Below are 55,228 nucleotides of genomic sequence, written 5' to 3' on the forward strand. Positions count from 1 at the left end.
CGTAGTCCACCGCCTGCCACGCGGTCGGCAACACATCCGAGAGATATACGAACCGCGAATCCGGCGGTCCGACAGGCACTTTGATGTGAGTGAACTGCGCCTGCGGAACGCGAAGCAGCTCGGCCTGCCCGCCCGGAACTGAGCCGTAGAGCTCCGAGTAGCCGAAAAGCGCTGCCCCCATGCCCTGTTCGCGCACCTGAGTGGTTTCGCACTGGGTGAAGAGTTCGTGGTGGCACATGTGACAGCTACCGCAGGAAATCTGGAATGGGATCACCACCCGATCACCCACTTGGAGGTCGCCGGTTTCCGGACCGATCTCGCGGACGATCCCCATCGGCTCATGGCCGAGGATGTCACCCGGGTTCATGAACGCCCCGAGAATCTCGTACAGGTGCAGATCCGACCCGCAGATATTGGTGGAGGTCACCTCGATGATGGCGTCGGTGGACTGTTCGATCTTCGGGTCGGGCACCGACTCGACGCGCACGTCGCGTTTGCCCTGCCAGGTCACGGCTTTCATACCCGGCGGGCTACCCGCGTCGGGGCCGTCAAAACAACGCACCGGTTTAGCCGCCGCTGTGCGGGTATCACGCCGTAGTGGCCGACTCCGGATTGATCGTCGTGGGCAGCGGACCGGCAGGGGTATCGGCGGCCGAGTCGTTTCGCCAACACAACGCGGACCTACCCGTGCACATCCTCACCGCAGATGTCGACGTGCCCTATGCTCGCCCACCGCTGAGCAAGGAGTACCTGCGCGGTCAGACCGAGGACGTAGCACTGCACGATGCGCAGTGGTTCGACGACCGTAATATCGAACTCACCACGGGCGCCCGGGTCGATCGTCTGGACCTGGCTCAGCGCACGCTCTACGTCGGCGGCCAGCGGCACACATACGACAGCTTGATCTTGGCGTGCGGTGCGGCGCCGCAGGCCCCACCGGTCCCCGGCGGTCAGCGTGCCCTGCTGTTGCGCTCACTGGCCGACGCGACCGCGCTGCGCCACGCCGCGGACACCGCCGACTCCGCCGTGGTGATCGGCTCCGGCTTCATCGGCTGCGAGGCGGCAGCCTCCCTGGCGTTGCGCAATGTCTCAGTGACTCTGGTTGCCCCAGAACCACTTCCGCAGGAGAAGCGATTGGGCAGCCAGGCCGCCGAACGCCTACGTGATCTGGTGACAGATGCCGGGGCCCGCCATGTCGGCGGGGTCGCAGTCGAGGAAATCACCGATGCGGGTGTCCGGCTGGACGATGGCGTCACCATCGACTGCGATTTGGTGCTCGCGGCGACGGGTGTCGCGCCGCAGAGCCGCATCGCCGGCGAGGCGGGACTGCAGATTCGTGACTCCCGGATCGTCGTCGGCTCCGACATGGCCACCACGGCACCCGACGTCTACGCCGCGGGGGACGTCGCATTGGCGCACCATGAGGTCGCGGCGCGTCTCTTGGCCGTCGAGCACTGGCAAGACGCCAGCGACCAAGGCGCGATCGCGGGAGCCTGCGCAGCAGGATGGCCTACCAAATGGGTTGGTGTACCTGGGTTTTGGACTTCAGTCGGCGATGCGACCCTGAAGTATCATGCCTGGGGTGACGGCTACGAACGCAGCCAGTTACGCGAGCACCGCGATGGGTTCACCGTGTGGTACGAATCGGGCGATGCCGTGGTCGGGGTGCTGACCCATAACGCCGATGATGACTATGACCTGGGCGAACGGCTCATCGCCGAGCGCCGGCCCGTACCCTTCCCCATCGGCCACTAATGCCGATGCGGGCGCTTGAGTGGGTGTTCACTTTCGATCAGTGCCTCGGCGAGATCGATCAGCTTCCTGTTGGATTGCTGCGATAGCCGAGTCAGGAGTTCGAACGCCTCGACGGCATCGATATTGAACCGCTCCATGACCACGCCTTTGGCCTGACCTATCAGGTCCCGCGATGCCAGGGCGCTGCGGAACTGATCTTTGCGCCGCATCATCGACCACGCCAGCGCGACGTGGCTGGCGAAGACGCCGCCGAGCTCAATCGAGTCGTCGGTGAATGCACGCGGTTGCTCGGCATAGAAATTCAGCGCCGCCGTGGTGCTGCCGTCGACGAACAGCTCGTAGGACAATACGGAGCGGATCGGCGTGTTCTCCAGGGCAAATCGTTGATAACGCGGCCAGCGCTCGTCGGCGCCGAGGTCCGCTACGTGCATGATGTGGTGCTCCCACGCGGCCGCGACACACGGCCCTTCCCGGTAGCGCTGCTGCGCGGCGTCGAGATCCGTCGCGTAGTGATGCGTGGCAACCACATTGGTGACCGCTTTGCCGGCATCGGCGAGGGTGATTCCGGCGTATTGGCAACCGGCGAGATGCTCCGTGCCGCTCTCGATGAGCTCCCGGAGCCCGGCCTCGGTGGCCGTGCTCTGGCGCTCGATGCTGGCAACGAGCTCTGCCAATTCCGCGACGATCGTGTTGTTGTCGTCCGGCATGCCATAACCCCCTCGAGGGAGCCGAGCCTTCCCCGCTCTGCGGGGGGGCGATCAACGTGTTTAGCGTGACCGTGGTGCTTGACGCAAGCATAAGTCGCGCCTAGCGCTGTTTCACCCGGTGGCCTTTCCTCAAAACCTTCTCGACGATGGCACACGGGAAACATCGGCCCACGAAGCCAGATAACGAAGGTAAAGGACAATTAACGAAGCGCCCCGGTCGCCGGGATCGGGTCCCAATCCGTTTAATCCCCTGTGCCGTCGGGCAATCGGCCAATGTGGATAGCAACGACGACGACATGCTGGACCAATCCGAAAGCCTCGATTCCGACGAGGTGCGCAACGACGACGGTGACGAAGTCGTAGATCCACCGAACCGGTGGATCGATGCCGACGAGCACGAGTCACTCGACGAGAAACTCGCGGCGGAGACTCCAGACGACTCGGGGGACGGCCAGCCATCCAGGCAAGTGCATGAACCCGACGAGGTCGAGCTGGTCAGCGATGACGAGCTAGACAGCATCGACCCGGAGGCCCACGGTCGCGAACGCGGCCAAATCGACGGCACGCCGGAGGACGGCGACTCATTCTTCAACGTCGAGAGATAACTGCGAACTCTGTTGCGGTGCCTAGCTTTCCGCGGCGTTCTGCGCGTTAGCCTAGGCGAGCTGCCGACTGCATCGCGGTGGTACCTGGCGAGCGTCTTGACGGCGCCGTCATCGATTACCTGCTCGCATAGTTCATTTCTTCCCTTTGGATTTCGCGGCTTTCGCAGCCGAGCGCAAGGTGCGGTTGCTCAGGCGCAGATCCGTATTCGCCGCGGATAGTTCCGCGTTGTCGTCTTCGAGGCTGAGGATGCGCGCGATGCCGGCCAGGTTGACTCCGGCGTCGACCAGCGCGCTGATGCGCCGCAGTCGAGCCAAGTCGTCGGCGCTGTAGCGGCGGGTCCCGCCGTTGCTGCGAGAAGGCATCAGAAGGCCGTGGCGCTCGTAGAGGCGTAGCGACTGCACGGCAACGCCGGACAGTTCGGCGGCGACCGAGATGCCGTACACCCCATGGTTGGGCGACGGCGCGCTGGTCTCGTCCGGGACGTCGGTCATCGAGCACCTCCTCGCTTGCTCGCACAGAAAACCTGTTTATCACACTTGCACTGAACTTTCGATAGTGATATATAAAACCTATGCCAGATGGCACAGATAAGTTCAACACCATGGCAACAGATTGGAGTGTGAGATGGCTGCAATGCTGATGCGTACCGACCCCTTCCGGGAGCTGGACCGTTTCGCCCAACAAGTCCTGGGCACGGCCGCACGCCCCGCGGTGATGCCAATGGACGCTTGGCGCGAAGGCGAGGAATTCGTCGTCGAGTTCGACTTGCCGGGAATCGACGCCGAGTCGCTGGACATCGACATCGAGCGCAATGTGGTGACCGTGCGGGCCGAACGTCCGGCCCTCGATCCCAACCGCGAGATGCTCGCCACCGAGCGGCCCCGCGGCGTGTTCAGCAGACAGCTGGTGCTCGGCGACAACCTTGACACCGAGAAGATCGAGGCGTCCTACACCGAAGGCGTCCTGCGGCTACGCATCCCGGTGGCCGAGCGAGCCAAGCCCCGCAAGATCAGCGTCGGCCGCGGCGAGGGACGCCAGGCCATCGACCAACGGGAGGTCATCAACGCCTAATCGGCAGGTGAGGCGGGGCGGCGTCCGACTTCCGCGACCGGCGCCGCACCCGCCACCGGCCCACCAGCGCCGATCCCTATGTCATGATTTGACTCGCCCTCGGCGTTGAACAACCAGCGCCATGCATATCGACGCCGTGGCCTCGCGCGTTCTCGAATCCCGTGCCCCCTCTGGGGTTGGACCGTGCACGTATGGCGGCGGTCGGTCGTGTCGGTGATCTGAACCCGAGGAGACGAAGTCCGCGATGAATTGGGACCTCAACGGCCAGTCGGCCGACGTCGAACAAGCCCTGGCCGGCGGTGCGCCGCATCGAGCAGGCTGGTTCCGGTTCTACTTCTCCGACCAGCGCTGGGAGTGGTCCGAACAGGTACAGCGGTTGCACGGGTACGAGCCCGGCAACGTGACCCCGACCACCGAGCTGGTGCTGTCCCACAAACACCCGGACGACTGCGGCCAGGTCGCGGCAACCATCGATCAGATCCTCAGCACCCACCAGGCGTTCAGCACGCGCCATCGGATCATCGACACCGCCGGACAGGTCCATCAGGTCGTGGTCGTCGGTGACCAGTTGCGCGATCACCAGGGTGAGATCATCGGAACCCACGGGTTCTACGTCGACGTCTCTGCGCCGCCCGACCAGGAGCGTGAAGACATCGTCACCGCGAAGCTGGCCGAGATCGCTGAACACCGTGCGGGTATCGAGCAGGCCAAAGGAATGTTGATGCTGGTCTACGGCATTGCCGATGGTCCGGCCTTCGACTTGCTCAAGTGGCTTTCCCAGGAGGCCAACATCAAGCTGCGGCTGCTCGCCGAACAGATCTGCCAAGACTTCCGCACCCTCGGTCCCGGCGTCAGCTCGCCGTCGGACTTCGACCACTTACTACTGACCGCGCACGAGCGCATCGACCCGGCAATTCGATAGGAACGGCCAAAGGACACCCAGCGATTTGCTCGCCGCGCTATGACTTCTTGCTCGGAATAACGATGATAACGATCAGGGTAAGGATCGAGAAGAACAGCCCGAGAAGTCCCCATCCCAGCGGATTACGGCCCTTCATGGCGGCGATGAGACCGCAAACTATTGCGGCGATCACGCTGCCGATCGCGACGAATATACCCTTGATCCCGCGCAGAATGAGCCCCGCCGCAAGCGGATCCGAACTAGCCAGAATTACCGAGTGCAACATGTCGAGGTCCTTTCCTCGTGAGAAGTCGTTAAGGAATACCCTCACAAGGATCGCCTAAACAGAAATTACGCGCCGGAGCATCCTTTCGCTGGTAAAACGCAATCCTCTAACTGTTTGCCATGGACGGCGCGCGTTTAGAACGCATCGGAGAAATCAGCGGTGATCCAGCGGTCCGGGCGCACGGTGAACAACACGCTTTCCTGATTCTCCATGCTGCTGACGAACGCGCGTCCGCCCTCCTCGCCGAGGTAGCGGATCGCGATCTCCTCGCGCACGGCCAAGGGGGCCGGCTGGGCGGTGTCGACCACGGTGCCCTCGACGACCACATATTGATACGGCAGTTCCTCGCGCTGCACGACAAGTGTCACCACACCGGCCCGCTCGATGAGCTTGGCCTTCCGAGACGACGCTCCGGTGTTGACCCGGATGTTTCCGCCCGGGGCGTAGTCGTACCAAATCGGAACGCTGGCGGGTGGGCGGCCGTCGTCGGCGGCGACGGACAGCACACCAACGTGCTTGGCTTCGAGGAATTGCTGACGTTCGCTTTCGGTGAATGAGCCCATGGCCGGGTGAACGCGCAACCCGAGCGGGGCTATTCCCTGCGACGTCGAGTCAGTTCGCAAACAAAGCCGGGATTTTCGCCACCAGCTCGTAGACGCCGTAGGCGGATGGCACTGCGACCCACAACCAGCTGGCAAGACCCAGCAGCTTGCCGCGCGGTGACGTCGCGGCGACCGATTGGCCGGTGGTCATTGAGTAGCCTCCCCGGAAATCACGCTCTCTGGCTTTGGCGTATCGACGGCCGACACGATGAAACTCGGTGGGCGCGGCGTACGAATCAGCTCGTTGCACACCGCGCCGATCAGCAACAGGACCACCATGATCGTGAACGAGCATTGGTACCGCTGGGGACCCACCACATGGGCGGCAATGCGGTTGTCGGCAATCGCGTTGACAATCACCGGCCCGAGCACGCCCGCGGTCGACCACGCGGTAAGCAGCCGGCCGTGGATCGCCCCAACTTCGAGATAGCCGAACAGGTCGCGCAGATAGGCCGGCACCGTCGCAAACCCCGCGCCGTAGAAGGACAGCAGCAGGATGCAGGTCACCAGGAACAGCGGCTTGCTCGCGTTTTGCGCGACGATCAAGACGGCGTAGAGGATCGCCCCGACACCGAGATAGAGCCGGTACATATTCTTGCGGCCCAACGTATCCGAAGCCGTGGACCAGAGTATGCGTCCGGCCGAGTTGGCTAGCGACAGCATCGCGACGAAGCCCGCCGCCGCCGCGGTCAACGCCGCGGGCGAGGCCGCATGCGGAAAGTAGTCACGGTAGATCGGCGCTGCCCGTTCCAGGATACCGATGCCCGCAGTGACGTTGAAGCACAACACAATCCACAGCAACCAGAACTGGGGCGTCTTGATCGCCTCATTGGCGGTGCGGTCGGGCCCCGCGGCATGCGGGATCTTCGACGCGGCCACCCTGACGATCGGCGGTTCCCATTGGTGCGGTGGCACCCGGACCAGCAGGACTCCCACCGCCATGAAGACCGCATACACCAGCCCCATGACCAAGAACGTCGCCGCCAGCCCATGGCGGTCGGTACCGAACCACTTCATCAACTGCGACGACCATGGCGAGGCGATCAGCGCACCGCCGCCGAACCCCATGATGGCGAATCCGGTCGCCATGCCCGGCCGGTCGGGAAACCACTTCATCAACGTGGAAACCGGTGCGATGTAACCGATCCCGAGTCCGATCCCGCCGATGACTCCGTAACCGAGGATGATCAGCCACATCTGGCCGATGTCGGCCGCCAGCGCCGAAACGAGCAAACCGCCGCAGAAGCAGACGGTCGCCACGAACATCGCCCAACGGGGGCCTCGCCGTTCCACCGCCGTGCCGAAGACGGCTGCCGACACGCCGAGCATGACAATGCTCAGCGTGAACGGCAGGGCACTCAAAAGGCCGGATGCCCTCAGCGTTTCGTGCAGTGGAAGCTTGAACACGCTCCAGGAGTACACGCTGCCGATCGCTAGATGTATCGAGAGCGCCGCGGGCGGGACGAGCCACCTACTCCATCCTGGGCTGGCAACGATCCGATCGCGCGACAGTACTCCGGCAGACTCCATCGTCCTCTTTTCGCAGCGGGCTCCACGCGCATCGCAACGTCCGGCGATTTCCTGTCGGTAGCCAATTGCTAAGCAAGACAGAAATATCCGGCAGCATCTTGATGAAGCGTCGCGAAGGTCCTGCCGATCAATTTCGGCAAGTCCACCCGATGCTAGCGACCGAGGTCACGATTGGACGTGGCGCAGCTGTGATGAAAACGGGGGTAGTCAACAAGGACTAGCGAGTTGCCCGCCCCATCAAGAGCGGATGCACAATCCGCGGCATCCCGCGCCACACGAAACTTTCTGCCGTGACAGCAAATCCGCAGGCACGCATCAGCTCCCCGGTCGGGCGATTGCAGCAGCACCCGCCGGCGAAGGCCCGCCACGGGCGGAACAGGTAGTCCTGCCACGCCGCAAGCAACCGAGAATTCGCCCGCACATGTTCGACGAACAGCAACTGCCCACCCGGGCGCAACACGCGGGCGATCTCGCGCAAGGCACGTTCAGGATTTTCGACGGTGCACAGCACAAGGGTCGAGACAACGGTATCCACCGACTCGTCGGTCAGCGGCAGGCACTCCGCGGGTGCGTTGACGATTCGCGCCGGACGGGCATGCCGGTGCAGGCGGCGCGCGAGCTTTCGGCGCATGGCCGGCTCGGGCTCCATGAGCACCAGATCATCGATGTCGTCGGGATAGTGCGCGATGTTCAGTCCCGTTCCCGCGCCGATCTCGACGACGCGCCCCCGCGCGGCACTGACCAACGTGCGCCGCCGGCGGCGCATGCCCGCCAGCTCGCCGACCCACACGAACGGGTCGTACACCAGCGCCATGATCCGCAGCCAGGCCGCGGACGGCGGGCGCATTTCCAGTTCGGTAGCGGTCTGTGTCATGGCGCATAACGTAGAAGCCGCCACGGGGTGCGCGCATCGCCCAAGACGGCCATCTTTGAGCGATGGCCCGTTTGGGCTACGTCATAGAAGTCCGAGACGCGCCGCCTCGGCAACGGCGGCCGCGCGTGAGGTGCGCCCGAGCTTGCGGCGGATGTTCGCGACGTGGCGGTGCACCGTATGCGGGCTCAGCATGAGCTGCTCGGCGATCTCGCGATCGTTCAGACCGTGCGCGAGGCAACCAAGGACCTCGCGTTCACGGGCGGAGAGCAGGTCCGGCGCCGGCTCGCGGGTGTCCCCCTGCGACCGAGGCTCCAGCGGCCCCAGCGCGGCGCGGCACGCGCGCGCGACCGAATCCACGTCACCGTGCCAGGGGAAGTGCGCGCTGCCGGGCAGCGAGGTCAAGGCGGCGCCCGGAATCGCGGCCGCGACCTCGCGACCGAGCCGGTGCGGCACGGCCCGATCGTCGCGTCGATGCACCACCAGCGTTTCAGCGCTGACCCTGGGCAGGTACGCCCGTACGTCGAGGCGATAGACGAGGCGCAACAACGAAGCGGCGGCCTCGGCGGTCGCGGCCTCGCGCTGCAACCGCGCAAAGCGTTCGTGCTCCGCGGAGTCGGCAGCGCCGAGGAACATGTTGCTGAGCAGACGGGAGCCCAGTCCCCAATGCGCGCGAACCGCCGCGACGATCGCGTCGCCCACTTCCGGTGCGGTGATTGCCGAGCCGTCGGCGTAGGACCCGTACAACACCAACCGCTCGACCTGTTCGGGATACGTTGCGGCATAAGCGATCGCGGTGCAGCTTCCGCAGGAGCCGCCCAGCAGCGATACGCGTTCGTAGCCCAGCTCGTCGAGAAGCGCGCGCAGCATGGCCACTTCCCCGTCCACGGTCAGGTCCGAATCTTCGACCGTGCGGTCCGACATGCCCACGCCGAGCCGGTCGTAGCGGATCAGCGTGTACCCGTCGGCGACGGCCTCCCAGAACTGCCGGAAGCCGGTGCCCTCCCAGTCGAGTTCGAGATGGCTCACCCACCATGCCGGAGCCACGAGCGGCGGACCGTCCCCGCGGACGTCGAACGCCACGCGGCGCTCGCCGACGCGCAGGAACCGGATCTCGGAGTTGGCCAGCATCGCAATGAGCGTACGACGTTTCGACCTGCCAAAGGACTGTTATCGATGGGCTAGAGCAGTCCGAGCAATTGCAGGTCGGCGACGTATTTTGACGATGATCGGCGAGGCCTCGCCTAGTCCTGCGACTTGTCCTCGTCGTCGGACTCGTCGGCGTCGTCGGCATCGTCAGAGTCCTCGGACTCCTCGAGCTTGTCGGCGAACTTCGTCAGCAGCGCGGCCAGCTTCTTGGCCTCCTCTGCTGACAACGAATCTTCGAAGACTTGGTCTTCCTTGTCGGAGATGCGCTCAAGGCAAACCGCGTTGCTCTTGACACTGACGTCCCACCGGCTTCCCTCTTGTTCAGCCATTCGATCCCGCCTTCCCAGCTAGCAACCTGTTGTCGAAACGTCCCGCGCGTTACCGCAGCGGTTACCCATTTCTGATGCTGGCGAACAGCCGTAGCCCTGGATCGGTTCGGTGCGTTAGCGTCATCGGCGTGACTCTCAAAGACATCGCCCTGACCACCCTCGACGGCCAACCGACCACGCTGGCCGAATTGTCCGACGGCGCAACGCTGATCGTGAACGTGGCCTCCAAATGCGGGCTGACGCCGCAGTACACGGCCCTCGAGAAGCTGGCCAAGGACTACGGCGACCGCGGCCTGATTGTGGTCGGCGTGCCGTGCAATCAGTTCATGGGCCAGGAGCCGGGCACGGCCGATGAGATTCAGGAGTTCTGCTCGACGACCTACGGGGTGACGTTCCCGCTGCTGGCGAAGACCGACGTCAACGGCGACGACCGCCACCCGCTGTACGCCGAACTGACCAAGGCCGCCGATGCCGACGGTGCGGCCGGAGACATCCAGTGGAACTTCGAGAAGTTCCTGCTCTCCCCCGACGGTGCGGTGGCCAACCGCTTCCGGCCTCGCACCGAGCCCGACGCCCCCGAGGTCATCACCGCCATCGAGGCCGTGCTGCCGCGGTAGACGACGGTTCGGCTTCAGCGCGCTTTGCGCACGCACGTGGAGTTCGTGGTCGTTGCCAACAGCCCCAGCATCAAGTTGGCCGAGGCTGCGCGACGGGGTCGAGCGCGCCGTCCGTGGTGCGAGTTCGGCTAGCGTGGGCATGGTCGCCAGCGCGCCTAAGGCTGTCATACTTGACCACGACGCAGACAGGATACAAAGAGAGCCATGGATTTTCGGGTATTCGTCGAGCCACAACAGGGTGCCTCCTACGCGGATCAACTCGCTGTCGCTCAGAGGGCCGAACAGCTCGGCTTTGCCGCGTTTTTCCGATCCGACCACTTCCTGGCGATGAGCGGGGACGGCTTGCCCGGTCCGACTGATTCGTGGGTGACGCTAGGGGCGATCGCGCGCGAGACCTCACGCATACGGCTGGGGACGCTGGTGACTTCCGCGACCTTCCGTTACCCGGGACCCTTAGCGATCGCGGTAGCCCAGGTGGATGAAATGAGCGGCGGACGAGTCGAATTGGGCCTCGGTAGCGGTTGGTTCGAAAAAGAACACGCCGCTTACGGGCTTCCGTTTCCCTCGGTGCACGAACGCTTCGACCGGCTCACCGAACAGCTGGCCATCGTCACCGGATTGTGGACAACGCCCTCCGGCGCGACATTCGACTACACGGGCGAGCACTATCAAGTCAGCGACTCGCCGGCACTTCCTAAACCGCTGCAGAGTCCGCATCCGCCGATCATCATCGGGGGCGCCGGGGCCAAACGCACCCCGGCACTGGCGGCCACCTATGCCGCCGAGTTCAATGTCCCCTTTGCCCCGATCGACGTCGTCAGAACTCAATTCCGACGGGTGGCCGCCGCGATGGAGGCGGCCAGCCGCCCGGCCGACTCGATCGTCTACTCGTGCGCGTTCGTGCTGTGCGCCGGACGCGATGACGCGGAGGTGGCCAGCCGCGCGGCGGCTATCGGCCGCGACGTGGCAGAACTGCGCTCTAACAGCCCGCTTGTCGGTACCCCCGCCGAAATCGTCGACAAGTTGAGCGCGTGGACCGACTTGGGTGTGCAACGGATCTACGCCCAAGTCCTGGACTTGTCTGATCTGGCCCATCTGGAGCTGTTGGCGGCCGAGGTGATGTCGCGACTGCGTTAGTGCCTTGGACTGGCCGTGGTGTCCCGATGACTCACGGGGCCATGCCAGTTCGTGCAACCGCTCGCCGAATGCGATGACATCCGCGGCGAACCACTGCGGGTTCTCCAGTGCCGCGAAATGTCCGCCACGGTCGGCCACCGTGTAATGCACTAGGTTGTAGCGCTTTTCGGCCCAGGCACGCGGCGTTTGCAGGAGCTCGCCCGGGTACACCGCGTAACCGGTGGGGATGTCGACGCGCCCGGTCCACGTACTCAGTGCTGAGTTTCCGGCGCGAGCGGCCTCGCAGTACAGGCGCGCTGCAGACGTGGCCGTTCCGGTCAGCCAGTACAGCATCAAGTTGTCGATCAGTCGGTCGGTGCGCACTGGCATACCCGAGCGCATGTCACACCACGCGTGAAGCTTCTCCAGGATCCAGCCCGCCAGGCCGAGCGGTGAATCGTCGAGGCCATACCCGAGAGAGTGCGGACGGGTGCCCTGGATCTCCATGTACGCGGTGCCTTCTTTGAGACGCTCGGCAGACGCGGCGATGTTGGCCAGTTCGTCCTGTGTGACACCGGCGAGGGGGTCGGTGTCGCCGTCGCGCGGCGGCGAGAACAGCATGTTGGTGTGGATGGCCGCCACGCTCGCGCTGAAGTGCTCGCCGAGGTAGCGGACCACCAAGGCGCCCCAGTCCCCACCCTGCGCAACGTAGCGGTGGTAACCGAGCCGGCTCATGGTTTCGTCCACGGCGGCGGCGACCCGGGCGACGTCCACTCCCCTTTCCCGCGTGGGACCCGAGAATCCGTAGCCGGGCATCGAGAACACCACGAGGTGAAACCGCTCGCGCAAAAGCTTTGCGGCATCGAGAAATTCGACGATCGAGCCCGGCCAGCCGTGGATGAGCACCAGTGGGATGGCGTCGGGCTCCGACGAGCGGGTGTGCAGCAGGTGGACGTGCTGACCCGCCGCCGTGGTGTGCACCGAACCCCACGAGTTGAGCTCCTCCTGGGTGGTCGGCCAGTCATAGCCGTCCAGCCACCGCGCCGTCACCTGGCGTAAAAAGGTCTGATCAGTGCCGTAATCCCAACTTGCGCCGTCGAGTTCGGCCGGCCAGCGGGCGTGCTCGAGGCGGCGATGCAGATCGTCGAGCTGCGACTGCTCGACGGCAATGGGAAACGGCTCGACGGAAGAAGGCATGGTATTCAGCCTAGTTTATGGCTAGACACAATCACCGTTATGTCTAGCCAATCCGCGTCTCGGCACGCCGACCACCGATGATCGCGACCCCGGCGCGGCGGCGACTACATTCCAAGGCATGCGCACCCACGGATGGAGCGGGTCGACGCCTGCCAGTGACGAGGAGGCGATCGAACGCATACTCGATGCGGCCGCCGAGGCAATTGACGAACGCGGGACGAGCATGCGCGTCGCGGACGTGGCGCGCAAGCTCGGGGTCTCCCGCCAGACCGTCTACAACTACTACCCCGGGTCGAACACGCTCGAGCTGGCCGTGGCCGAACGATCGGGGATCCGGTTCCTACAGAAGTTGACGGACCATCTGGCGGGCACCACCGATCCGGTCGACGCGCTCGTCGAGAGTCTTGCTTACACCCTGGAATGGCTCCCGGATGACAAGCCGTTTCAACTGATGCTGGCACACGACCCCGGCAAGACGTCCGCTTCAATGATGTCGGATCAGGCCAAGCAGTTCGGGCATGCCGTGCTGGAGAAGTTCGAAATCGACTGGGCAGCAATAGGGTTCGACGACAACGCGATCGACGACCTGGTCGAATACCTGCTGCGGATGCTGCAGTCGTTCATGCTGAATCCGGGCCAACCGCCGCGCAAGGGCAAGGCGCTGCGCAGTTATCTTCGCCGCTGGGTCGGGCCCGTGCTGGACTCGGAACTCGCCAGCCACCGTCGCTGAGCGGTCGCGCTGCCGACACCGTAGTAGTGTGCCATGTCCAGGCCGGCGTCGAAGTCGCGCATCCAGGTGTGAAACCACTCCGGCACTGCGACATTGCCCGGGTGATGGGTCGGTAACTGCGAAGCCAGCAGACCACCGACGAGTCGAAGCACTTCCCGCGTCGCAATGCCGTCGAATGCGGTCGGGGGCAGGGAGCCCCGGCGATTCTTCAGCAGCGGCAGTCGTTTCATCAACTCGCCGCGCCACATCGCGGAAGTGGCTACGCGCGCATCGACTTTCGCGTCCTCGGCCGGTACCGCCGCGGCGATGCCGTCGGCGATCATGCGCGACAACATTGTCACGTGTCGCATCGAGTGGCGCAGCATCCGGAGCTGATACCACTTGTCGCCCACCACGCCGTCGAAGATGATTTCCGCGGAACTGCGGTGCTCGATCTCTTCGACGTAGTGCCACATGAACAGCGATGCGACCCGAGAATCGCCGTAGTACAGGCGATCTCGATGCCGGATCATGAAGCTGAACAACGCCGGAAAGGTCGCCTCGATGCTGGCGATATACGCCAGATGGAATTTGAGCGGCTGCGCCGCATAGAGGTCTTCGTAGGACGTGATGACGGTGCCCAGAACCCCGCCGAGCGCCGGATACTGCTTGATGAGTCCGTTGACGTGATGACGATGCGCGGCCGAGTGTTGGGACTCCTGGGCGAGAAACACCTCGGCCTCTTCGCGCAGGGCGGCATCGCCGATGCCCTTCAGGGCTTCCTTCACGGCCAGCACGATGTAGCGCTCGAATCCGACGGCCATGAACGAGATCATGTTCGCCATCACACCGGACGCGGGATTGGCGGGGTTCCACTGGAAGGGCACCGATTCGTCGAGATCGAACCGCATCTTGCGGAACTGCACGTCGGTCATGAGCGCGTAGATCCCTTCTCGCGCGAAACTTCCGGTCTGGAATCACGGTAGATTTAGACTTGACGCTTAGTCAAGTGTGTCCAGTCATCAAGCCGCGCGGATTCGAGTAGTCGACTACGCGTGCCGCCGCGGCATATCAAGCACACGTAGGCGGTCGAGAACTCCTGACTCGCCGGCCGGCAATGAGATGGCCCCCGGATCTCTCCGGGGGCCACTTCCTCCAAACGCGGGGTCAGACGATGCCCAAGTAGGCGAATTGCACCACCGCGGTGACAGCACACAGCGCGAACACCGTGGTCATGACGCAGTAGTCGACGCGGCCGGGACGCGATTGGGCGGCCGAGAACTGCCCGTATCCGCCGCGCGCCGTGATCGCATCACCCATCTCGTCGCCGCGGCGCAACGCCACGGTGATCACTGCGGCCATCAAGTCCACGCTTTCGGTGAACCACCACCGTGCGCGTGCCCGCACTCCCGACACCACCGGCCGCGGCCGCAGCCGCCGCGCCGCATATAGCACCCGAAACTCGTCGACCAGCATCGGAAACGCCCGTAAGCCCAGCGCCACCGCCACCGACCATGAACGGATCGGAATCCTGATGCGCTGCAACGGTTTACCGAGCCGGACCAGCGCTGGCGCGATCTCGGCGACGTTGGTGGTCCACGAGACCAGTGCGCCGAGGCCGAGCACGATAGCCGTCATCGTCAAGAACTGCATAAAGTGCAACAGCCCGCCGAGAGGTACTGGCACTGAAGCCACCATGAGGACCGGGCTGCCCCCGGCCAGCGCGGCGGCCACGATGGTCATCAGCAGCATCACCCAGGCCCAGCGCGGAACCGTCGGCAACGCGCCCCGCGGGATACGCGCCCACCGCATCGCCCCGGCGGCCACACCGGCAGACACCGTGATCGCGGCCCATCCGGGGCAGATCGCCAACAGGGCTGCAATCGCCGCGACGACAACCAGTTTCGTGCCCGCCCACATCCGGTGCACCGCGGTATCACCGGGCACCGGCATCAACAGCACCGGCGATCGCCGCGCCCGGCGCCGCGACTGATCCGGGGGACGCGCGTCGAGGAGGCTGCTCGGTGCGGCCTCCGCCACGGTGCCGCCCGCCAGATGCACCGAGCGCGGACAGACCTCTTGCAGGCCCGAGAAGTCGTGCGAGATCACAATGATGGTCAAGCCCGTCTCACGACGCAGCTCCGCCAACAGCCGCACCAGTCCCTCGGCGCTGGACGCGTCCAGTCCGGCCAGTGGCTCATCGAGGATCAGCGCTCGCGGTGAGCGGATCAGCAAGCTGGCCAACACAACTCGGCGCATCTGTCCGCCACTGAGCTGATCGATGCGCCGATCCGCCAAACCCGGATCCAAGCCGACCATCATCAGCGCTGAATCGATGCGTGCGCGATCGTGCGCGCTGAACAAAGCAGCAGAAGCGATTTCCTGGCCGACTCGTTCACGCATCAGTTGCAGTCGCGCTGCCTGAAACGACAATGCCACCCCACCAACCTGCTCGTGGGCTGGTCGTTCGTCGATGAGGCACCGACCGGCCGTCGGCTCGATGAGGCCGGCCATGATCCACGCCAGCGTCGACTTGCCCGATCCGTTGTCGCCGTGGATCAGGATGCCGTCACCCTCGTCGACGACAAGGTTGACGTCGCGCAGCACCATCTTGGCCCACGGACCGCCACTGCCGTACTCGTGCCAAACCGACTGCAGTTCAAAGAGTATCGAGTCACCCGAACCGGTCGCAGCGTTCGGCGAGGGCGTGGTAGAGGCCAGGACCATTCCAGCGTTGTCGGCGGCGCCGGACGCATCGCCGCTGAGCCGCAACACCCGATCGGCCGCGTCGGCCTCGCTGCGGTAATGCGTGATGTGGGCCAGCGACATACCGCGATTCCGGGTCAGTCCGGACAACACCGCCATCAGCGACTCCCGCCCGCGCTGATCGACCATGCTGGTCACCTCGTCGGCGATCAACAATGACGGCTTACGCGCCAACGCCGCGGCGACCGCCAGCCGTTGTAACTCCCCGCCCGACAGTCCATTCGTGTCGCGCTCGGCCATCCCGTCAAGCCCGACCTCGGTGAGCAAAGCGGCCACGTCGGCGTCCGCTCCAGGCGGCAATCCCCACACCACATCGTCGGCGACACGCGTTCCCAGCACTTGGCTTTCGGGATGCTGCATGATGACGGCGGTGCCGCTTACGCGGCCCAAGCCGACCGCTCCTGCACGCTCGATCGTGCCCGAGGTGGGCTCACGCCCGGCCAGCATCAACATCAGCGTCGTTTTGCCCGATCCGTTGGACCCGGTGATCGCAAGATGCTCTCCCGGCTCCACGGTCAGCGATACCGGCCCCAGCGCGTCGCTATCGGCGTGGGGATAGCGGAACGTCACATCGTCGAGCCGTGCCGGCACCGGTCCCACGGGTCCCTCGTGCTCGGGCACGTCGAGCTTGTGCACGTCCGGGATACCCGCCAACCGCTTCAGCACGGACGACAACGCCCACCACCCGATCAAGGTGGCGATGCAGACTCCGACGACCGACGAAACCCCGATCAGCACCGGCCAATTACCCAAAGCCATCGTGAAAATGGACTTGAGCTCGCGGGCCGGAGTGCGCAGCAGGGAAATCCAGGACAACATCGCGACAGTGCCGTCGACATTTGCCGTCAACGAGGTAAACGCCAGCGTCCGTAGCGGCGCCAGCACCGCCAGTGCGGCAACGGTTGCCGCGCCCAGCAAGCCCCCGGCGGCCGCACCGACCCCGGCCACCGCTAGCGCACCCAGGCCACGCCGCCTGACGATCCCGGTCAGTCCACCCACGTATGCGCAGGCCGCCACCGCCGGGACGCCCTCGGCACCCGCGACCAAGAACGCGATTGTGCACCCAGCGACCGTCGAGACGACGAGCACCGAGAGACGGTAGCGGTAGGCCAACAGCCCCATCGGCACACTGCCCAGCACCGACAACGCGCCGGCGAACGGAATGACCGTCCCCAGGATTGCGGCGGCTGCCACGAGGGCCGCGATCACCGCGGCCTGAGCCATCTCCGCCGGCGCCACCCCGGGCGCCGTGGAGCGGACCGGCCGCACGTCAAGGTCACGAACACCAACACTCATCTATCCACTGTGCGCATCCGCTGCTGAGAGCTCACTTAGACGACCGTGGCAGCAACGGGGGTTCTTCGGAAAACAGCTGACCAGTGGGCATGGAAGTGGCCCCTGGGAATTCTCCGCGAGCCTTTCCGCCAGTAGCGGGGACACCCCTGGGAGATGTGGCAGGCGGACCGCCACGGTTCGTCTCCCCGCCACCAGCGGGGAGGGATCACCCTCGGTCGCTTTTGCTTACTTCGGCGTCGAGATGCCGAATATCAGCGCGTCTATCACGCCGTAGTAGCGTTCGGTGGTTTGCCGCGCCGATGTCGTAACGCTGAGCATGCGGTAGAGCGTGGCTCCGATTAGCGCGTCAGCGGCGGCTTCGATGTCGGCATCCCCGCGAATCTGGCCCATCGAGATTCCGACGCGTAACCGGTCTGCCACCGCATCGTGGAAGCGGCTGGTGAGTTGCTGATACAGGGTGTCGCGGTCGCTCAGGTCTTCGGCAGCGGCGGCGGCCAGCGAGCGAACGAGGGCGACATTATCGGCAGCCGCACCAGTTTCGGCATACGCGCGCATCCAGGTTCTCAAGTCCTCGACCGTGTCTCCGGTATCCGGAAGCGTGAAGTCGGCTTGCTCGTAGGCCCGCATGACCGCCTCGGCTACCAGGGGCCCTTTCGACGGCCACCGTCGATACACCGTTTGGGTAGCCACGCCGGCAATCGCGGCGACCTTGTCCATCGAGACTCCGCTGTAGCCGGCTTCGACGAGCAGCGACCGGGTGGCTTCCAGGATCGCCTGGTGCACAGCTGCGCTCCGCGGTCGTCCCCGCTGGGATGGGCTCACACGAAGAACCTAGAGCAATCGTTCGACGTCGCATCTAGGCAACGGTGGCACGATGTGTCTACGATTAACGAGAAAAAATATCTCGTAATTGGCGCCGCAACTGCCGCTGGCTCGCACCAGATAACCCCGCCCACGCAGAAAGGGACGGCATCAGGGATGAAAGACATCGACCCGCGTAGCTCACGAACTCGCCGATCGCTCGGAGGCACGACCAGTCTGATTGGTGCGGCGCACTTCGTCGCCCCGCGGATCTTCGATCCGTTCAATCGCCTTGGCTTCCCCAACAATGTTCGGACGTTCACTTACGTCAATGGCGCGGTCGAAACAATGATCGGCGTCCTTCTGCTGCGCCCGGGCGCGCGCCGGCCATCGACCGTCGTATCCGCCTGCTACATCAGTTATCTGGCTGTCTGCATCGTTGCCACCCACCTTCGTCACTGGCGGGGCGACGGTCGCTCCATTCAATAATCCGGTTAGGAATTCACGTGTCGATTAGCCAGAGCGCGCACAAGGCGGTCGAAGTTATCCGTCCGGTCGGTCGCGCGGTGGGGATGAACCTCGCTGCCGCCGTCCGGACCCGTCGACGCGGGTACGACGGGTGGACCGGCGCAGTGAATACCGACTATGACCCGCGGGACCCGGTCACTGCCGCGCAACCGTTCGACGCATACCGCGCGCTGCATCGAAGTGGTCGAGTGCACTACAACCCCCGGCGCGCGACGTTCATTCTCAGCCGCCTCGAGGATGTGCGGGCCGCGTTGCGTGACACCGACCAGGTCACCAGCACTCAAGGAGTCACGCGCATACGCATGTGCGCACCAGTGGCGGTGCTCACCGACGGTGCCGAACACAGCCGGTTGCGAAGGCAAGTCCAGCCGGGATTCAGCAAGGGCGCCTTGCAGTCCTGGCAGCAGATGACCGAGAAGCTCGCTACCGAACTCATCACCGAAGTAATGAGCAACCCCGGATGCGATCTCGTTAGTCGCTTGGCCATACCGATGCCAATACGCCTGATCGCCCAGATCCTCGGAGTGCCCGACACCGACGTCGGCGATTTTCGCCGTTGGTCCGAACGCGCGGTGGGCGTCATGGAGGTGACGCCCACGCTCGCCGGTATCGTCGACGCAGCCAAAGCGATGTCGGCCCTGTTGGCTTTACAGCGTTATTTCACAAGCCAATTCGCCGCCGGCGGACTCAAGGGGTCCAACACCGTGCTCGGACACCTTCTCGAGCACAACACCGACGGCAGCCTCACCGACCGTCAGCTTCTGATGATCGCCATCCACCTGCTGATCGCCGGCAATGAGACCACGACCAACCTTCTGGGCGGAATGTTCGACACGCTAGCCCGCCAGCCCGACCAGTACGACCTCATCCGCGCCAATCCCGACCTCATCCCCCTCGCCGTCGAAGAGCAGCTACGCATTACGACACCCATCCAGAATCTCTACCGCTACACGCGAGCCGACTACCGAATCGGTGACATCACAATCCCCACCGGATCCCGCGTACTGCTGTCCTTCGGAGCGGCCAACCGTGACCCCACCGTGTTTGACGATCCCGACCAGTACCGCGCCGACCGCGACCCACGAACGCATGTCGCGTTCGGCTACGGCGCTCACATGTGCCTGGGAGCACCGCTTGCCCGCATGGAAGCCCAAGCAGTACTGCGGCAACTCGTCACCCGCGTTGCCCGCATTACTCCGGACGGTCCGACGCAATGGTCGAGCCACAGCTCGCTGCGCGGACCGACCCGCATGCCCATCCGTCTCATCCCTGCCTGAGGACAAGGCGAATCAGCGCAGGCTCGAACGTTGCGGCCTGACCGATGATCCTGAGGTGGCGCAGACTGTCGCACCGTCTGAGCAAACATCCGACCCACACTCCGAGACGGTCTATTCAACACCTGTAACCACCCTTTAGGCTGCTCCGGGCAGTAGTTAGACAGCCTTATGTTCCCAAACATGTTTTCAAATGGGCTGAAAATGGCCTGCAGAGAGGTCTCTGAGGGGCCATTCCACTGATTTTATTTCTTCAACCGGTTATAAATCATTCTGGCGGCGCGATTCTTACGAAGAAGCTGACGGGGCGTTCTGGGTGTGCGAAACAGAAGCCCAACCTTGTGCCCGGCGTAAGTCGAATACTCAAGAGCGACACGCACCGATTTGTCACATTTGTGTTCGATGGCCTGTTGAAAAGTCGGTACGTACTCTGGTTGAGTGAAGAAAACCTTATTGAATCCAATTGCGAACGGCGCCAAGCCGGCGCCATCTTCTAAATAATTAAGTGTGCCGACCGAGACGCCGGGCCACCGTTCATTGAAAACGTCATCCGCTATGACAACCCCACCCGCCGCTAAGCATCCCTCGGCCAATTTCATATCGGATAGTACTATTTCTTGAGTATGCCCTCCGTCGACGCTGAATAGCCTTACGGGAGATCCAACTAACTCGCGGACAGTATCGCGATCCAGGGAAGTCGAATCGGCTTGGTGGACAGTCAGTCGACTATCGGAAGCCCACCGTTTCGTGTTTGTAAGGAACTTATCGCGATCGCCCTCACCCGACCCGTCGACATTCAAATGCTGATCGCCAAAGACATCAATAGCGAGCGCACGTTGTTCAGCGCTCAGCAATAGCCGCAAACCTATGAAGAACCGTCCATGATGAACACCGATCTCCGCCACGCCCCCGCCAATATCGTTGCGGCGCTGCACGGAATCAAAAATGCGAACAAAGTCCAAGACCTCAGGCTCTAGCCACCCTTCAACGAATCTGTGACCTGCCGAACGGTACAAGGCGAAACTCTGCATCATGTTGAGGCATCCTGCCATATCATGGCAACGAGTAGGGCACCAAAAACAGCGACAATCAGCGTCAATAACGCGCCGCTTTTCCAGCGCTAGCCGACCAGAGCAGAACCACGAACCCCCGCGTGTGCCGAACCATCACCGTTGAAGTGTCAGCCCTTCGCCGCTAATTGTGGTGAACGTGGTGGTGCTGGCTGTCAAGGTTCGGGGCATGCCGCCGAAAAGTTCCTCTACGGGCCAGCCGTGGGCATCAGAATTCCAACGCGCCGAGGCTCTCGCAGTCTGGAACGTGCACGACAGCAACCACTGCCCTCACGGCGCCGTCGGGCGACGACCCCCTCACGACGCTCAGCTACTCGACGCGTCGTAAAAGGGTCACCAGCCCCAAAACGTCGAAAAGTTCGAACTTGCACCCCTCTGATCAGGGCACAAGTTCGAACCTTCGACCTTTGGTAGCGGGGACAGGATTCGAACCTGCGACCTCTGGGTTATGAGCCCAGCGAGCTACCGAGCTGCTCCACCCCGCGTCGGTAAATGCAAGGTTACCGAACTGGTGTCGAGCCGACCAAATCGCGGGCTCAGCGGGGGTATCGGTGCTGACCTCAATGGGACGGCGGGTTCAGCCCGTATCGCTGCGCGATGTCGTCCATCCAGGCCGGCGACCCGTAGCTCAGCCCGTACTTGTCGGCGAGTTCGCCGAACTCGGGCAGTTCGTGCAGCGGCTTGCCGGCCGGGTCGTCGGCGTGCTCGACGAGCAATTCGCCGAGTTCGCGGAAGTAGTTCTCGAACCCGCCCGGAGTGATGATCTCGATGATGCGGCCCGGCTCGCTGCCGGCGTTCCACATCGCGTGCATCTGACCGCGCGGCTTGGTGATGTAGCCGCCGGGGCCGAGCACCACCTCGCTGTCGTCGGAGCGGAAGCCGATCTCGCCCGCCAGCACGATCGAGTGCTCGTCCTCACGGGTGTGCCGATGCGCCGCGGTGAGCACGCCGACGGCGAACGGGTGCTCGACGATGGACACCTCGCCCCCGTTGGTCTTGCCGGACAGTTTGAACACCGCCCCGAAACCCGGCAGCGTTACGACCTCGCCCTCTCCCGGCCGCACCACGCTGACCCCGATTTGGCTCATGTGCCTACCTTCCTCCGAAACCCTTGCACTGCAATGCCTCATCGCACGGTGTTCTGAGGCGGCCAGAGTGGTTGCGGCACTTCGATTCCGAACGGCTTGCCCCAGCCGTTGCGCGAGGAAACCTCGTGTACGGGGCGACGATTGGCCGCCACGCCCCACTTGCCCAGCGGATAGCCGAGCGTCAGCATGGCCGACATTTTCCAGCCTTCTTCGACCGGCACGCCGAGGAGCTCGTTCACCTCGTCCTCGAAATTGCGCAGCACCATGGTCATCACGCCGCCGACGCCTTCGGCGCGCGCCGCCAGCAACGCACTCCAGATCGCCGGATAGATGTTGGCGCCCCCGAGGTCGTCGATGGCGAACACGAAGAGCAGCAACGGAATCTCTTCGAAATGGTCGGCCAGATAATCCCCCGACCCTTTCATTCGGCGCATCGTGTCGGCATGCGCGGCCGGGTCCGCACCGGGGGCGGTCGCCACCATCGGTCCTGTCCCCGACGTGAATTTGTCGTATTCAATGGCGCGGGCCTGCCGGTACAGCTGGGCGAACTCTCGGATCAGCTCAGGATCGTCGACGGCCACGAAGTGCCAGCGTTGGGTGTTGCCCCCGTTGGGAGCGCGAACCGCCGCGTCGAGAATGCGGGCCTGGGTTTCCAGCGGAATCGGGTCCGGCCGCAGCCGCCGCATCATCCGGGTGGTGTAAAGGCCTTCGTAGATGTCCATTTCGCTGTCCGCCCCCTACTCGGGCCAACTGTTGTTGAGGATGGTCTCGACGAAGTTCTCGCGGACGAACCCCCGGTCGAAGTGCGCGAGCACGTCGTCGTTGACCGTGCCGAAGGTGCTGTGTGGGCGGTGCTTCATTCCGTCGTTGAAAGCGGACAGGATGCGCTGCTTGAAATCCGGGCGCGGATGCGCGGCGGTGACCGCCGCAAGGGCCTGCGGCGAAAGCTCGTCGCGGTCGATGCCCAGCACGTCGGTCTCGACTCCGGCGGTGACCAGGGCGACTTCGGGTGCCAAGAACTCGGGGATGCCCGGAGTCGTGTGCAACGCGATGCTCAGCCATACCTGCTCGGCGTCGGCTTGGTCAACATCATGCTCGAGCAGGAAGGTACGTGCCGCGTTGGCGCCGTCGACCTCGAAACGCAGCTGCGAGGTGCAGTAACGCTCGGTGAGGCCGAGATCGTGGAACATCGCCCCGGCGTAGAGCAGCTCCAGGTTTGGTTGCAGTCCGCGGCGGCGCCCCTGTAGAGCACCGAACAGGAACACTCGGCGGGAGTGGTCGAAGAGCAGGTCGTCTTCGGCCTCGCGGATGTGGGCGGTGATCGCGCGCGCCAATGCGGTGTCGGGTATCGCGATGTCGGCAATCACCTGGATGGACTCAGTGGTCATGATCTCGCCTCCTCGTTGGGTGTTGGTTCACAGTTTCCGGGGCTACGGGCAAACCGACCCTCGCCGTTCCTGCCGTCTTCTCCACAGAAAGCGACACAATGGATCGGTGGCCGAAGCGGGTTCGCGAGTGGTGGTAATCGTCGTGTTCGACGGAGTAACGCTGTTGGATGTCGCGGGGGCGGGTGAAGTCTTCGTCGAGGCCAACCGATTCGGCGCCGACTATCAACTCAAGATCGCGTCGGTGGACGGCAACGATGTGGCCAGCTCGATCGGGACACGATTGGGCGTCACCGACCGTCTGTCGGCCATCGATTCCGCCGATACCGTCATGGTCGCCGGCAGCGACAGTCTGCCCACCCAAGCGATCGATCCCGCACTCGTGGCGGCGGTCCGATCGGTGGGGCCGCGGACCCGGCGGCTGGCGTCCATTTGCACGGGGTCGTTCATCCTCGCGGGGGCCGGCTTACTCGACGGCCGGCGCGCGACCACGCATTGGCACGAGACACGGCGACTGGCCCGGGCCTTCGCAGATGTCACCGTCGAGCCGGACGCGATCTTCGTGCGCGACGGCGACGTCTACACCTCGGCGGGTGTGTCGTCGGGCATCGACCTGGCACTGGCGTTGGTCGAAATGGATTACGGAACAGAGCTGGTTCGTGAGGTGGCCCGGTGGTTGGTCGTCTACCTCAAACGCGCGGGCGGCCAATCGCAGTTCTCGGTGCTGGTCGAGGCCGATCCGCCGGCGGGATCACCGCTGCGCCTGGTCACCGATGCCATCACGGCCAATCCCGCTGGTGACCACAGCGTGTCCAAGCTCGCCGCCAAGGCGTCGCTGAGTACCCGGCAGCTGACCCGGCTGTTCCAATCGGAGCTGGGCATGACACCGGCGCGCTATGTCGAGTTGGTTCGAATCGACTTCGCGCGCGCCGGGCTCGAAGCCGGCCGGACCGTCACGGAGACAGCGCATCTCGCGGGCTTCGGCAGCATCGAAACGCTACGCCGGGTGTTCGTCAACCACCTGGGCATCAGCCCGAAGGCCTACCGGGACCGGTTCCGCACGGCCTGCGCGTAAAAGCCGCTACTTCGTGTTGTTGTACTTGGTGATCGCGTCGTCGAGCCGCTGCAGCGCGGCTCCGTATCCGGCGAAGTCGCCCTTCTTCTGTGCATCCTTCGCGGCGCCGAGCGCGGCCTGAATCTCCTGCAGGGCAGCGGCTTTCGCGGGCGACAGCGTCGTCGCCCCATCCGGCGCCGGGGGCACCGCCGTGGGCGGGTTGTTCGGGCCGGGCGCCTGAGCTGGTGTCGGCGGGGTCGCGGGGGGCGTCACCGGCGCACCCGAATCGGTGGGAACGATCCCCGTAGCGGCCGCACCGGCGCCTGGCCCGAATAGCCCGGTGAGCGCGTCACCGACGGTGGGCCCGTAGCCGATCTTGTCGTTGTACATCATCGCCACCCGGATCAACCGCGGGTACGACGAGGCAGCGTCGCTGGCTCCCGGAGAAGCGTAGACGGGCTCGACGTACAGCAGTCCACCCTGCGCGACCGGCAGCGTCAACAAGTTGCCCCACCGTATTCGGTTCTGGTTGTCCCGCCCGATCACACCCAGGTCTTGAGACACCGCCGGGTCGGTGGTGATCGCGTTATTGGCCAGCTTCGGACCGTTGACCTGACCGGGGATGGTCAGCACCGTGATCTTGCCGTACGTCGAGGGATCGGAGCTGGCGCTGATGTAGGCAGCCAGGTAGTCGCGCTTGAATCTGTTCATCGCGCTCGTCAACTGATATGACGACGAATTATCGTTCTTCGCAATGTTTTTCGCGACTATGTAATACGGCGGCTGATAGCTGCTGGCCGTCGGATTCGGGTCCAGCGGCACGTCCCAGAAGTCGGAGGTGGAGAAGAACGTCACGGGGTCGTTGACGTGATACTTCGCCAGCAGCATCCGCTGCACTTTGAACAGGTCCTCGGGATAACGCAGGTGCTCGGCCAGTTCGGGGCTGATGTCACTCTTGGGCTTGACCGTGCCCGGGAAGACCTGCATCCAGGCCTTGAGCACCGGATCCTGCTCGTCCTGCTGGTAGAGCGTCACGGTTCCGTCGTAGGCGTCGACCGTGGCCTTCACCGAGTTACGGATGTAGGAGACCTGCTTGTCCGGCCCGAGCTTGTTGAACGCCACCTCGGTGGAGTCGGCGGTTGCGGACTCCAGCGACGTCAGTTCGGAGTACGGGTAGTTGTCCAACGTCGTGTAGCCGTCGATGATCCACACCAGGCGCTTGTTGACGATCGCCGGGTAGACCGCGCTGTCGGTGGTCAGCCACGGCGCCACCGCCTCCACCCGAGCGGCCGGATCACGGTTGAACAGGATCTTGCTGTTGGACCCGATCACGCTGGAAAACAAGAAGTTTCGCTCGGCGAACTTGGCGGCGAACACGCTGCGGGATAGCCAGTCACCGATCGGGACGCCGCCGAGTCCGGTGTAAGTGTAGTTCTTGGTTTCGGTGTTGGTCTCGTAGTCGTATTCGCGGTCGGCACCGTTGCGGCCCACGATCGCGTAGTCGGCCGAGGTGTTGGAGATGACCGGTCCGAAGTAGATGCGCGGCTGGTCCAGCGGCGCCGGTCCGTCCGACACCACGCTGCCGTTGGCGCCGACGACGTTGGCGAGAAACTCTGGGTAGCCACCGTTTTGGGTGGGATCGTTGGCGATGCCGCGCACCGTGTTGGCCGGAGAGGCGATGAACCCGTTGCCGTGGGTGTAGACGGTGTGCCGGTTGATCCAGTCGCGCTGGTTGTCGATCAGCCTGTCCGGGTTGAGCTCTCGGGCCGCGACTACGTAGTCGCGCAACGTGCCGTTGCGGTCCAGGTAGCGGTCGATCGACAGCTGGTCGGGGAAGAAGTAGAAGTTCTTGCCCTGCTGGAACTGGGTGAACGCGGGGCTGATGATCGTCGGGTCCAGCAACCGGATATTCGAGGTCGTCGCCCGGTCGGCCGCCACCTGCTGGGCGGTGGCCTGGCTGTCGCCGCTGTAATTGCGATAGGTCACCTGGTCGGACGTCAGTCCGTACGCTTGTCGTGTCGCGGTGATGCTGCGGCCGATGTATTCGCTTTCCTTTTGCGCGGCATTGGGTCTCACGCTGATCTGCTCGACGACCAACGGCCAGCCGGCGCCCACTATCAACGACGACAGCAGCAGCAGCACCAAGCCGATCGCCGGAATCCGCAAGTCCTTCAGCACGATCGCGGAAAAGACCGCGGCCGCACAGATCAGCGCGATCGCCATCAGGATCAGCTTGGCCGGCAACACCGCGTTGATGTCGGTATAGCCGGCACCGGTGAACGGCTTGCCGCCGCGCGTGTGCGACAACAGCTCGTAACGATCCAGCCAATAAGCAACGGCTTTAAGCAGGACGAGTGTGCCGATCAGACTGACGAGCTGCACCCGTGCCGAACGACTCAGTGCACCGGTGCGCCCGGACAGCCGAATGCCGCCGAAGATGTAGTGCGCCAGCAGATTCGCCACGAAGGCCAGGAATACCGACACGAACAGGTAGCTGAGAACCAGTCGGTAGAACGGCAATTCGAACGCGTAGAAGCCGAGATCCTTGCCGAACTGCGGATCCCTGATCCCAAAGCTTTGGCCGTGCAAGAACAGCTGGATCCGCACCCAGTAGCTTTGCGCGACGATGCCGGCCAGCAGGCCGATCGCCGCGGGGATGCCGATGGCCACCAGCCGCAACCGGGACATGACGACGGTGCGATAGCGCGCCACCGGGTCGTTGTCGTTGCTCGGGACGAAGACCGGACGGGTGCGGTAGGCCAGCGCGAGCCCGGCGAACACGATCCCGCCGACCAGCAGGCCGGCGACCAGGAACACCACGATGCGGGTCATCAGCACGGTGGTGAACACCGAGCGATAGCCGAGCTCACCGAACCACAACCAGTCGACGTAGGCGTCGATGAGGCGCGGGCCGGCGAGCAGCAGCGCGATCACACCGAGCGCGATCAAAATAAGAATCCGGCTGCGCCGAGTCAGCTTCGGCATCCTTGCGGTGGGCCGCATCCCCACTAGCTACGCTCCCTGATCAATGTGAGCTGGACGTCACAACTGTACGCAGAATTGCGGGCTAGCAACTCGGCGCCTGACCTCCCTGTTGGATCGCATGCAGCGCATCCACGGCTTGCCCGAGCGTCTCGACCTTGATCAGCCGTAAACCGTGCGGGTTGTCCGAGGTCGCCTCGTAGCAATTCTTCGCCGGCACCAGGAACACCGTGGCGCCCGCCTCCTGGGCGGCAACCATCTTGTGCGTGATGCCGCCGATCTGGCCGACCTTGCCGTCGGAGGTGATCGTGCCGGTCCCCGCGATGAACGTCGAACCGGCCAGGTCACCGGTGGTGAGCTTGTCGACGACGGCCAGGCTGAACATCAGTCCGGCGGACGGTCCGCCCACATTGGCAAGGTTGAAATCGACCGAGAACGGCGCCCACGGTGCATCCAGCACGGCGACACCCATGAAGCCGTAGTCGCGGTCCTTGTTGGTGCCGAGGGTGATTTGGGCGACGCCGGCCGGTTCATTCTTGCGGCGGTAGTCGATCGTCACCGTCTGGCCGGGCTTGGTGGTCTTCAGCAGTCCGGTGAACTGCTCGACATTGACCACCGGGGTGCCGTTGACCGCGTCGATAGCGTCACCGGCCTTCAGCTTGCCCACCGACGGACCGGGATCGGTGACCGTCGCGACGGTGACGGCGGGGGCGAATTTCAGATAGCCCAGAGCGGCATAGGCGGCGCTGTCCTCGGAATCTTTGAAGTCGGCGGTGTTGGCCTTGTCGACGTCTTCGCGGGACTTGCCGGGCGGATAGATCAGGTCGCGCGGTACCAACTGCTCCTGCCCGGAGAACCACAGCGTGAGCGCTTCGCCGAGGGTCAGCTCGTCGCGCTGAGACACCGTCGTCATATTGAGGTGACCGGTCGTCGGATGAGTCTGCGTACCTTCGATCGCGACCACTTGCTTGCCGTCGACCTCGCCAAGCGTGTCGAAAGTCGGGCCGGGGCCCAGGGAGACGAACGGCACCGTCACTACCGCGAGCAACACGCCGAAGACCAAGATCGGCACCAGCGCGACCATCAAGGTCAGAATCCGCCTGTTCACGCCGCTTACCCTAACCGGACACCGGGGCGACTCGTTCAGCTACAAGCGTGACGCCGGATGGCAACTTCTGTTCCAGCGGTGAGTACCGTTGAGGTCATGGCTGACCTGCCTTTCGGCTTCTCCCACGGAGAAGACCCCGAGCGCGACAAGCACGGGAAGAAGAATCCCGAGTCCGGCTCGGGCCCGTCAGACCCGCTCGGTGCGTTCGGCATGGGCGGGGACTTCAACATGGGTGACCTGGGGCAAATCTTCACGCAGCTGGGTCAGATGTTCAGCAGCGCGGGCACCGGGCCGGCCGGCGGCACCCCGTCGGGACCCGTTAACTACGACCTGGCCCGGCAAGTCGCGTCCAGCTCGATCGGATTCGTCGCACCGATTCCGGCCACGACGAACTCAGCGATCGCCGATGCGGTACACCTCGCCGACACCTGGCTCGACGGCGTCACCGCGCTGCCCGCCGGCACCACCAAGTCCGTCGGCTGGAGTCCGAACGACTGGGTGGACAACACCCTGGAAACCTGGAAGCGGCTGTGCGACCCGATGGCCCAACAGATCTCGACGGTGTGGGCGTCGTCGCTGCCGGACGAGGCCAAGAGCATGGCCGGCCCGCTGATGGCGATGATGTCGCAAATGGGTGGGATGGCGTTCGGGTCGCAGCTGGGCCAGGCCCTGGGCCGGTTGTCCCGCGAGGTGCTGACGTCGACCGACATCGGCCTGCCGCTGGGGCCGAAGGGCGTGGCGGCGATCATGCCCGACGCCGTGGAAGCCTTCGCCGCCGGACTCGAGCAGCCCCGCAGCGAGATCATGACGTTCCTGGCCGCCCGGGAAGCGGCCCACCACCGGCTGTTCAGCCATGTTCCCTGGTTGTCCAGCCAGCTGCTGGGCGCCGTCGAGGCCTACGCGATGGGCATGAAGATCGACATGAGCGGCATCGAGGAGTTGGCGCGGGATTTCAACCCCGCGTCGCTTACGGATCCGGCCGCGATCGAAAACCTGCTCGGCCAAGGCGTTTTCGAGCCGAAGGCCACGCCGGCGCAGACCCAGGCGCTGGAACGGCTGGAGACCCTGCTCGCGCTGATCGAGGGCTGGGTGGAGGTCGTGGTGACCGCGGCCCTGGGCGACCGGATTCCGGGTGCGGCCGCGTTGAGCGAGACTCTGCGCCGACGCCGGGCCAGCGGCGGTCCGGCTGAGCAGACGTTTGCCACGCTGGTCGGCCTGGAGTTGCGCCCGCGCAAGCTGCGGGAAGCCGCGGCCCTGTGGGAGCGGCTGACCGAAGCCGCCGGGATGGATGCCCGCGACGGCGTCTGGCAACATCCCGATCTGTTGCCGGGCGCCGAGGACCTCGACGAGCCCGCCGGCTTCATCGATCGCGTCATCGGCGGCGACACCAGTGGAATCGATGAGGCCATCGCCCGTCTGGAGCAAGACGACTCCGGCGCTGGCGGCGGGCCTGTCAACGACTAATTCGGTTTCCCGGCCTAGCTAGTGATCTTGGCGATCTGGGCGTCGGACAACGTCCTGACCGCCTCTGGCACCGGCCGAAGGTAAATATGAACGGCGTCAAGGAATTTCGGGCCGCTGCCGTCGGTCACCACCCAGTGCAGGAAGGCCTGCAACGTCTGCGCGACGGCGGGGTCCTTCTGCTTGCTGTAGACGATGGCGTATTCGTAGTTGACAATCGGGTACCCGTCCGCGGCGGGCCCGTTGACCAACGAGAACGCCTGATTGGCCGGCATCTGCGAGGCAGACCCGGCGGCCTCGGCCTCCACGCTCTCGGCGTCAGGCAGCACGTAATGGCCTGAGGCATTGGCCAACTCGGCCTCAGCAAGCCCCTTCTGTTCGGCCTCGGCCTGGTAGCGGGTGCCCAGGTAGGCGATGCATCCCGGGCTCTGGGCGCAACTGGTCACCACGGCCGCCATTCCGTTGAGACCCGATCCGCCTGGCACGGCGGGGAAGTCGACGGAGGTGGCGAAGCCGGGCGACTTGCCCCACCCGTCGGGGTCTTGCTTGGACAGATATTGGGTGAACAGGTAGGTGTCATTACTTCCGGGGTCCGTGCGGTGCAACGGAATTACCGGGATGGCCGGCAGGATCACGCCTGGATTGAGGTCGGCGATCTGCGGGTCGTTCCAGGTCTTGACGGTGCCCTTGTACATGGCCGCGAGTACTTTGCCATTCAGCCGGACGTTCGTGAGGAGTCCGGGCAGGTTGTAGTTGACGTGCAGCGAAGAAACGGCCAGCGCGATGTTCAGCAGGCCCGGGTGTGCGGACAAGTCACCGTCGGTCAGGTAGAGGCCGGATGCACCGATGTTGACCGCGCCGTCTGCGGCCTGCGCGATGCCGTTGCCCGACACGTCGCCGGCGACGGTGATCGTGACGTTGGGGTATTTCGAGTGATACGACGCGGCCCACGCATCCATCAACGGGTAGAGGTTGTTGGAACCGGTCTCGGTCAACGTCACGTTCGACGTCGCCGGCGCGGTCGCCAGGTGGGCGACCGGGCTCGTGGAGTGCGAACCGCAAGCCGCCGCGACCAGCATCGCCGACGCCGCCAGTGACAGCCCACACAGACGAATTTTCATCGACCGACCTCACCTTTTGCTCCGGTTTGGCGCTGTGGGCCACGGCGGCGCCGCAAATGCCCGCGATCACTATTGCAGTTCCGCACCTGGACCGCAGGAGCAACTGGGTGGACGGTTTCGGTAGACACCGGAGCGGGGTGTCGCGCACCCGGAAACCGGCTTATTGTCATTGCGTCTAATTGGGTCGCAGGTGTTTGCTGGAAGTGCTACGTTGTCGTTGATCGACTGTCCGACTGGCCTTGGCGGCACAATGTTTAACTCCCGAATGGCAGCCGCGGTGCGCACCGCGTTGGTTTGCGCCTGCCTCGGCCTGTCCAGCGTTTTGGTGGTATCGGCGTGCGGGGCGGCGCCGTCATCGACACGTGCCGCGACGACCTCACCCGCGGCCGCGACCGGCAGCACGCCGGCGCCGGCAAGGCCGACCGTCAGCGGCGTGTACGGCGACCCGGAAGCGGCCGCCAAGTACTGGGTGCAGCAATCGACGGAGGACACCTGCGGGCTGGCTTCGGTGGCCGACGTTGTCGGCGAGGCCACCGGCACTCCCGCGACGGAGCAACAGATCATCACGCTGGCACAGAAGACGCCCTCGGTGATCCGCGACGGACCGATTTACCTGCCCACCGGCGACCCGGGCCACGAAACCGAGAAGGGTGGCATCGATGCGGCCGATACCGTCGTGCTGCTCGACCACTACGGCGTCAAATCGCGGATGACCTGGGACAAATACCCCGACGAGGTAACTCTGTCCGCGCTCGAGCAGGACCTCGGCGCCAACCGGAAGGTCATTGCCTGGGTCAACGGCGGAACCATTCTGGACAGCAACGACCAGCGCAAGACGGCCGATCACCTGCTCGTCGTCACCGGGGTCGACACCACTAACGACACCGTTCACCTCAACGACCCGTACGCCGACCACGGCAACACCAAGGTCAGCATCACGACGTTCATGGCGGCGTGGAAGACCGGGCAACAGACGATGATCGTGACCGCACCGGCCGGCTGAACGTCGCCCGCTCTGCGCTGGACCGGTACATAATTTGCACGCTGTTCACGGCATCGTTGCGAAGTCCACGGGCAGGGTGGGTACGAATGCGGTGAGCCGACCGCATCGGCCCGATCCACTCGGCCAGTAACGCGATGCTGGCCACGGACGACAGATGGAGGTGCAGGAAATGCGCAAACGACCAATCATCGCTGTGGGATCGGCGCTATTAGCCCTGGCGTTCGGCACTGGAATCGCGCACGCCGATCCGGACCCGAACGACGATCCCGGCGAACAGCGCAACTGGCCCTGTGGATACACGTTCGGGCCGGTAAATACGCACGCACAATTCGGAACGATCATGGCATGGCGTTATTCACACCCATGCCCACCGCCGCCGGCGCCGGGCGAATAACACTCAAGGTCACGGCCAGGCCGATAGGTGAGCCTGGCCGCCCTGTGGACAGCTGATCGGGCGTGTGCGCCGGGCGTGGCACAGTCTGAATTCATGCCGGGCACCGCTACCTATGCGCTGGATCCGGCAATGCCCGTGTTGCTGCGGCCCGACGGTGCGGTGCAAGTGGGTTGGGATCCGCGGCGCGCGGTGCTGATCCGTCCTCCGCGCGGGCTGGCCGCGGTCGCGCTGGCCGCGCTACTGCGCGCGATGCGGTCACCACTGCCGCTCACCGAGTTGCAGCGGCACGCCCTCGAGCGCGGGTTGACCGACCGCGACGGCCTGACCCGTCTCGTCAGGCAGCTGGTGAGCGCGGGGGTGGTGACCCGCGGCTACCGGCAGGCCGGCGGCCGGGCGGCGTCGATCCGGGTGCACGGCCGCGGGCCGCTGTCGGACTTGCTGGTGGAGTCGCTGCGCTGCTCGGGGGCGCGAATCGCGCGCAGCAGCCAGCCGCACGCCGCGGTGTCGCGCGCCGCCGTGGACCTGGTGGTGCTGACCGACTACCTGGTCGCCGACCCGCGTCTAGTTCGCGATCTGCACAGCCAACGCGTCGCGCACCTGGCGGTTCGGGTCCGCGACGGCACCGGGCTGGTCGGACCGCTGGTCATTCCGGGCGTGACCAGCTGCCTCGTCAAGCTCTAAGGGGAATGACCGGTCGGCACGCGCCTATCGACGTCTCGCATCTTCCCCCACACCTCCGGAGTCGGCGCATCGGCCGCTTGTCGGTCGCTGCTGGGACACTTAGTCCAGGAGGATGAATGAATGCGGTCTTCGCGGCGGTCGTACTCGCCGTCGTCGCCATCTCTTCGGTCGCAGGGTTGTTTAACCTCGCTCGCAGCGACCAGGCGCGGTCGAAATATCGCCAGACTGTGCGGGCGATGCGGTGGTGGATGATTCCTGCAGCACTCGGTCAGCTGAGCGCCGTGACCATCATGTACTTGGCGATCGTCAAGCTGGTGCCTGCGTTGTCGTTTGGGTGGTGGCGACTGGTGAGCGGCGGTCCCGGCAACATCATGCTGGGTCAGACCGGACAAACGGGAGCCGCGTGGCGAATCGCCGCGCTGACCTTACCGATCGTGCTGTTCGCGGTGGTCCCGCTCGAAGCCCACCGCGAGGAGGAGATGTTCCGATCAGGAGCCGAGAAGCAGAGCATCGGTAAGCGACTCCGCACACAGATGTTGTTCGGCGTCATCCACTGTGCGATGGGCATCCCGATCGCCGCGGGGATCGCGCTTTCGATCAGCGGCGCGTACTTCTTAACGGTGTACCTGCAGGCCGCCCGTCATCTCCGCCCCGAGTTCGCGGCAGCGGAGGAGATACCAGGGCCGGAACGGCTGCCGTACCCCGAGCTGCCCGCCTTAACCGCCTACGACTCCGAAGCATTCGAGGCTTACGACCGGGAATGGGACAGGGTTCGCGCTGAGAATAGGCGCCGACTCGATCAGTGGCTCGACGATCTGCCCAATCAGGCGGCGGCGAGCGTCGAGCGGATCAACCGTATAAGGCGGCGGCCCGTCGCCAAAGCTGCCGCTGCACACGCGGTCTCCAACTGGCTGGTGATCGCGACGGTGGTCATCGCGGTGATCGTCAGCTCGCTCGCGTAGGCATGCGAGGTATGTCGCCGCTAGCTTCCGGGCGGGCTTTGACGAATCACCCTTGGGAAGGAAATGTCGTCTTTGCGTAGGTTGCCGGGGAAGCACGGGGAGATGACGGTCAGGGTCGGCGAGTAGTTCGCGGGGTAGGCGGCCTCGATTTGGAGGCGGTACCCGTCCGGGGCGTAGGCGAAGCGGTTGGGTTTCTCGAACCCGTCGCGCTCCATGACGGTCAGGTTCCAGCTCTGCCAGAGCTGCCCGGTGCGGGCGATCAGGTCTGCGGGCGGCATGCCCTGGGGACCGATGACGTGCAGGGCGGCGGTGTACTCGGTCGGGCCTGGACCGGGGCCGGTGTAGTTGTCGTCGCAGCCGAGGTTGCTCCCGCCCTGGGCGTCGCTGCCGTCGAGCACGGTGCCCGGCGGCAACCCGTCGACCGTCTTCTGGAGGTAGTGCAGGACGGTGTCTTGTGCCTCTTGCTGGCTGTTCGGGACCTTCGGTGACTGGGCGACGGGGGTGTGGTCCATGGGGCCTCCTGGGATGGGTATGGCGCCAGAGGGGGTTCTCGGGCCGAGTGGTGCGGCTGGCTTGGTGGACGAGCACGCGGCCATGAGCATCGCGGCCGCGGCGAGGGCCGCGAGGAAGCGAGACGATCTGCTGATGGCGGTCATGGCGTGAAGGAGGGTGGGGTGACATCGACCCTGCCTGCGATGATACGGCCCATGTTGGTCAGGGCCGGGTTACCTGGGTCCCAGTAGCTGCTGTGGGCGGCCACCGTCGGCAGGCCCAACGGCCAGCCGGGTCCGGGCGATGCTTCGAACGGGATGCCCCCGAATCGTGAGCTCATCGGGTCGGTGCCGAGTGTCATCCCGGTGACCACGCCGATGACGTCGTTCTGGGCCCGGGTGGCGAACACGTGCGCGCCGGGGTCGAGGTTGAGGTCGCTGGCGTGTCCGGCCAGTACCCCGGGGCTGCCCACGGCGATGATGTTGTTGGCGTCGAGGTGGTGGCCGCCGAGCGCGGCCGCCCCCATTTCGGTGGACCCGTAGCTGTGTCCGATGACGGTGTTGATGGACGGGCCGCCCGCCACGGCGTCGTTGTGGGAGGCGCGGATCCCGGCCTGGAAGTCGTCGAGCGCGGTGGCCCCGTTGCGGGCGTAGCCCGGGTCGGCCGCTTGCAGGAGGTTCATCGGCCGGTCATACCCCATCCAGGTGGTGACCGACACGTCGCCGGGCTGCAGCGTGCGGTCCGCGTTGCGGGCCGCCCAGTACATCCTCTGGGACTTGTCGGCGCTGCCGCTGTACCGGGTGGTGTCCTGGCCGGTCCCGGGCACGAAGGTGGCGGTGCGCTTCGCCGTGTCGGGGTTGTTGATCGACGACGCGGCGTGGCCCTTGTCGTCGACGACGAGGAGGTACTGGGGCAGCTTGCCCGAGGACGGGTCGATCTCGCTCGGCGGCGGCCCGATCGTCTTCTTCACGTCCGCGTAGCCGTCGTGGGCCCGGTTGGCCGCGTCCCATTGCTGTTGCCAGTCCCGGTACTCCTTGCCCTGCAAGAAGGGCGTGTCCCCGTTCGCCCAATCGGGGTGTTGGGCGCGCAGGCGGTCCAGGTCGGCCTGGTTGGCGGCCTGCAGCTCGTCGAGGTGCATCCGGTTGTAGTGGTCGCGGTCCACGGCGGGCATCCCGCCGTGGTTGCCGATGAACCGGTCGTGGTCGTAGGCGGCGTCCTTCTGCTCCTTGGTGAGCGAGTTCCACGTCTTCGCGAACTGTGTGGGGTCGTCGGGCAGCGGCGGCACCGGCGGCAGCGGGCCTTCTTGCGCCCGGATGCCCGCGGGGTCATAGCCCTCGGCGCGCAGGGCGCCCAGCGCGTTCTGCAACGTGTACGAGTAGCCGTCGCGCGTTGCCTTCACCCTGCCCAGCGCGGCCTTGGTGTCGTTGATGGCGTCGTCCTCGCGGCCGGTGATGAACGCGTCGAGCGCCTGTCGGTCGGCGGCGGTCAGGGAGGGGTCCTTTTCCATCTCCACCGCTTGGCCGATCATCTTGTCGAGGACCTGCAACTGGGTTTCCAGGGCGGCGATTTCTGCCGATCCGGCCTTTTGCGCTTGGGCCAGCGAGGCGGCGATGTTCTCCAACGTGACGCCGATTTTGGGCAACTGCATCGACTGGGCGCCGAGGGACTTCGTCACCTTCTGCACTTCGGCCGAGTCGTTGATCGGGTGCTCGCCGCTGTCCTCCCTGTTCCACGATGCGGCGAAGCGCTGACGGGCATCCTCGAAGGCGTTGTTGGATTCGGCGGTGCACCGGCCCGCGGCGTGGAAGGCCTCGGCCAAGTCCGAGATCTGGGCCGGACGCCCGGCTTGCAGGGTTTGGTTGATCTCCCACGGATCGCCACCGGCCTCGCCGATCAGCAGGGGCACGCTTATGTACCGGAGTTGCACCGCACAGCCCGCAGTTTCGCGGCGTTCCGTTCGTCCATCTCAGTGAACCCCGACGCGGCCCGATGTGCCTTGCCGCCGACCGCCGTCAGCACCTCTTCGTGGGCACGCAGGCCCCGCACGTGGTCGCCATGGGCCACGCCGACCGCCTCGTGGAACTCGTCGGCCGCCGGGAACTGGCCGAACATCCCCGAGGGCAAAGGCCCGCGCGACAGCCGGTCGGCACCCTCCCGGGCGTGTCCGCCAGCGCGGCGAGACTGGTCGCCCCCCGAGTGCAGCAAGCCAGGATCAACAAACATCGGCCACCCCTCCCATGCTGGTGGCAAGCCTATCCACGCGTACCCGGGCGTCAATTCACCTGAACCCGCGACACCAGCGCATCAGCTCCAGCGACATAACTACATCGCAAGTACGAGCGTCTGGACCCCGTGCACGCAGATGGCACGGTGGCCTCCCCTGCTTGCGAGCAGGCTCTTTATGTCAGGACTGAGCGGGAATCATCAAATCTCCGTCAAATATCGGGCCATCAAGTACGACCCGATCGCCAGTTCGGATTCGCACTTCGAATAGGGCGGCGGTCGCGGTGGACTCTCAAGCCCTCCCTGGGCCGAAAGTGGGCGAAGGGGACCGCGACCTAGTTACTGGCGTTCTCCGCAACGGCGTCGTTCGTCGCCGTGTAGCGCCCCACGTCGCCCGACGCGTCGGCCTCCGCGATCATGTCCTCCCATGGCCAGCGCACCGTGGCGAAGCGGCGGTAGAGAAGCAGTTGGTGGTCAACAACCCGAACCTTGCCCTCGGCGTACGAGAGCACCAAACCCCGCCCCTCGGAGTCGACTTGGAGTCGTTCGATGTTCCCCAGCGCCGTCGTGAGGTTGCCCCGCTGGATTCGGTCCTCGCGGGCGTGCGCGACAGCGAAGATGTCCTGCTGCGGGATCCCGCCGATCAGTTTTGCGTCCGGCTCGTCGAGCACTGCGGCCATCGCGTGAGCGTAGATGCCCGTGGCGTTGTTCCGCCTGCGGATGCCGTTGGCCACGTTCTGGGCGAACTTCTGGTAGACGCTGTTGAGCTCTTCGGCGTAGAACATCGCGGCGGCCTCGACGTGGGCAACGTCAATGACATTCTGCTGCCCGAACTTGCGCTCGACGATCCCGGCGGCGTCCAACGTGTCGATGGTGAGGCGCTGCAGGATTCCGGCGTTGCCGTAGCTGATGCTGACAAGCTTCTCGCGGACCTCATGGGACATGAAAACGTTCAGCGCCTCGCACCCCCGGTCGAGGATCTTGCGTAGATCTGGGTCCGTCCAAACGATCGACACCTCGCGGACGCGCCCCGTGAGGTCGGGGTTTAGGTGGAGCAGCAGGTTGTTGTCGCTCCATACCCCGACCACCACGACGTACAAGCCGAGGTCCCACATCGTCTTCAGGTCGAAGGCGAACTTCTGGCGCTCGGTCTGGTCGAGATAGTGGAAGTCCTCGATCACCAACCGTCGGCCAGACTCCTTGATGAGCTCGCAGATGAAGTCGAGGTCGTTGATGTTCTGGCGGAGCGATTCGGTCGTGGTCTCGCTCGCCCTCTCGCCCTTGATCCCGAGCTTCGCCTTCACCTTGCCGATCAGGCTGATACCGAACTCGGTCTCGCCCTCGACCGTGCCCTCCAGCGTTTTCGACTTCTTCGCGCTGGTCTCGAGCTTCACACCGAGCTGGCCGAGTGCTTCACGGTAGATGTCGGTGATGGTCTTCTCGAGACGGCATTGGATCTTGATCGGGTCGTCGAGGATTCGCTGACGCAGCCATGACTTCCCGCTCTTCGACGCGCCGCGGATCGCGATGTGGTTGTCGCGCTTCAAGTAGGACGCGATCTTCGAGTCGAGGTCGCCGCGGTCGACGTACGAATCCTTCAGGATCTCGGTCGACACCCCGAACACCTCGGTGGACTGCTTGGACATGGATCCGACGATAGTCACCGCACCCGACGGCGTATCGCCAGCGCACGAACGTTCGCGCACGGCGGAACCGCGGTCAGGTTGTCGTGCGCGAGCGTCTCAGCGGCCGACCGCACGGCGAGGCCAGCGCGCCGTCAAAAACGTGTCCATTCGCCCGCAGCGTGAGCGCCGGGTCGTGGCCTAACCTAACCGACTTGGCCGTCGCCGAAGGCGTGGTCCTAGCCGAGGCGCTCGACAATCGCCTCAAGCGTCGTGCCGATGGCCCCGGCAACGTGGCGGAGTTCTATGACATCGAGTCGGCGTTCGCCGGACTCGTACTTGCTCACGAACGATTGTGGGACGTCCAGCCGCTCAGCGACCTCGACCTGGGTGAGTCCAGCTTCCCGGCGCAACTCCCGCAGCAACGCGCACAGCTGCTGGTATTCCACCGAGTAGATGGATTTCTCCACCCGGCCAGCGGACATGCGCGCCTCTGAATATCCCAAGTTGGGATATTCTGGCTACCGCTCGTCCCAGACGCCGTGACCTCGAAGAATCGAAGGGCAAATGATGCTGAGGCCCATCTCTGCGACAGCTGTCGCTTTGGCGTTGGTCGGGGCGCCGCTGGGCCCGCTGGCGCCGCAGGGATGCCCTGCGAACTGGGTGGCCAGACCCGCCTACACCTGGCCGTACCAAATGGGGTGCTACCCGCCGGAGCCACCACCACCGCCCAACGGGCACTTCCCACCGTGCAACAGCGTCGACCCTCGATATTGCCCAGGGCTGTGGAACTGAGCCCAGCCCGGCCATTGCGACTCCGCGAACCGCATGCCTTGAAGGAGCGACCATCTGATGAGGGTTATCGGGGCGGTGCTCGCCGTAGCTGCCCTTGTCTTATCGCCGTTGTACGCCTCGGGTAGCGCCCGTGCCGACGCCGCGCAGGCGGGTTACGTCAACCAGCTGCAGGCCCACGGCACCCCGGGAACCAGCGACCAGCTACTGGCCAACGGCTACGTGATGTGCCACGCGCTGGACGCCAACCACCAACCGTCGTGGGCCAACGTCGCAGCCAACTCGGCAGGCTCCTCGGGGCGGTCCTTCGTCGAGACCGCCTACGAGGTCGGCGCCGCGATCCGCTGGCTGTGCCCGGCGCAGGGCTGGCAGATCCAGGAACTGGCCCAGGCCGTCCAGGCGCCCGAAGTTCGCGCAGTGAGATCCGGGTACGCAGGCGGCTGATCCTTTGCGGCGGTTACGGACTCGGATCGGCAAAGCACGTAATTCTGCACCATCGGCAAGGGCTACGCCTCGTGCCCTGGCGGACATCGCCCGCGACTACGGCGTCCACGTCTAGGCACCGGATCGGATCGGGTAGAAGGAGGCGCGAGATGTTGCGCAGGTTCGGGCTGGCTGCAGCAACAGCCGTTACGGTCGCCGTCATCGCGTCTTGCCACCACGAGCCGTCACCGGACCAGGGGTTCCTCGACGCCGTGCACGCCGCTGGGATGCACGCCGACGACGGCGACCAGAAGTTACTGGGGCTAGGCCACGAGGTCTGTCACCGGCTGGACGTCGGCGAGACCGTGCAGCAGGTCACCGACGAGGTGTGGGCGGGAATGCCGCACCGGCCGCTGGTGGACCAGACGTCGCCCTCGGAGTACCAGGCCGACGCGCAACAGCACCAAACCGCCTCCCAGTTCGTGGGCGATGCGCAAACATACCTTTGCCCCGAGCAGGCCAGTCACTACCACGGCCGGTAAGCCGCCGCGAGCGTTGGTCGGCGGGACGGGTGCGGCCGACCCCTGGGGTGTGCCGAAATAGACCGATTGCGGAACGGTGTGGGGTCGCCTCTCGGCGGTTCTGTTTCCCCACGACTTTCTCTACGACCGGGTGTGCCGGAAGTACATGCCGAAAGCGCATCGTTCGGAAATAACGCAGCGACCATTTTCGGTTCACTGAGCGTGAGTCCAATTTCCGCGACCCAGGCAGTTTCGACCGTGATCGGCTACGCCCGCGTGTCGACCATTACCCAGACGCTGGAGCAGCAGACCGAGGCGCTGACCGCCGCGGGGGCGGGAAAGGTCTTCCACGACGTCATGTCCGGCGCACGGGACGACCGCCCCGGCTTCGCCGAGTGCCTGCAATACCTGCGGGAGGGCGACACCCTCGTCGTCTGGCGGCTGGACCGGCTCGGCCGCAACATGCGCAGCATCGTCAACACGCTCCACGAGCTGACCGAGCGGGGGGTGACGGTGCGGTCCCTGCACGACGGCGTCGACACCTCGACGAGCACCGGGCGCATGGTGGCCGGAGTCCTGATGTCGATCGCGGAGTACGAGCGCGAGCTGGTGCGGGAACGGACCGCCCTGAAGCTGGAGCACGCACGCAAGTCGGGACGCAAGTTCGGTCGGCCCGCCAAACTGAACCCCGATCAGGCGGCACTCGCCGGGCGGATGAAGTCCAACGGGGAGACCGCGGCGACCATCTGCAGCGCGCTCGGGATTGGCCGGACGACGCTGTATCGCTACCTAGCCCACAACGAAGAGGAATGAGAAATTTCCGCCAGGCCGCTTGGCGGAACTCGGCAAGCCCACGCGGGCTCAGGTAGGCCGGGGCTAACCTCTGATGATGGACGACGCCGACGCCGACGCCGACGCACCCGAGCTGCTGCCGGTACTCGTCGACGCTGTATTGCCCCTTCTCAAGCCCTACGAGTTCAGCCTGTACCTGCTCCTGCTACGGGCCACCGAGTTCCGCGGTGGCGAGGTCCGCATCGGAAAGCGCACCATTAGCGCCCGACTCGGCCAGGGAACCCGTGCGAGCCGCGGCAACTACAACCACATCACCGAGAAGCTGAATGTCCTCGCGGAGATGGGCTTCATCGCCATCGGCAAAACGTCGCGGGAGGGAACGCAATACCGTGTCCTGCTCCCCGAGGGGGTTCCCGCAGTGCGCGAGGTGATTGCGACGTCGGAGCCACCTGTACAGGAGCTGGACTACTTCGCCGACCCGGTGCTCAGGGCCGAGCTGATGGAGCGCGACAAGTGGACGTGCCGGTACTGCGGCGAGGCGGTGACGGCGACGACAGCAACGCTCGACCACATCATCCCTCAGTCGCTTGGGGGGCCAAACACCCCCGAGAACCTCACGACCGCCTGCCTGACGTGCAACGCCATCAAGTCGGGTCGCACCTACGAGGAGGCCGCACCGGACATCCTCGCGGCCCTGGTGCGCAGGAGAGCGACGGCGCAATAATTAGCCGCTCACCGGAGCCCACTGGCCGCGGCAGTGCGTTACATGAACGAGCGGCGGCGCTTGAAGGCTGCGATGTCGGACTTGGTCAGCAGGAACCATTCACCGTTTCGGCGGCGGTCACGGAATCGCTCGTGCCAGTAGCGTTCGATCCCGACGGCGTCGTCGGTCTCGATGGTGTGCACCACTTCCAGCTTCTCGGGGAGCTGTAGCCCGATCTCGTAGGCGCGTCGCCCATGGTCGTTCGACCGACCGATCTTGTGGAACTTTCCCGACCTAGCGAGGTAGACATACCCCGGCACTGGCTGCTGTGTGTCAGGATCCTCGGCCTCGTCGAGCACCGCTGGTTCGTCCGCCACGGCGGGGAGCAGAGCGGCGACATCGGAAAACTCGGGCGCGTGTTCAGTAAAGTCGCGGAGCCGGTCGATCTGTTGTGCCCGGGTGCCTAGGCGTTTTGCAAAGGTCGTCGCGCTGGATAGCGCCGGGGTGAGACGGCCCTCCATCCGTATGTGGGCCTTGGTGGGGAAGCGGCCCAGTTTGCGGGTCAGCTCGGCCAACTGCCGTAGTAGGTGATCGTCCGCAAGGCGGGCGAGCCCGAAGGCGTTGGGCTCGTACCCAGCTTCGCGTACGGCGTCGCTCCACGTGAGCCACAACCGCCCCTGGAACAGGTAGTCGGGGAACCCGGTCTCTGCGACGAATCGTTCTTTGCCAACTGGCACGCCGCCGTTCTCCTGGGCGAGCTGCTGAATCGCACTGACGACCGCCGCTTTGTCCACCGCGTCCATGCCGGGATCGTAGCCAGCGGCGACGACGTACTAGGTGCAATTTCGGTGGACCCGATCTGTCGGTAGCTCGGCGTAAGCTGCGTTCCACCATGAGCTTGAGCGACATCGACACGACCCGCGCCCTGCGGACTGACGAGGAGCTGCTGGCGCTGGTAGAGGCTATCCACAGTTCGCCGCGGATCGCGCAAGAGACGAACTGGCTTGAGTGGAAGAGCAGCCTGAATCTCGGCGTCGTCGAGGGCCGGTTCGCGGTGGCGAAGGCCATCCTCGGGTTCGCCAACCGATCAGTTGCAGAAGCACAACGGGCGTGCGAGGGCGTGGCGTACATGGTCGTCGGCGTCGAACCGGGCAGCGCTGCGGGCGTGGCCAACATCGACCATGCCAGCCTCAGCCAGGGGCTGAAGACATATGTCGACGGCGTGCGCTGGTCGTTGCACTATGTCGAGTTCGTGGGCGTCACCGTGCTGGTGATCGTGATCGAGGCTCCCCGGAGCGGTGACCCGATCCACACGTTGCAGAAGACGTACGACAAGCACTACGCGGGCACCGTGTTCCACCGCGGGGCGGCACAAACAGAGCCAGCGGGACCGAAGGTTATCGCGATGTTGCAGGAGCGCCTGCTAGAAGGGCAGCGCAAGCCCGAGTTGGACCTGGCGTTCGCCACGCAGGCTGAACCGCTGGCCCGGCTAAGCGCCGACTCCGAGGACATCGAGGACTGGCTGCGGCGACATGAGGCCCACATCCGCGCCAACAGCGGGCAACCGACGCCGCCTGCGCCCCCACCGGCGAGCAGCGAGACGTCTCCCTTCTCTCCGCTGGGCATCTCTCCGCTGGGCAGCCTCGCGGGTTTGGCCAGCAGCCTCAGCGTGAGTTCGATAGGCGCGGGCGGTCTGTTGAGAAACACGTACAAGCCGGAAGACGCCGAAGAGTTCGAGCGCCGCGTGGAGGACTACCTCGCGCAACTCAGGACCGGCCTAATCGATCACCTACTGCGGGGCGTCGTTCAGTCTGATGACAACAAGGTCACTTTCGCTGTCGGCAACGAGACCGACAATTCGGTCACGGGCGTAAAGCTCACCGTGATCATCCCCCAGGGCGGTGTGCTGGTCTACGACTCGCCACCGACGGCCGACCCGTTGCCGCGCCGAATGCCGAAGTGGCCCGACGCACTCGACAAATGGATGAACAATGTCGCGCCGCCCGCGCTCGCTAACCTCCGCGACTACGACTTCACCCTGAACGGCGCATCCGTGGTGGACAACGACGATTCGTTCGAAGCCACCTGGGACATTGGTGACCTCCGTCCTGGTGAGTGGTCACGCGCCCTCACCTTGACGGTCGTGGCCGGTCCTACTGCACCCGAGCGCCTAGAGATCGTGCTTGTCGCGCGATCTCTGAGCCACCGCCGGACCACGACGTCGACGGCAAGCGTGACGGTGGGCTCGAGGACCTGGACGATCGACGACTGGTTCAACGCCGAGCCGGGTATGTAGTCCTACGGGCTGGGGCTCGCGCGCCTACTGACGAAAGACGTTTCGCGCTACGAGCGGGGTGGCCCGACTCAAGCCCAGTCCGTGCATGATTATCGGCGACAATGATGATGACCCCATTGCGAGGAAGGCCGCCACGATGACCGAGTCGACGCGGGCCGAATTGGCCAAGGGGTCGGCCTTCCGGCGCGACGCCGCGAACGGCTGGGCATGGACCTGGCAGCGGTGTGGCCGCTACGAGTACCGAAAGTGCGTGATACGCAGCACTAATCCTGGCCACGTGGTTCCCGGCGTGCCGTCCCCTACGAATGCGCTGCCGCTGCGAATGGCAGGTCGATACGCCGCTGCGAAGCCTAGGCTTCGCAGCGTCTAGGAAATTCGATTGGGAGCTGACGACCTGCAGCACGTCGCATGTGCGAGCGGGTGAGCTCTTGGCTAGAGCGAGTTGAGATGGGTGCGCACGTCGTCGAGATCGGGGGCCGTGAGCGTCACGAGTTCGCCGAGCCGTTCGGCGTCGAGCTCGATTCCGGCTGTCGCGGCGGCCGTAACCACGTCGCTGATCAAATCCGTCGGGTCGACAGCGCTTACGGCGGAGGTGACGATCTCGTGCGCGGTGAGGTAGGCAATTCCCAGGTCGCACAGCACCACCACTGCGCGGTGGGTATGCGATGCGGTCCGTGCCGCTGACAAGTTGAGCGCCATGCGATCGGCGTCGACGGCCAGGCCGTTGACGAGGCTCGCAGTCTGGACGAGGACGTGTTCGACGGCTGCGGCCGCGTCGGGCAGACAGATCCTCTCCACTGATGAGTGCGAGATGTCGCGTTGCTGCCAGGACACCACGTCTTCGAGAACCGGAATCAGGTAGCCGCGCACGACCCTGGCGAGCCCGCAGATCTTCTCGGCCGTGATGGGGTTGCGTTTGTGCGGCATGGCGGAGGACCCAACCTGAGCGGGCGCCTTCGACTCGAACACTTCGCAGATCTCACTGAGCTGACCTAGACGGACCTCGGTGGCGACACCCTCGCAGAGTGTGGCGAGTTGTGCGACCTCGCACATCCAGGACGCGATCCGGTCGCGGAGCACGATCTGGCTGGATACCTCGGAACGCTGCAATCCCAAGGCCGACAACGCCCGGAGCTCTACCGCTTGCGGCACGTTCTCGTGGGTTCCAGTCGGGCCGGAGATCTTCCCGGCGGCGACTGCGTCGGCTGCCGTGGCGAAGCGGGTGCGGGCGCGCGCCGCGGCTGCGGCGAACTCCGCGATGCGATGCCCCCAAGTGTCCTGCGTGGCGTGCTGCCCGTGGGTGCGGCCGATCCGCGCAGTGTCGAGGTGTGCCAGCGCATGATCCCGCAGGACCGCCACCAGAGAATCCAGCCGCGCGGCCAGGATCGCCGAAGTTTCGGCAAGTTGCATCGCCAGCGCCGTGTCAACGACGTCGGAGCTGGTGAGGCCCCGGTGGATACGCGAACCCAGCGCGTCGGGCATACCGGTGGCCCATGCGAGCAGGAAGGCTGCCACGTCGTGGCCCGTCGCAGCCTCGCATTCGAGCACGCGTTCCCGCGTCGGCGGTGCGGCGGCGGAGGCCAGCCCGGCGATTTCGGCGGGGAAGACGCCTTCGTCGCAGTACGCCTGGATGACGGCCACCTCGACCCGGTGCCACAACTCGATCTTGTGCTGGTCAGACCAAATGGCGGCCATCGCCTCGGACGTATAGCGCGCCAGCATTGAGCAAGCATCTCCCGCGGTCGGTGTGACATGCGATTCGTGCGGCCCGGGGTCGTCCGAGACCGGTCCTCGGTATGCGAGAGTATGTGCATGGCCGGTTCCGCGGAACATGTTTTGACCGCCACGCCAACGGGGTTCGGAAACCCTCAGTTCTTCGAAGGGTACGGGTCCACCGCCAGCGACAGTCCCGTCCGTCGAGCGCTCAGCGAGCCGATGCAGTGCGTTCTCCAGTTCCATCAAGCCTTCGGCTTACCTGGTGCGGCCAGCCCCCGGCTCGCGGCAGTCCCGGCGGAATTGGCCGAACTGCGGATTGACCTCCTGATCGAAGAGGTGCAGGAGTTCGCCGATGCCGCCCGCTGCGGAGACATCGTGGCATTGGCCGATGCCCTTGCGGACATCGTCTACGTGACCTACGGCGCGGCGCTCACCTACGGCATCGACCTCGATGCCGTCTTGCGCGAGATCCACCGCTCCAACATGAGCAAACTCGGTCCCGACGGGCGGCCGGTGCTGCGCGCCGATGGCAAGGTCCTCAAACCGGTGACCTACCGCCCGCCAAACGTGAAGGCTGTACTGGCAGTACAGCTTCCGCTGCCCTTCGAAGATGCGTTCTGAACCCACCGCGCGAACGCCTCGGACCCTGTCGGCGGGGTGACCTAGCATTACGGCATGTCCGACCGATCCTCGGCGTGGTCCAACCCGTCGGTCCTCGCGTTCGCAGGTGGCGCAGACCCGCTGCTGAAGGCACGCGAGGTCGCTGCACAGCTGGTCTCGGTCGCACGCGCACGCAACCTGCAGGGCCCGCCGGTCGACGTGCTGGCTCTCGCGCGTGCGGCGGGCATCCATGTCCGCGCGGTCAATGAGGTCGCCGACGCGCGCATCGTCGCCGAGCCGCTCGATGACCACAACCCCGAAACCCCCGAATCTACAAAGGACTTCGCGCCCTTCCCGGATGGCACCTCGGGCCTGACCATCGACTACAACCCGAGTCGGCCGCGCGGGCGGCTGCGGTTCAGCATCGCCCACGAACTGGCCCACGCGTGCTTCCCAGGTGTTGGCGAGCAAGTTCGCCACCGCACCAGCAGTGGTGCGGTCCCCGACACCGAGGACGGCGACAACTGGGAGCTCGAATTGCTGTGCAACGTCATCGCCTCCGAGCTACTGCTGCCCGACGATGCTGTTGCCGGGCTGCTCAACATCGCCACCGACATCGACTTCATCATGGAGACGCGCCGCCGCTGGGACGTGTCGATCGAGGCGCTGTTGAGACGCCTGACGCACGCCACTGCCCGCGCCCTGACGATGGTGGCGGTGAGCCGGGTCGGCGGCGCAGAGAAGATCGCGCGGCTGGATTACGCCGACCACTCCGGGGCGACACCGCCGACCTCCGCGCTGCGGTCGCTGGCTCATGGTCAACTTCTGCCTGGGGCCCCATTGTTCCTGGACTGCGTCGCCGTCGGACAAACCGTGCGCGGCGAGGTCCAGATCGGCGGTGAGCCGTTCGCTGCGCAGGCCGTCGGCGCCCCGCCCTACCCAGGCGGGCGCTTCCCCCGGGTGCTGGCCCTCCTCGAGGAACCCGACCAGCTCGACGTTCACCCGGAAATTACCTACGTCACTGGGGATTTGCTCGATCTCGACGCTGGCACGCAACCCGTGCTGATCGCACACGTAGTGTCGGACGCCAGCCACGCGTGGGGACGCCTGAACGTCGGTGCCGCGCTCTCCAGAGCGTTCCCGGACGCCGCCCGCGCCTTCCGGGCGTGGACCATCGCCGATGCCGAGAACCTGCGGTTGGGCCGTGTCCACGCCCTCGACCAAACCCTCAACGGGCGCGAGGTGACCATCGCCAGTATGGTCGCTCAGGCTGGCTTTGGGCCCGGCGCGGCCGTTCGGCTGCGGTACGACGCGCTCGCCGAATGCCTCGAAACAGTCGCCGACTTGGCCGTCTACCGCGGCGCCCACCTGCACGTCCCGCGTATCGGCGCAGGACAAGCGGGGGGCCGCTGGGACGTCATCGCCGACCTGATCAACACCCATGTGGCAGGCCGCGGCGTGCCCGTCACGGTGCACACCAAACCGGGCCCGCAGAGCAACATGAGTCGCGCGGGATGAGCGGCGGGGGCAAGGCGGTGCCGCGAATGGTCGTCGTCAGCGGACCCGTCGGTGCTGGCAAGAGCACCCTGGCAGAAAGCCTTGCCTACCGATACGGCGCCGTGCACGTCCGCACGTCCGACATCATGCGCGACATCGCGGTCAGCCGCGGCGAGAGCCTGCCCGACGAGCGGCGCGCCATGCAGGACTTTGGCGACCGGCTGGATGCCGACACCGACGGCAGCTGGGTGTCGGACTGGTTGTCCGAGAAGATCGCCGACGAGGAGATCACGGGAGAACTCATCGTCATCGATGCCGCACGGCGGGCTGCCCAGATCGAGCGGCTTCGCGACGCCTACCCGGTGACGCACATTCACGTCCACGCTCCCGAGGCTGAACTTTCCCGCCGCTACAGCGCGCGCGTCAGCGGGCTGCAGGAGCTGGACAGTTACGCAGAGGTCCGCAAGAACGCGACCGAGGACCAGGTCACCGAGCTAGCCAGCGAAGCCGACGTGTCTATCGACACCCAGCTATGCACCATCGATGACGTGGAAGCGCGGGCCGCAGCGGCATTGCGGTTGACATCGGCACGGAGCGGGCGGTATGTCGACGTGCTCGTCGGGGGACAGTACGGGAGTGAGGGCAAGGGCAATATCGCCTACTATTTGGCACCCGACTACGACGTGCTGATGCGGGTCGGTGGCCCCAACGCCGGTCACAAAGTTCCGACGAACCCGGAGTACACCCACCGGCTACTGCCGTCGGGAACGCTGGCGAATCCGGACGCGCTGTTGGTCATCGGCCCGGGCGCAACGCTAGACCTCGACGTGCTCAACCGTGAGATCGCCGACTGTCAGATCGAAGTAGGACGCCTGTTTATCGACCCGCAGGCGATGATCATCGAGGCCGCCGACCTGGAGGCCGAACAATCCCTTAAGGCCGAGATCAGCTCGACCGGCAAGGGCGGTGGCGCCGCAGCGGCCCGCCGCATCATGGGCCGACGCCGCAGCGAGCCGCCCGTGCGCTTGGCGCGTGACGTCGAAGAACTCGCTCCCTATATCCAGCAATCCACCGAGATCCTCGAAGACGCGTTCCGCGCCGGTAAGAAGGTGCTGTTGGAAGGTACTCAGGGCACTGCCCTGAGCCTGTTTCACGGCGACTACCCCTATGTCACCAGCCGCGACACCACCACCGCGGCGTGCCTAGCCGAAGCTGGCATTGGACCACACCGCCTGCGCCGAGTCGTCATGGTGGTGCGGACCTATCCGATCCGCGTCGGCAATTCGGCAACCGGGGCAACGTCTGGACCGATGTCCCAAGAGATCGACTGGTCGGTGATCTCGGAGCGGTCGGGACTGCCCGTCGAGGCTCTCCAGGGCGCCGAACGCGGCTCCGTCAGTGGCACCCCGCGCCGAGTCGGCGAGTTCGACTGGCATCTCCTTAGGAGCGCCGCCGAATTGAATGGCGCAACCGACATCGCGTTGACGTTCGTCGACTATTTACGCGCCGACAACACGAACGCCCGCCGCTACGACCAACTCGACACCGACACCATCCACTTCATCGAAGAAGTCGAGAGGGTCGCCGGTGCGCCGGTATCGCTGATCGGGACCCGTTTTCACCCCCGCAGCGTCATCGACCGCCGCGAATGGTGAAGCGACCCAAGGAGACTCATGCACCGAGACCAACTGGTGGAGCATTACCCGACGCTGTTCCACATGGCCTCATCCGGAAGCTGGCCGACCATCCAGACCCACGGACTGTGGACCACGCAGCAGATCGTCGCCACCTCCGCGGGTGCCTTCGAGGAGGCCGCCCTAGCGGAGCGGCGACCCCACTCCATCACCGCCGAACACCCGACACTCGGGCGGGTAACTATCCGAGACCAGGCCCCGCTGCGCCTGCAGTTCCTCGAACGATCCCTGACCGACATGTCGGTCATGCAGTGGCTCGAGGCACTCAACAACCGGGTGTTCTTCTGGCTGCACCCCGACAAGCTGGACAAGCTCCTCGGCGCCCGGCTGTACAGATCTTCCGAGCAGGACGTGGTGGTGATCGACACGAAGAGCCTCCTAGACGCACATGAAGCCCGCGTGCGGCTATCACCCGTCAACTCTGGCGCGACGCTATATCCGAACGCCACCGCCCGCGGATCGCACACCTTCACCACCATCGAGGACTACCCCTACGCCGAGCGGCGCCGGACAGGAAAGACGGTCCGCGAAGCAGTGACTGAGCTCGCTGTCATCGATGGCGTCCACGACATTCGCGACCACGTGATCCGCGTTGAACGGCGCCTTGGGCATGAGGTCCTCGAGCGCTACCAAGTGTGACCTGAGCTTGTCAGGGCGATGGTGCACATCGGCAGGGCAGGTGGCCGACGTCAGCGAACTCGCCCGGCGGGGGGAATCATGAAGCACGGCAGGTTTGCCTGGTGTGAGTTCACTACCACTGCTGACTGAGTGACTGCGCCCCTAAGGGGCGCAATCGTTGCACTCAGTCCTAGCCGGGTAGGGGCAATGATGCGAGCGCGCGCAATCGGTGGCCGCGCTCAGTGCACCGCTCGCGCGTATTTGCCGTGCTCCGTGGGCATTTGACCGATTGCGGTGGTTAGTCCGACTCCGCACTCAGTCGCCGCTTTGCGTCGCAGTCAGGGTGAACACCGCGGGCGAGGCCTGTGATCGGTCGTGAGCACACCGAGCACGGGTTCGCCAGGGTGTAGAGGTGGGACTTTCGCGGTCCCGGGGTCCAGGTCAGAATGCCCTCGGCGACACCGTGTTTCAGCGCGGGGTCGATCGTACGGGCGTTGCGCTTGTACTTCTTGGCCCGTTTGAGGATCGCGTTCCGGGTCATCTCGGTGCCCTCGCCGTCGGCTAGTTGCTTGACCAGGATCTCGATGACCTCCTTGAGTACCTCCTCCTTGTCGGCCTTGCTCGCATGGGCCTGGCGGGTGCCGTCCTTGTAGGTCAACCGCCGGGTCTCGGGGTCGAAGTTCAGGCGGCCCTCGGGCACGTCGACGTCGCGCCCGTAGGCGGTGAAGTACCGAGGCGAGTCGGGTGTGTCCTTCTCGCGGACCAGCCGCCAGGTTGCGTCGGGCCAGTCCTGCAGCCGGGAATCGCCGCGGGCTCGTTCGCCGGAGTGGCCCATGTGGTGGACGACGACGGCTTCGCTGATGCCGGAGTCGGCCAGGAGGGCGTCGAAGGCGACCAGGAAGCGCCCGGCGTCGTGGTTCTCGTCGAGGTCCAGGGCGTCGAGGACCGGGCGCAGGCAGTCCAGGATCAGGTAGTCGGCCCCGCCCAGGCGCTCGGCCCACTCCGCCCGCACGCCCTCGTTGAGGATGTTGAAGGCGCCGAGGTGCCCGCGCATGGCCACCACCTCGACCCGGTCGGCATTGGTGATGCGCTGGTCCCGGAACCAGCGGCGCAAGGTGTGCTCGGCGAGCTCGTCGTCGATGAGCACGGCGCGCTGTGCCCCGGTGGTCACCGGGAACCGGCCCAGGAAGGGGTCGCCGTCGGCGAGGGACCGCAGCAGGTTGCCGACCAGGGTGCTCTTGCCCGCCTTGTATTGGGCCACCAGCAACACCCGTCCCTGCGCCGGTGCCAACCGGTCGATGCGGTACTGGGCATCGGCGTCGGGTTCGGCGAGCAGCTCGGCCAAGCTGCGGAACGAGGGGAGGGGCGACGGCGGGTGGATCTCCGCGTCGAAACGACGCTGCGCCTCGTGATTGATCCGCAGCTGGCAGAGGCGGTCCTCGACCGCCTCCTCGTCGAGGTCGGCGTCATCACCGGCCGAACCGTTCAGGCCGATCAGCATCGGCTCGGACTGCATCTCCCGGCAGGACCCGATCATCGCCATGGTCCTTCCTGTGCGAGGACCGCGGCGATCGCGTCGCCGATTGTGCGTTCGGCCTCGCGGGACGGCAGCCCGGCATCGGCGGCGGCGTCGGCCAGCGCGGCGTAGATGGGGTCCCCCTCGTCGACGAGGCCCTCGTCGGCGGCGCGGCAGGCCGCCCAGTACAAGACCGAATGGCGTTGGCCCTCAGGGGCGTTCGCGACAGCACGTACCAGGCCCCGGCACTTCCGCCGGACCTCGCTGGGAGACAATCGCCTGGCGTGACGCCGGGGTCGACGCCGTGCTACCCGCCCGGGCCTGGTGGCCAGCTCGCACAGCCACCCGGGGGCGACGGCGATGTCGGCCACCGGCCTTTCGAACGTGTAGGGCTTCTCGGTGAGCCCGTGCAGGCTGGGTGGCATGACGACGAAACCCCGCTCGTGGCAGAGGATGTCGACGCCGGGGCACAGGGTGCCGCGCGCGGGTGCGTGGACGCCGTCGAACCACAGGTGGCGACCGCCGTCGCCACGGCCGCTGATCGTGGTCATGGTCGGCGGCAGCGGGCCGTGCTCGGCCTCCAACCCGGCCAGGGCGACGTCGCCACCGTGCCGGGGGTCGACGTCCAGGACGATCTGGCCGGGGTGCGGCCTGGCCCCGATCCCGTGGTCGGGATGGTCGGCCCAGTACTGGTCGGCCCAGTCCACGTCGCTGCTAGCGTCGTAGAACCCGTGGCCCAGCAATCCGCACTCCCCGTGGCAATTTCGGGCCTGCGGGCCGAACAACGAGTGCGGATTGCTTAGTGCGGGGATCTTGCTGCGCGGGATCAGCGGGATGGTCGCGAACCCGTATTCGCGGTAGACGACGGCCACCTCGCGGTTGTCCTGCCGGTATCGGTAGTGGCTAGCCATGGTCGCCCCGGTGAGTGCTGGCGCGGCCGTCTTTCTCGGTCCTCCTAGAAGGCCCCGCAATGCGCCGGGGTCCTTCGCCCTTGGGATCGAAGGAAAGCGCCTCACCGTCCCCCACGAAGGCTAGGGGGCGCAATTCGTGGGCCCGGAACCAGGTGACATTGCTGCTTGAGAGCGACCCGTTGGGTCGCCTAGACACCGAGCCGAACGCCAGCCCGTACTCGGTTAGGTGGGGACGCTTACCGTCCGCATTGACCTCGATGACGGTCCCGGTCTTGCCGCGAAAGCGCGGCCAGGTTCCTTTGGCTGGGTACCGGGTCTCGTCGCGTTCGATGCGGACACGGTGGCCGACGGTCAGCTTCGACATGCCTTTCCCGTCCGAGGTGGTTTCCTCGCCGCCGGGGCGGGCACGACGTCGGCTGCCCCCGGCGTCCGAGGCCATCGCCGTCACGACGCCACCTCCAGGGCGGCTCGCCGGACGGGCGCGAGCAGTTCGACGAGCCGGACCCGCTGGGCCTCACTTAGTTCTGGGGCTCCGGCCAGGATCTCCTCGACATAGTCGGCGATTGCCGGGACATCAGACATGCGCGCCCCCGCTAAGGCCGCGCTTGGCGTTCAGCAGCGAGATGAGGTGCTCGATCTCGTCGTCCGTCATCGACGGGATGGCGGCCAGCGCCAAGCGCACGTGCTCTTCGAGCTTGAGCGCGCGAAGGTTCCTACGCGCTTCGACGAGGTCGGGATCTTCGGGCGAGCGCTCGCCGTTCTTCACACAGCGAGCGAGAGCGCCGACGCGGGCGCGTTCGGACTTCCAGGAACGTGATGGTGGGGGCATGGCTGGGACCTCCGGGCAGCTGGGAAAACACTGCCCCGTCCACAGCCCGATCCGGCGACCTCAGGGGATACATCAATGCTCACGGCTTGCCCCGTCTTAAGTGCCGGATCATGCACCTCGGGGACCGCACCGAAATGGTAGGAGGAGCTACGCCCTTACGCACCTGCGGAAGCGGAATTGCGGTCTAGATCACACCGAGCGCACGGGTCGGAGCGATGGTTTGGTGTCCCTTCCACGTCACCCGCACCGTTTCTGGTTCGAAGCCAGGGCCGTGCTTCTCGCGGGGCATCAGGACCACCTCCATGCCGAGCGTCTCCAACACGGCCCGCCGGGCGGATACCGGCATCGACTCCCAGTTCTCGGCAGCCTTCGGTCCAGCGAGCTTTCTCAACGATTCGATGTCCAAGGATTGGACCGCCGCGTCACGTTCGCGGCGGGTGGCCTCCAATTCAGGTATCAGCTTGGCCGTGATGCGCTCGAGCTGGCGAATGGTGATCTTCCCGTCGGCCTGAGAGTCGGCGGCCTGGTCGAGGCGCTGCTGCAGTTCGTCGCAACGGTCCGATAGTCGGCGGGCGCGCTCGTCGTCACCCAGCATCCAGTCCAGCGCATCGGGTTTGGCCAGCCTCCCCGCGACCACTTGAGCAACTAGGTTGTCAACGGCGCCCTGGAGGCGACCGGTGCACCCGCGCGGCCCTGCGCACATGTAGATCAGGGCTTGGTCCCGTCGACCGTTACGCCGGGCAACTCGGAGCATGCCCCCGCAAACCCCGCACCTGCCGACGCCGTGGGTCAGCAGGTGCTTACGTGCGCCGGGGCGTGCTCCGCTGTGGCTCCGTCGCTCCGTCGCCGACAGCAGGGCAACCACTCGATCGTGCTTCGCCCGCTCGACGATCGGCTCCCAATCCCCCGGCATCTCGGTGCCGCCGTTGTCGCGTTTGCGGTAGCGGCGGATGGCGGCGTTGGCGTCCCGAACCACCAGGGTCCGCACGGTGGACTTCGCCCACCTTCGGGTCGGAGGCCTTCGCCCCTTAGCCTCCCGTTGCCCTCGCACGTCGGTGGGGCTCTTCATCCACTGGGCGTAGCCGGGGGCCGGTTCATCGCGAGCATTCATATCGCGATACAACGCGTTGAGGGACTCCCCCGCCAGAAGCCGGTCCACCAATTCGCGCACGATGGCCGCCTCGTGCTCGTTGACGACCTGCTCGGCGTGGATACCGCGGCCAACGCGGTCCCATCCGTACGGGCAGTAGCCCCAGGATTTACCACGCCGGGCGAGGTCGGCGATGGCTGCCGAGACCCTTTCCGCCTTCACCTCCCCCTCCATGGAGTCGAAGGCGGTCATCATGTCTGCCAGCCCTCGCCCGTAGGCAGACCTCAGGTCCAGCGACGGCCCCTTGACCGCGATGACGTCGACGTTGTGCTTTCCGAAGGTGTTGATCACCTCCGCGCGGTCCCTGCGAGACCGCATCAACCGCGACGACTGCCAAGCGATGACGTGATCGACCCGCTCGGAGCGGACCAGCTCCCATACCTGCTCGTATCCCGGTCTGCGTAACCCCTTGC

Annotated in this window: 56 protein-coding genes, 1 tRNA gene and 3 pseudogenes (2 of these 60 cut by a window edge); 24 read left to right on the top strand and 36 right to left on the bottom strand. The window is 65.4% G+C overall.

From position 1 onward, the window contains the following. Positions 1-520, bottom strand: the start of a protein-coding gene (locus AAHS21_RS19640; protein WP_342929245.1) for a zinc-dependent alcohol dehydrogenase. 662 nt of this gene lie to the left of the window's left edge; 520 of the gene's 1,182 nt are visible here — the first part of the coding sequence; its start codon is at positions 518-520; its stop codon lies off the left edge, out of view. A 77-nt stretch (positions 521-597) separates the two neighbouring features. On the opposite strand from AAHS21_RS19640, the gene AAHS21_RS19645 reads away from it, so the two are divergent. Then, on the top strand, positions 598-1,755 hold the full coding sequence (locus tag AAHS21_RS19645) for an FAD-dependent oxidoreductase (RefSeq protein WP_342929246.1): 1,158 nt from the start codon (positions 598-600) through the stop codon (positions 1,753-1,755). Here the strand turns inward: AAHS21_RS19645 and AAHS21_RS19650 are convergent. Next, the gene (locus AAHS21_RS19650; protein WP_342929247.1) at positions 1,752-2,462 is read right to left on the bottom strand and encodes a GAF and ANTAR domain-containing protein; all 711 of its coding nucleotides are present in this window, start codon (positions 2,460-2,462) and stop codon (positions 1,752-1,754) included. The genes AAHS21_RS19645 and AAHS21_RS19650 overlap by 4 nt on opposite strands. A gap of 296 nt (positions 2,463-2,758) precedes the next feature. On the opposite strand from AAHS21_RS19650, the gene AAHS21_RS19655 reads away from it, so the two are divergent. Further along, positions 2,759-3,067 carry a hypothetical protein gene (locus AAHS21_RS19655; protein WP_342929336.1) on the top strand — a complete coding sequence of 103 codons (309 nt, stop codon included), beginning with the start codon at positions 2,759-2,761 and terminating at the stop codon, positions 3,065-3,067. Between the two features lie 132 nt (positions 3,068-3,199). Here the strand turns inward: AAHS21_RS19655 and AAHS21_RS19660 are convergent, their stop codons facing one another. After that, positions 3,200-3,559 (bottom strand): helix-turn-helix transcriptional regulator, encoded by a 360-nt coding sequence (locus AAHS21_RS19660; protein WP_342929248.1) that lies wholly within the window; start codon positions 3,557-3,559, stop codon positions 3,200-3,202. 142 nt (positions 3,560-3,701) lie between these two features. Between AAHS21_RS19660 and AAHS21_RS19665 the strand changes: the two genes are divergently transcribed. Further along, entirely contained in the window at positions 3,702-4,139 is a 438-nt protein-coding gene (locus tag AAHS21_RS19665) for an HSP20 family small heat-shock protein (RefSeq protein WP_342929337.1), read from the top strand. Positions 4,140-4,383: 244 nt separating this feature from the next. Beyond that, entirely contained in the window at positions 4,384-5,061 is a 678-nt protein-coding gene (locus AAHS21_RS19670; RefSeq protein ID WP_342929249.1) for a PAS and ANTAR domain-containing protein, read from the top strand. Positions 5,062-5,098: 37 nt separating this feature from the next. Here AAHS21_RS19670 and AAHS21_RS19675 read toward each other — a convergent pair whose 3' ends face one another. The 7 genes from AAHS21_RS19675 to AAHS21_RS19705 all read right to left on the bottom strand — a co-directional run bounded on the left by AAHS21_RS19675 (position 5,099) and on the right by AAHS21_RS19705 (position 9,807). After that, a complete protein-coding gene (locus AAHS21_RS19675; RefSeq protein WP_342929250.1) occupies positions 5,099-5,326 on the bottom strand; it encodes a deoxyribodipyrimidine photolyase in 228 nt (75 codons plus the stop codon). A 134-nt stretch (positions 5,327-5,460) separates the two neighbouring features. Continuing rightward, positions 5,461-5,889 carry a pyridoxamine 5'-phosphate oxidase family protein gene (locus tag AAHS21_RS19680; RefSeq protein WP_342929251.1) on the bottom strand — a complete coding sequence of 143 codons (429 nt, stop codon included), beginning with the start codon at positions 5,887-5,889 and terminating at the stop codon, positions 5,461-5,463. Between the two features lie 49 nt (positions 5,890-5,938). Then, on the bottom strand, positions 5,939-6,079 hold the full coding sequence (locus tag AAHS21_RS19685; protein WP_342929252.1) for a hypothetical protein: 141 nt from the start codon (positions 6,077-6,079) through the stop codon (positions 5,939-5,941). Beyond that, the gene (locus AAHS21_RS19690) at positions 6,076-7,458 is read right to left on the bottom strand and encodes an OFA family MFS transporter (RefSeq protein ID WP_342929253.1); all 1,383 of its coding nucleotides are present in this window, start codon (positions 7,456-7,458) and stop codon (positions 6,076-6,078) included. Before AAHS21_RS19690 ends, AAHS21_RS19685 begins: the two co-directional genes overlap by 4 nt. 217 nt (positions 7,459-7,675) lie before the next feature. Next, the gene (locus AAHS21_RS19695) at positions 7,676-8,332 is read right to left on the bottom strand and encodes a class I SAM-dependent methyltransferase (RefSeq protein WP_342929254.1); all 657 of its coding nucleotides are present in this window, start codon (positions 8,330-8,332) and stop codon (positions 7,676-7,678) included. Positions 8,333-8,413: 81 nt separating this feature from the next. Next, the gene (locus AAHS21_RS19700; RefSeq protein WP_342929255.1) at positions 8,414-9,460 is read right to left on the bottom strand and encodes an alpha/beta fold hydrolase; all 1,047 of its coding nucleotides are present in this window, start codon (positions 9,458-9,460) and stop codon (positions 8,414-8,416) included. A gap of 113 nt (positions 9,461-9,573) precedes the next feature. Next, positions 9,574-9,807 (bottom strand): hypothetical protein, encoded by a 234-nt coding sequence (locus AAHS21_RS19705; protein WP_342929256.1) that lies wholly within the window; start codon positions 9,805-9,807, stop codon positions 9,574-9,576. A 128-nt stretch (positions 9,808-9,935) separates the two neighbouring features. Between AAHS21_RS19705 and AAHS21_RS19710 the strand changes: the two genes are divergently transcribed. Beyond that, the gene (locus AAHS21_RS19710) at positions 9,936-10,424 is read left to right on the top strand and encodes a glutathione peroxidase (RefSeq protein ID WP_342929257.1); all 489 of its coding nucleotides are present in this window, start codon (positions 9,936-9,938) and stop codon (positions 10,422-10,424) included. 204 nt (positions 10,425-10,628) lie between these two features. Next, positions 10,629-11,561, top strand: coding sequence for an LLM class F420-dependent oxidoreductase (locus AAHS21_RS19715; RefSeq protein WP_342929338.1), 933 nt, complete (start codon positions 10,629-10,631; stop codon positions 11,559-11,561). A gap of 93 nt (positions 11,562-11,654) precedes the next feature. Here the strand turns inward: AAHS21_RS19715 and AAHS21_RS19720 are convergent. Then, a pseudogene (locus tag AAHS21_RS19720) lies at positions 11,655-12,737 on the bottom strand (epoxide hydrolase); the annotation flags it as partial. A gap of 118 nt (positions 12,738-12,855) precedes the next feature. Between AAHS21_RS19720 and AAHS21_RS19725 the strand changes: the two are divergent. Further along, positions 12,856-13,467, top strand: coding sequence for a TetR/AcrR family transcriptional regulator (locus AAHS21_RS19725; RefSeq protein WP_342929258.1), 612 nt, complete (start codon positions 12,856-12,858; stop codon positions 13,465-13,467). Here the strand turns inward: AAHS21_RS19725 and AAHS21_RS19730 are convergent. From AAHS21_RS19730 to AAHS21_RS19745, 4 genes and pseudogenes are all read right to left on the bottom strand, one after another. After that, complete coding sequence (locus tag AAHS21_RS19730; protein ID WP_342929259.1) at positions 13,407-14,381, bottom strand: metal-dependent hydrolase; 975 nt, start codon at positions 14,379-14,381, stop codon at positions 13,407-13,409. The two genes, AAHS21_RS19725 and AAHS21_RS19730, sit on opposite strands and share 61 nt — an antisense overlap. Positions 14,382-14,613: 232 nt before the next feature. Beyond that, entirely contained in the window at positions 14,614-15,399 is a 786-nt protein-coding gene (locus AAHS21_RS19735) for an energy-coupling factor transporter transmembrane protein EcfT (RefSeq protein ID WP_342929339.1), read from the bottom strand. A gap of 51 nt (positions 15,400-15,450) precedes the next feature. Then, a pseudogene (locus tag AAHS21_RS19740) lies at positions 15,451-17,508 on the bottom strand (ATP-binding cassette domain-containing protein); the annotation flags it as partial. 225 nt (positions 17,509-17,733) lie between these two features. After that, positions 17,734-18,291 carry a TetR/AcrR family transcriptional regulator gene (locus AAHS21_RS19745; protein ID WP_342929260.1) on the bottom strand — a complete coding sequence of 186 codons (558 nt, stop codon included), beginning with the start codon at positions 18,289-18,291 and terminating at the stop codon, positions 17,734-17,736. 195 nt (positions 18,292-18,486) lie between these two features. Between AAHS21_RS19745 and AAHS21_RS19750 the strand changes: the two genes are divergently transcribed. Further along, on the top strand, positions 18,487-18,798 hold the full coding sequence (locus tag AAHS21_RS19750) for a hypothetical protein (RefSeq protein ID WP_342929261.1): 312 nt from the start codon (positions 18,487-18,489) through the stop codon (positions 18,796-18,798). Between the two features lie 83 nt (positions 18,799-18,881). Continuing rightward, positions 18,882-20,114 carry a cytochrome P450 gene (locus AAHS21_RS19755; RefSeq protein ID WP_342929340.1) on the top strand — a complete coding sequence of 411 codons (1,233 nt, stop codon included), beginning with the start codon at positions 18,882-18,884 and terminating at the stop codon, positions 20,112-20,114. Positions 20,115-20,356: 242 nt separating this feature from the next. On the opposite strand, the gene AAHS21_RS19760 is transcribed toward AAHS21_RS19755, so the two are convergent. From AAHS21_RS19760 to AAHS21_RS19780, 5 genes are all read right to left on the bottom strand, one after another. Continuing rightward, the gene (locus AAHS21_RS19760) at positions 20,357-21,145 is read right to left on the bottom strand and encodes a class I SAM-dependent methyltransferase (protein WP_342929262.1); all 789 of its coding nucleotides are present in this window, start codon (positions 21,143-21,145) and stop codon (positions 20,357-20,359) included. 444 nt (positions 21,146-21,589) lie between these two features. Beyond that, a tRNA-Met gene (locus AAHS21_RS19765) sits at positions 21,590-21,666 on the bottom strand. Between the two features lie 75 nt (positions 21,667-21,741). Beyond that, positions 21,742-22,269, bottom strand: a complete 528-nt coding sequence (locus tag AAHS21_RS19770; protein ID WP_342929263.1) for a cupin domain-containing protein — start codon at positions 22,267-22,269, stop codon at positions 21,742-21,744. Between the two features lie 38 nt (positions 22,270-22,307). Next, positions 22,308-22,991, bottom strand: a complete 684-nt coding sequence (locus AAHS21_RS19775; protein WP_342929264.1) for a nitroreductase family protein — start codon at positions 22,989-22,991, stop codon at positions 22,308-22,310. 15 nt (positions 22,992-23,006) lie between these two features. Continuing rightward, positions 23,007-23,657: an HD domain-containing protein gene (locus tag AAHS21_RS19780; protein ID WP_342929265.1), complete on the bottom strand. Its 651-nt coding sequence runs from the start codon at positions 23,655-23,657 to the stop codon at positions 23,007-23,009. 127 nt (positions 23,658-23,784) lie between these two features. On the opposite strand from AAHS21_RS19780, the gene AAHS21_RS19785 reads away from it, so the two are divergent. After that, on the top strand, positions 23,785-24,729 hold the full coding sequence (locus tag AAHS21_RS19785) for a GlxA family transcriptional regulator (protein ID WP_342929341.1): 945 nt from the start codon (positions 23,785-23,787) through the stop codon (positions 24,727-24,729). Positions 24,730-24,735: 6 nt separating this feature from the next. Here AAHS21_RS19785 and AAHS21_RS19790 read toward each other — a convergent pair whose 3' ends face one another. Both AAHS21_RS19790 and AAHS21_RS19795 read right to left on the bottom strand, forming a co-directional pair. Further along, the gene (locus AAHS21_RS19790; RefSeq protein WP_342929266.1) at positions 24,736-27,717 is read right to left on the bottom strand and encodes a UPF0182 family protein; all 2,982 of its coding nucleotides are present in this window, start codon (positions 27,715-27,717) and stop codon (positions 24,736-24,738) included. Between the two features lie 58 nt (positions 27,718-27,775). Further along, positions 27,776-28,798: a PDZ domain-containing protein gene (locus AAHS21_RS19795; protein ID WP_096285427.1), complete on the bottom strand. Its 1,023-nt coding sequence runs from the start codon at positions 28,796-28,798 to the stop codon at positions 27,776-27,778. 78 nt (positions 28,799-28,876) lie between these two features. Here AAHS21_RS19795 and AAHS21_RS19800 point away from each other — a divergent pair, with 78 nt between their 5' ends. Then, positions 28,877-30,262, top strand: a complete 1,386-nt coding sequence (locus tag AAHS21_RS19800) for a zinc-dependent metalloprotease (RefSeq protein ID WP_342929267.1) — start codon at positions 28,877-28,879, stop codon at positions 30,260-30,262. Between the two features lie 14 nt (positions 30,263-30,276). Here the strand turns inward: AAHS21_RS19800 and pstS are convergent, their stop codons facing one another. Beyond that, positions 30,277-31,380 carry a phosphate ABC transporter substrate-binding protein PstS gene (pstS, locus tag AAHS21_RS19805; RefSeq protein WP_342929268.1) on the bottom strand — a complete coding sequence of 368 codons (1,104 nt, stop codon included), beginning with the start codon at positions 31,378-31,380 and terminating at the stop codon, positions 30,277-30,279. Between the two features lie 250 nt (positions 31,381-31,630). Between pstS and AAHS21_RS19810 the strand changes: the two genes are divergently transcribed. The 4 genes and pseudogenes from AAHS21_RS19810 (at position 31,631) to AAHS21_RS19825 (ending at position 34,420) form a co-directional block, all read left to right on the top strand. After that, positions 31,631-32,383, top strand: coding sequence for a C39 family peptidase (locus tag AAHS21_RS19810; RefSeq protein ID WP_342929269.1), 753 nt, complete (start codon positions 31,631-31,633; stop codon positions 32,381-32,383). A 169-nt stretch (positions 32,384-32,552) separates the two neighbouring features. Next, the gene (locus AAHS21_RS19815) at positions 32,553-32,777 is read left to right on the top strand and encodes a hypothetical protein (protein ID WP_342929270.1); all 225 of its coding nucleotides are present in this window, start codon (positions 32,553-32,555) and stop codon (positions 32,775-32,777) included. A 93-nt stretch (positions 32,778-32,870) separates the two neighbouring features. Next, positions 32,871-33,443, top strand: a pseudogene (locus AAHS21_RS19820) (cyclodehydratase); the annotation flags it as partial. A gap of 131 nt (positions 33,444-33,574) precedes the next feature. Continuing rightward, on the top strand, positions 33,575-34,420 hold the full coding sequence (locus tag AAHS21_RS19825) for a hypothetical protein (RefSeq protein ID WP_342929271.1): 846 nt from the start codon (positions 33,575-33,577) through the stop codon (positions 34,418-34,420). Positions 34,421-34,440: 20 nt separating this feature from the next. On the opposite strand, the gene AAHS21_RS19830 is transcribed toward AAHS21_RS19825, so the two are convergent. The 5 genes from AAHS21_RS19830 to AAHS21_RS19850 all read right to left on the bottom strand — a co-directional run bounded on the left by AAHS21_RS19830 (position 34,441) and on the right by AAHS21_RS19850 (position 39,242). Beyond that, positions 34,441-34,932, bottom strand: coding sequence for a hypothetical protein (locus AAHS21_RS19830; RefSeq protein ID WP_342929272.1), 492 nt, complete (start codon positions 34,930-34,932; stop codon positions 34,441-34,443). A 140-nt stretch (positions 34,933-35,072) separates the two neighbouring features. Then, positions 35,073-36,818, bottom strand: coding sequence for an alpha/beta hydrolase (locus AAHS21_RS19835; RefSeq protein ID WP_342929273.1), 1,746 nt, complete (start codon positions 36,816-36,818; stop codon positions 35,073-35,075). Between the two features lie 2 nt (positions 36,819-36,820). After that, positions 36,821-37,135, bottom strand: coding sequence for a DUF2563 family protein (locus tag AAHS21_RS19840; protein ID WP_342929274.1), 315 nt, complete (start codon positions 37,133-37,135; stop codon positions 36,821-36,823). Between the two features lie 335 nt (positions 37,136-37,470). Continuing rightward, on the bottom strand, positions 37,471-38,781 hold the full coding sequence (locus AAHS21_RS19845) for a hypothetical protein (RefSeq protein ID WP_342929275.1): 1,311 nt from the start codon (positions 38,779-38,781) through the stop codon (positions 37,471-37,473). A gap of 215 nt (positions 38,782-38,996) precedes the next feature. Next, positions 38,997-39,242: a helix-turn-helix transcriptional regulator gene (locus AAHS21_RS19850; RefSeq protein WP_342929276.1), complete on the bottom strand. Its 246-nt coding sequence runs from the start codon at positions 39,240-39,242 to the stop codon at positions 38,997-38,999. A 367-nt stretch (positions 39,243-39,609) separates the two neighbouring features. On the opposite strand from AAHS21_RS19850, the gene AAHS21_RS19855 reads away from it, so the two are divergent. From AAHS21_RS19855 to AAHS21_RS19870, 4 genes are all read left to right on the top strand, one after another. Next, on the top strand, positions 39,610-39,993 hold the full coding sequence (locus AAHS21_RS19855) for a DUF732 domain-containing protein (RefSeq protein ID WP_342929277.1): 384 nt from the start codon (positions 39,610-39,612) through the stop codon (positions 39,991-39,993). A 149-nt stretch (positions 39,994-40,142) separates the two neighbouring features. After that, positions 40,143-40,514 (top strand): DUF732 domain-containing protein, encoded by a 372-nt coding sequence (locus tag AAHS21_RS19860; protein ID WP_342929278.1) that lies wholly within the window; start codon positions 40,143-40,145, stop codon positions 40,512-40,514. A 201-nt stretch (positions 40,515-40,715) separates the two neighbouring features. Continuing rightward, the gene (locus AAHS21_RS19865; protein ID WP_342929279.1) at positions 40,716-41,306 is read left to right on the top strand and encodes a recombinase family protein; all 591 of its coding nucleotides are present in this window, start codon (positions 40,716-40,718) and stop codon (positions 41,304-41,306) included. A gap of 76 nt (positions 41,307-41,382) precedes the next feature. Next, positions 41,383-42,009 (top strand): HNH endonuclease, encoded by a 627-nt coding sequence (locus tag AAHS21_RS19870; RefSeq protein ID WP_342929280.1) that lies wholly within the window; start codon positions 41,383-41,385, stop codon positions 42,007-42,009. Positions 42,010-42,047: 38 nt separating this feature from the next. Here the strand turns inward: AAHS21_RS19870 and AAHS21_RS19875 are convergent, their stop codons facing one another. Next, positions 42,048-42,791, bottom strand: coding sequence for a GIY-YIG nuclease family protein (locus tag AAHS21_RS19875; protein WP_342929281.1), 744 nt, complete (start codon positions 42,789-42,791; stop codon positions 42,048-42,050). 89 nt (positions 42,792-42,880) lie between these two features. Here AAHS21_RS19875 and AAHS21_RS19880 point away from each other — a divergent pair, with 89 nt between their 5' ends. Next, positions 42,881-44,284 (top strand): RNA-binding domain-containing protein, encoded by a 1,404-nt coding sequence (locus AAHS21_RS19880; protein WP_342929282.1) that lies wholly within the window; start codon positions 42,881-42,883, stop codon positions 44,282-44,284. A 432-nt stretch (positions 44,285-44,716) separates the two neighbouring features. On the opposite strand, the gene purB is transcribed toward AAHS21_RS19880, so the two are convergent. Further along, on the bottom strand, positions 44,717-46,006 hold the full coding sequence (gene purB, locus AAHS21_RS19885) for an adenylosuccinate lyase (RefSeq protein ID WP_342929283.1): 1,290 nt from the start codon (positions 46,004-46,006) through the stop codon (positions 44,717-44,719). Between the two features lie 90 nt (positions 46,007-46,096). Between purB and AAHS21_RS19890 the strand changes: the two genes are divergently transcribed. The 4 genes from AAHS21_RS19890 to AAHS21_RS19905 are packed head-to-tail and all read left to right on the top strand — an operon-like array spanning position 46,097 to position 50,430. Beyond that, the gene (locus AAHS21_RS19890; protein ID WP_342929284.1) at positions 46,097-46,621 is read left to right on the top strand and encodes a hypothetical protein; all 525 of its coding nucleotides are present in this window, start codon (positions 46,097-46,099) and stop codon (positions 46,619-46,621) included. 54 nt (positions 46,622-46,675) lie between these two features. Continuing rightward, positions 46,676-48,118, top strand: coding sequence for an ImmA/IrrE family metallo-endopeptidase (locus AAHS21_RS19895; protein ID WP_342929285.1), 1,443 nt, complete (start codon positions 46,676-46,678; stop codon positions 48,116-48,118). Continuing rightward, a complete protein-coding gene (locus AAHS21_RS19900; RefSeq protein ID WP_342929286.1) occupies positions 48,115-49,752 on the top strand; it encodes an adenylosuccinate synthetase in 1,638 nt (545 codons plus the stop codon). Before AAHS21_RS19895 ends, AAHS21_RS19900 begins: the two co-directional genes overlap by 4 nt. A gap of 18 nt (positions 49,753-49,770) precedes the next feature. Continuing rightward, positions 49,771-50,430, top strand: coding sequence for a hypothetical protein (locus AAHS21_RS19905; RefSeq protein ID WP_342929287.1), 660 nt, complete (start codon positions 49,771-49,773; stop codon positions 50,428-50,430). 277 nt (positions 50,431-50,707) lie between these two features. Here the strand turns inward: AAHS21_RS19905 and AAHS21_RS19910 are convergent, their stop codons facing one another. The 6 genes from AAHS21_RS19910 to AAHS21_RS19935 all read right to left on the bottom strand — a co-directional run. Beyond that, positions 50,708-51,952 (bottom strand): AAA family ATPase, encoded by a 1,245-nt coding sequence (locus AAHS21_RS19910; RefSeq protein ID WP_342929288.1) that lies wholly within the window; start codon positions 51,950-51,952, stop codon positions 50,708-50,710. Then, positions 51,943-52,836 carry a bifunctional DNA primase/polymerase gene (locus AAHS21_RS19915; protein ID WP_342929289.1) on the bottom strand — a complete coding sequence of 298 codons (894 nt, stop codon included), beginning with the start codon at positions 52,834-52,836 and terminating at the stop codon, positions 51,943-51,945. Before AAHS21_RS19915 ends, AAHS21_RS19910 begins: the two co-directional genes overlap by 10 nt. Then, positions 52,829-53,284, bottom strand: a complete 456-nt coding sequence (locus AAHS21_RS19920; protein ID WP_342929290.1) for a hypothetical protein — start codon at positions 53,282-53,284, stop codon at positions 52,829-52,831. The genes AAHS21_RS19915 and AAHS21_RS19920 overlap by 8 nt, the downstream gene beginning before the upstream one ends. Continuing rightward, on the bottom strand, positions 53,281-53,418 hold the full coding sequence (locus tag AAHS21_RS19925) for a hypothetical protein (protein ID WP_342929291.1): 138 nt from the start codon (positions 53,416-53,418) through the stop codon (positions 53,281-53,283). Before AAHS21_RS19925 ends, AAHS21_RS19920 begins: the two co-directional genes overlap by 4 nt. Continuing rightward, a complete protein-coding gene (locus AAHS21_RS19930) occupies positions 53,411-53,665 on the bottom strand; it encodes a hypothetical protein (RefSeq protein WP_342929292.1) in 255 nt (84 codons plus the stop codon). Before AAHS21_RS19930 ends, AAHS21_RS19925 begins: the two co-directional genes overlap by 8 nt. 184 nt (positions 53,666-53,849) lie before the next feature. Next, positions 53,850-55,228, bottom strand: the 3' portion of a protein-coding gene (locus AAHS21_RS19935) for a recombinase family protein (RefSeq protein WP_342929293.1). 154 nt of this gene lie beyond the right edge of the window; 1,379 of the gene's 1,533 nt are visible here — the last part of the coding sequence; the start codon falls outside the window, past its right edge; its stop codon occupies positions 53,850-53,852.

This window comes from Mycobacterium sp. 050272 (assembly GCF_039023525.1).
Taxonomy (GTDB): domain Bacteria; phylum Actinomycetota; class Actinomycetes; order Mycobacteriales; family Mycobacteriaceae; genus Mycobacterium.

Excerpts from the sequence above, each read along its gene's own strand:
- AAHS21_RS19650 (WP_342929247.1), bottom strand. The coding sequence starts at position 2,462 with ATGCCGGACGACAACAACACGATCGTCGCGGAATTGGCAGAGCTCGTT.
- AAHS21_RS19655 (WP_342929336.1), top strand. The coding sequence starts at position 2,759 with ATGCTGGACCAATCCGAAAGCCTCGATTCCGACGAGGTGCGCAACGAC.
- AAHS21_RS19660 (WP_342929248.1), bottom strand. The coding sequence starts at position 3,559 with ATGACCGACGTCCCGGACGAGACCAGCGCGCCGTCGCCCAACCATGGG.
- AAHS21_RS19665 (WP_342929337.1), top strand. The coding sequence starts at position 3,702 with ATGCTGATGCGTACCGACCCCTTCCGGGAGCTGGACCGTTTCGCCCAA.
- AAHS21_RS19670 (WP_342929249.1), top strand. The coding sequence starts at position 4,384 with ATGAATTGGGACCTCAACGGCCAGTCGGCCGACGTCGAACAAGCCCTG.
- AAHS21_RS19675 (WP_342929250.1), bottom strand. The coding sequence starts at position 5,326 with ATGTTGCACTCGGTAATTCTGGCTAGTTCGGATCCGCTTGCGGCGGGG.
- AAHS21_RS19680 (WP_342929251.1), bottom strand. The coding sequence starts at position 5,889 with ATGGGCTCATTCACCGAAAGCGAACGTCAGCAATTCCTCGAAGCCAAG.
- AAHS21_RS19685 (WP_342929252.1), bottom strand. The coding sequence starts at position 6,079 with ATGACCACCGGCCAATCGGTCGCCGCGACGTCACCGCGCGGCAAGCTG.
- AAHS21_RS19690 (WP_342929253.1), bottom strand. The coding sequence starts at position 7,458 with ATGGAGTCTGCCGGAGTACTGTCGCGCGATCGGATCGTTGCCAGCCCA.
- AAHS21_RS19695 (WP_342929254.1), bottom strand. The coding sequence starts at position 8,332 with ATGACACAGACCGCTACCGAACTGGAAATGCGCCCGCCGTCCGCGGCC.
- AAHS21_RS19700 (WP_342929255.1), bottom strand. The coding sequence starts at position 9,460 with ATGCTGGCCAACTCCGAGATCCGGTTCCTGCGCGTCGGCGAGCGCCGC.
- AAHS21_RS19705 (WP_342929256.1), bottom strand. The coding sequence starts at position 9,807 with ATGGCTGAACAAGAGGGAAGCCGGTGGGACGTCAGTGTCAAGAGCAAC.
- AAHS21_RS19715 (WP_342929338.1), top strand. The coding sequence starts at position 10,629 with ATGGATTTTCGGGTATTCGTCGAGCCACAACAGGGTGCCTCCTACGCG.
- AAHS21_RS19725 (WP_342929258.1), top strand. The coding sequence starts at position 12,856 with ATGCGCACCCACGGATGGAGCGGGTCGACGCCTGCCAGTGACGAGGAG.
- AAHS21_RS19730 (WP_342929259.1), bottom strand. The coding sequence starts at position 14,381 with ATGACCGACGTGCAGTTCCGCAAGATGCGGTTCGATCTCGACGAATCG.
- AAHS21_RS19735 (WP_342929339.1), bottom strand. The coding sequence starts at position 15,399 with ATGCCGGTGCCCGGTGATACCGCGGTGCACCGGATGTGGGCGGGCACG.
- AAHS21_RS19750 (WP_342929261.1), top strand. The coding sequence starts at position 18,487 with ATGAAAGACATCGACCCGCGTAGCTCACGAACTCGCCGATCGCTCGGA.
- AAHS21_RS19755 (WP_342929340.1), top strand. The coding sequence starts at position 18,882 with ATGAACCTCGCTGCCGCCGTCCGGACCCGTCGACGCGGGTACGACGGG.
- AAHS21_RS19760 (WP_342929262.1), bottom strand. The coding sequence starts at position 21,145 with ATGATGCAGAGTTTCGCCTTGTACCGTTCGGCAGGTCACAGATTCGTT.
- AAHS21_RS19770 (WP_342929263.1), bottom strand. The coding sequence starts at position 22,269 with ATGAGCCAAATCGGGGTCAGCGTGGTGCGGCCGGGAGAGGGCGAGGTC.
- AAHS21_RS19775 (WP_342929264.1), bottom strand. The coding sequence starts at position 22,991 with ATGGACATCTACGAAGGCCTTTACACCACCCGGATGATGCGGCGGCTG.
- AAHS21_RS19780 (WP_342929265.1), bottom strand. The coding sequence starts at position 23,657 with ATGACCACTGAGTCCATCCAGGTGATTGCCGACATCGCGATACCCGAC.
- pstS (WP_342929268.1), bottom strand. The coding sequence starts at position 31,380 with ATGAAAATTCGTCTGTGTGGGCTGTCACTGGCGGCGTCGGCGATGCTG.
- AAHS21_RS19810 (WP_342929269.1), top strand. The coding sequence starts at position 31,631 with ATGTTTAACTCCCGAATGGCAGCCGCGGTGCGCACCGCGTTGGTTTGC.
- AAHS21_RS19815 (WP_342929270.1), top strand. The coding sequence starts at position 32,553 with ATGCGCAAACGACCAATCATCGCTGTGGGATCGGCGCTATTAGCCCTG.
- AAHS21_RS19825 (WP_342929271.1), top strand. The coding sequence starts at position 33,575 with ATGAATGCGGTCTTCGCGGCGGTCGTACTCGCCGTCGTCGCCATCTCT.
- AAHS21_RS19830 (WP_342929272.1), bottom strand. The coding sequence starts at position 34,932 with ATGGACCACACCCCCGTCGCCCAGTCACCGAAGGTCCCGAACAGCCAG.
- AAHS21_RS19840 (WP_342929274.1), bottom strand. The coding sequence starts at position 37,135 with ATGTTTGTTGATCCTGGCTTGCTGCACTCGGGGGGCGACCAGTCTCGC.
- AAHS21_RS19845 (WP_342929275.1), bottom strand. The coding sequence starts at position 38,781 with ATGTCCAAGCAGTCCACCGAGGTGTTCGGGGTGTCGACCGAGATCCTG.
- AAHS21_RS19850 (WP_342929276.1), bottom strand. The coding sequence starts at position 39,242 with ATGTCCGCTGGCCGGGTGGAGAAATCCATCTACTCGGTGGAATACCAG.
- AAHS21_RS19855 (WP_342929277.1), top strand. The coding sequence starts at position 39,610 with ATGAGGGTTATCGGGGCGGTGCTCGCCGTAGCTGCCCTTGTCTTATCG.
- AAHS21_RS19860 (WP_342929278.1), top strand. The coding sequence starts at position 40,143 with ATGTTGCGCAGGTTCGGGCTGGCTGCAGCAACAGCCGTTACGGTCGCC.
- AAHS21_RS19870 (WP_342929280.1), top strand. The coding sequence starts at position 41,383 with ATGGACGACGCCGACGCCGACGCCGACGCACCCGAGCTGCTGCCGGTA.
- AAHS21_RS19875 (WP_342929281.1), bottom strand. The coding sequence starts at position 42,791 with ATGGACGCGGTGGACAAAGCGGCGGTCGTCAGTGCGATTCAGCAGCTC.
- AAHS21_RS19880 (WP_342929282.1), top strand. The coding sequence starts at position 42,881 with ATGAGCTTGAGCGACATCGACACGACCCGCGCCCTGCGGACTGACGAG.
- purB (WP_342929283.1), bottom strand. The coding sequence starts at position 46,006 with ATGCTGGCGCGCTATACGTCCGAGGCGATGGCCGCCATTTGGTCTGAC.
- AAHS21_RS19890 (WP_342929284.1), top strand. The coding sequence starts at position 46,097 with ATGGCCGGTTCCGCGGAACATGTTTTGACCGCCACGCCAACGGGGTTC.
- AAHS21_RS19895 (WP_342929285.1), top strand. The coding sequence starts at position 46,676 with ATGTCCGACCGATCCTCGGCGTGGTCCAACCCGTCGGTCCTCGCGTTC.
- AAHS21_RS19900 (WP_342929286.1), top strand. The coding sequence starts at position 48,115 with ATGAGCGGCGGGGGCAAGGCGGTGCCGCGAATGGTCGTCGTCAGCGGA.
- AAHS21_RS19905 (WP_342929287.1), top strand. The coding sequence starts at position 49,771 with ATGCACCGAGACCAACTGGTGGAGCATTACCCGACGCTGTTCCACATG.
- AAHS21_RS19910 (WP_342929288.1), bottom strand. The coding sequence starts at position 51,952 with ATGGCGATGATCGGGTCCTGCCGGGAGATGCAGTCCGAGCCGATGCTG.
- AAHS21_RS19915 (WP_342929289.1), bottom strand. The coding sequence starts at position 52,836 with ATGGCTAGCCACTACCGATACCGGCAGGACAACCGCGAGGTGGCCGTC.
- AAHS21_RS19925 (WP_342929291.1), bottom strand. The coding sequence starts at position 53,418 with ATGTCTGATGTCCCGGCAATCGCCGACTATGTCGAGGAGATCCTGGCC.
- AAHS21_RS19930 (WP_342929292.1), bottom strand. The coding sequence starts at position 53,665 with ATGCCCCCACCATCACGTTCCTGGAAGTCCGAACGCGCCCGCGTCGGC.